This window comes from Spongiactinospora sp. TRM90649 (assembly GCF_029382225.1).
Lineage (GTDB): Bacteria > Actinomycetota > Actinomycetes > Streptosporangiales > Streptosporangiaceae > Spongiactinospora.
Map to the genome: position 1 here is coordinate 1 of NZ_JARLTC010000009.1, position 57,003 is coordinate 57,003.

Below are 57,003 nucleotides of genomic sequence, written 5' to 3' on the forward strand. Positions count from 1 at the left end.
CCCCCCGAAGCGTTAAGGTGATCCACCTAAGTCGTTTACCCATGGTGATCATTTCCACACTTAGAGTGATACCCCCGGACGTTCATGCCGTGATGTCGGTGTTTGCCCGAGTAGTACGGCCGGTCGGCGGCGACACGGTCGATCGGGATGAGCGTGCCGTCCAGCACGACGAAGGCGTATCCAGCGCGCTTTGCCGTGCGTAGCGCTTGGTCCAGGGTGGGCGAACGCTGCGCGAGCAGGGCCACGGCCTCATGAACGTAGCGCCAGGCGGTGGCCGCCCCGACGCCGAATCCTGCCGCGACCTCGGCGAATGTCTCACCCTTGCGCAGGTGGACCAGGACGAGCATGGCCTGCTGCCCGGGGTTGAGCCGGCGCCAGGTCGAACCGATCGAGGTTCGATGGCGGCGGATCACGCCGGCCAGGTAGGTCAGGGTCCGGCGTGACAAGGGCAGCGCACCATGCGGGCATCGCGTTCCCGCAGTTCAGGGGCATATTTCCTCGGTGGTGCCATAACTCCTCACCCTTCCAGGTATCGGAGCCTCCAACCAACTCGGGGTGGCCCAGGGCGCCTGTGCCCCGAGCGGAGAGCCTCGGGTGGCCGGATTCAGGCGTCCGCAGGGTTGCTCAGGGGACGAGCTCGAAGATCGTTGCATTCGCCTGACCGCCGCCTTCGCACATCGTCTGAAGTCCGTAGCGAACTCCGCGGTCAGCCATGTGGTGGATCAACGTTGTGGCGATGCGTGCGCCGGATCCACCGAGCGGGTGGCCGAGCGCGATTGCACCGCCGATTGGGTTGAGTGCTGATTCGGGGACGTCGTACACGGCCTGCCAAGCGAGTGGCACCGAGGCGAATGCCTCGTTCACCTCGAATGCCCCGATCTCATCGATGCCCAGGCCGGCCTTCGCCAGCGCTTTCGCGGTTGCCGGGATCGGTCCCGTCAGCATGATGTTCGGCTCGCTGCCCACCACGACCGCCGTGTGAACCCGCGCGAGAGGCTTCCATCCGTGTGCGCTCGCGATGTCCGAGGTGGTGATCAGCAGGGCAGCGGCCCCGTCACTGATCTGGGAGCTGTTGCCAGCGCTGACGACGCCGCCCTCGAGGAAAGGAGTCCGCAGGTTGGCCAGTATTTCGGCCGAGCAGTCCGGACGCACTCCCTCGTCGAGGCTCACGACTCCTTCGGGGGTCTCGATCCCCACGATCTCCGCGTCGAAGGCTCCGGCGGCGGCGGCGCTCGCGGCTCGTCGGTGGGAACGCTCGGCGTAAGCATCGAGTTCGCCGCGACCCAACGACCACTCGCGGGCGATCTGCTCGGCGCCGAGGCCTTGGTTCGGCAGACCGTCCCCATAGCGCTTCGCGTACAGCTCCCCGAGCGGGGACTGATCGCCGACGGCCGACCCCATGGGGACTCGTGACATCGACTCGACCCCGCCGGCCACGACGACGTCGTAGTGCCCGGCGATGACGCCCGCGGAGGCGAAGTGAACGGCCTGCTGGGACGAGCCACATTGACGGTCGACCGTGGTGCCGGGGACCGACTCCGGCCACCCCGCCGACAGCACCGACGTACGCGCGATGTCGAAGGTCTGTTCACCGACCTGGCTGACACAACCCCAGATCACGTCGTCCACCACCGCCGGGTCCAGCGACACGCGATCCGCGAGGGCCGCGAGCACTCGCGCGGACAAGTCAGCGGGATGGACGCCCGAGAGCGCTCCTGCCCGCTTGCCGATGGGGGACCTGACAGCCGCCACGACGACAGCGTCTCGCATGAAATCTCCTTGAACTTACTTCGGCTTGTCGGCTTGTACGTTCGATTCAGCGGACCGGGCTCAGTCCTTGCGGAAGGGAAAGGCCCACGGACGGAGCGGCGCCCCGGTGGCGCCGCGCAGGCGCAGACACGCTGCGAAGAATCCGAACTCGTACACCTCCGCCGCGGCGAGCGCCTCCAGATCGAGCACCTCGATCAGGGGCGCACCCGCCTCGGCGAGAAGATAGGTGTGCACCGGCGTGTAGTTGTCGGGGTCGGTCGACGGCCCCTGCTCGACGCACACGGTGTCGGAGCCGACGATCATCGCCCCCTTCTCGACGAGGTGCACCGCGGCGGCGCGGGTCAATCCGGGCGGGTTCTCACCCCACGCCGTGGCGTCGGGCCACGCCCGCATCCTGCCCGTCCGGGAGAGCACGACGTCACCGAGCTGGATCTCGACGCCCTGCGTGGCGAGGCACTCGTCGACGTCCTCTGGGGTGATCCCGTACTGATCGGGGAGCATGTCGACACCGCGCAGGCCGGCGAAGTCGAGGAGGACGCCTCGAGCCACGATCGGCGGCATCTTGTCGGCGCCCGCGACTCGCCAGTGCCGGGTTCCGAGGTGCTCCCGCTCGGTGAAGTTGTTGTAGATGCGCCCGTTGTAGCCGTAGTGATTGAGCGTGTCGATGTGGGTACCGGTGTGCGTGTACATCATCACCGTGTCGCCGGAGTAACTGATGTACTCGGTCATTTCCCGCGAGATGCCCGGGAGCTCGTCGACGACCGTACCGTGCGGCGTGTGCGTCATCCAGATTTGGTACGCTGGATCTCCGAGTAGCTGCCACGAGGGCATCCCGATGAAGTAGTCCACGGACAGATCGAACATCTCGGTGGCATCGATGCGACTGATGACGGCGGCGCGGGATTCCGGGCTCATCAGGTTGAGGCGGCCGATCTCGTCCTCGGGCCCGTAGGGACTCGTGGCCACTTGGCGGTTGGCGCCGGATGCCGGGTTGTCGGACATGTGGGTTCCTCCTGGGGGGTTCGACTGGGGGGTTCGACTGGGGGGTTCGACTGTGCGGGTGGACCGCGGTCGCCCCGTCGGCATGGGGCGGTCGTTGCGGCGGGGCGGAGATGGGCTAGTCCCCTGGCATGGCCGGGGCCGCCAGATGGAAAGAGGTCAGCCGTTGGTACGCGTCAGCCACTCGCAGGACGGTGGCCTCGTCGAACGGCTTTCCGATGATTTGCATGGAGACGGGCATACCGACTCCGTCGAAGCCGATGGGAACGGCACATGCCGGGAGCCCGGTCAGGTTCCACTGTGACGTGAACGACGCGCTGGACCAGCGATCCATCATCATGGGATCGGTCTCCATGAGGAGCCGCGCTCCCGTCGGCATGGTCGGCATGATCAGCACGTCGCAGGCGCGCATCGCCTCGGACACCTCGCGGTCGAACGCGGCCGCGATCTTCTTCGCCTGGACGTAGTCCGCGCCGCCGTACAGCGCTCCTCGGGCGAGCAGTCCGCGCGCATAGCGCCCGTACGTGGCCCAGTGCGCCACCAGATCGTCCCGGTGATAGGCGAACGCCTCGCACAGCAGCACGATCTGGCACGCGATCCTCGCCATGTCGGCGTTGGGCAGGCTCACCTCCGCCACGCCGGCGCCCGCCTCTCGCAGTGCGGAGATGGCCGCGGTCACCCGCGTCCTGACCGGATCGGAGACGTTTCCGGTGTCGAAGAAGTAGCGCTTCGGCCAGCCGATCCGCAGGCCTTGCACAGAGCCGTCCAGCGCATCGAGATACCGCGGGACCGGCCACCGGGTCGAGCCGCTGTCGCTCGGGTCATGGTCGGCGATCACCTGAAACATCAGGGCGCAGTCCCACGCGGTGCGCGCGATGGGGCCGACGGTGTCGAGGCTCGGCGACAGCGGCACCGTCCCATTGGTCGAGACGCGCCCGAGGCTCACCTTGAGGCCGGTCACGCCGTTGAGCGCGGAGGGATGCCTGATCGAGCCGGCGGTATCGGTGCCCAGTCCCCCCAGGGCCAGGCCGGAGGCGACCGCGATGGCCGTGCCAGAGCTCGATCCCCCGGCGTAGCGATCGGCGGCCCATGAATTGCGTGGCATCGGGAAACCGGTGGCGGGGTCGTTCAGTCCGAGAGCGAACTCGTTCGTCGTCGTCTTGCCGACAATGATCGCGCCGGCTTCCCGCAGGCGTGCCACGGCGGTCGCGTCGCCGTCGCTCCGCCACTGCCGGGGCGCGACCAGACTGTTCGCCCGTGTGGGTCCCTCGACCGTGGCGATGACGTCCTTGATCGCCAGCGGGATCCCGTGCAGCGGGCCTCGGTCCTGTCCGGCGGTCAGTTCGCGGTCCGCACGCTCAGCCGCCTGGAGGGCGGCGTCGCGGAATGTGCTGACGTACGCCCCGAGCCTCGCGTCGAGACGATCGATGCGCGTGAAGGCGTCGTTCGTGAGCTCGACCGCTGTCGTCGTCCCGTCGCGAAGCGAGGAGGCGGTGTTCTGGATCGTCGGGACGGTGGCCCGGGTACGGATGGGATCAGCCGCGTCGGCCGACTTGAACGCCGATGGCGTCGAGGTGTCGCGCGCGATTCCGTCGGCGCCCGTCCGGTGCAGCTCGTCGGCCTGGTGCCGCAGCGTCTGGTAGTCGTGCGCGATGGAGGTGATCTCGTCGGCGCTCATCGTCAGGCCGACGACGTCGAACATGGTGCGCACCCGCCGCTCAGCCGATGTCATCGCGCGACGGGTTCCCGGTGAAGGGACGAGCGGACGCCCGAGGTCATCGGTCGATCCAGCTCGTGTAGCGGCCCTTGAGCATGTCACGACTGATGATCATCCGCTGGGTCTCGGTGGAGCCTTCACCGATCCTGCGGATCCGCAGCTCGCGGTACCAGCGTTCGAGCGGGAGGTCCTTCGAGACCCCGTATCCACCGTGGATCTGCATGGCGCGGTCGACCACTCGACCGGCCGCCTCCGTAGCGACGATCTTGGCGATCGCCACCTCGGTGCGGAACGGCCGGCCGCTGTCCGCTCGTTCGGCGGCGTCCAGCGTGATGGCCGCCGCGGCCCGGAGATCGATCTCGTTGTCGACGAGCATCCACTGGATCCCCTCGTGGTCCGCGAGCTTCGAGCCGAAGACCGAACGGATGCCGGCGTACTCGACGGCCATGCGGTGCGCCATCATCGCCACTCCCAGACAGCCGGCGGCGTAGGGGATGCGGTTCTTGGTCAGCCGTTCGTTGGCCATCGCGAACCCCTGGCCGACCTCCCCGAGGACCGCACCGGCCGGCACGCGCACATCCTCGAACACCAGCTCGGTCGGGTAGTGACCCGAGCGCAGGGTGTGGATCACGCGTCGCACGGTGAATCCGGGTGTGTCCGCGTCCACGATGAAACACGTGATGCCGTCGCGCCCGGACTCCTGGTCGCCGGTACGCGCGAAGACCAGCCCGAAGTCGGCCGAGTCCGCACCGCTGATGAACGTCTTGTTGCCGTTGATGATCCAGTCCGAGCCGTCCCGCTTCGCGCGGGTCTGGATCGCCCGGGCCGGGTCGCTTCCTCCGGACGGTTCGGTGAGCGCGAAGAAGGACCTCTTCTCACCCCGCAGGATCGGGAACAGGTAGCGTTCCTTCTGCTCGTCGGTCGCCTCGTACAGCTGTGCCATGTCGGGCTGGCCGAAGGCGCTGTAGCACGGCGAGTACAGACCGGCCCGATGCTGCGACATCTCCATGGCCAGCAGCGTTCGCGTCACAGTGTCCGCGCCGACTCCGCCCAGTTCTTCCGGGACGTCGAGGTTGTACAGCCCCATCTGCTTCGTCTTGGCGACGAGACCGGCCAGGACCGACGGGCTCAGTTCGCTCTCGTCGGGATCGAGCTCGAATTCCAGCGGAATGATCTCGGTGCGGACGAAACGCCGGACGTTCTCGATCAGAGTCCGCTGCGTCTCGGTGATGGCGAATCCCATGGTCGCTCCTCCAGTTCTAGTTCGATCGAATGCGTCCGGTCGGCGCATCGACGCCTACCAAGTTCCGGGGAACCGCACCGAATTCATTGACGAATACCTGAACGACCTCGCGGTAACGCGAGAGGTACGCATTGGTCCTCTCGTACCGGAAGAACAGCCCCGACTGCTTGCCGCACCACTCGTCGAGTGCCCCTCGGAGGCCGAACAAACTGTTGCCGCCGGCGAAGTCGATGGCGATGACGCCGATTTCGTCGGCGATTTGGAAGACGCCGACGGAGGCGGGCACGAGTGCCACGTTCTCAGCCGTGAGCGGAGTCCAGGGCTTGGACATGGACACACTCATCTCGTTCCCACCGCCTCGCGAGACTGATCAATGGCCGCGTGCCCCTCATGCAGGAGTGCCCGCGGAATCTCTACGAATCGTGAACGCACGTATTCACCCAGCCCTTTGGCCTGCGGATCGGGACGCGTCGTCGCGGCGACTCCGTCGCCGAGCAGACCACGCACGACGAAGTTGACGGCCCGCAGGTTGGGCAGCTCGTACCGCTCGACGACCAGTTCGGCGGCCTCGGTGAGCAGACCGCGCAACCGGTCTTCGTCGAGGTAGTTCCGCAACCACTCGAACGCCTCGTCCGTACGTGCCCAGAGTCCGATGTTGGCGTCGCCGCCCTTGTCTCCGGATCGCGCGCCGGCCACCCAGCCCAGCGGTGCGAGGATGGTGTCGTCGTCCATCGCCTGCGGCACGCGCGGCGCGTCGCCGCGGCGCGCGTCCCGGCGCGCGGTGGGTGGGCGGGGCACCGGCAGTCGCCGTCCGTCCTGGAAGACGATCTCGGGGCGCAGGACGTCGACCGGCACGAGCGTCGGCCAGTAGACCCCGTAGGCGCTGGCCGACCGTTCGGCCCGTTCGAGGTACATGCCGGGGTAGCTGGAGAGGCCGAACTCCGCGACGGCGTTGAAGAAGCGGCGCCCCACCTTGTGCTCGTCGGCGTCCTTCACCGTGATCCGGAGGCGGGCCTCTGCCTGGACGTTCTCCGGCGCGTCGGGGACATCGGTGCGCAGCAGCCGGATATCGGTCTCCGCGAACGTGTCCGGCCCGCCGAGCCCGTCGATGACGAGAGAGCGGACGGCGTGGTCGGCTTTGGCCTCGATGTCCAGCCCGGTGAGGATGAACGTCGCGCTGTTGCGGTAGCCACCTTGATAGTTGAGGCAGACCTTGGCGGTGTCGGGCGCGGGAAGGCCGCGAACGCCACTGACCCGCACGCGGTCGGTCCCGTCGCCGGACAGGTTGATGGTGTCGAATCGGGCGACGACGTCCGGGTTGAGATAGTCCGGCGCGCCGATCTCGTAGAGAACCTGCGCGGTGACCGTCTCGGCCGTCACCGCGCCACCCGTGCCCGCGTGTTTGGTGATCACGAACGAGCCGTCCAGCGCGATCTCGGCGATCGGGTAGCCCGGCCGTTCTCTGTTCGGCAACTCGGAGAAGAAGGAGAAGTTGCCGCCGGTGGCTTGGGGACCGCATTCGAGGATGTGCCCGGCGGCGACGGCGCCGGCCAGCCGGTCCCAGTCGTCGAGCCGCCAGTCGAACGCCCAGGCCGCCGGCCCGACCACCAGCGAGGCATCGGTCACCCGAGGACACACCACGATGTCGGCGCCGGCGCGCAGCGCCTCGGTGATGCCCCAGCCGCCCAGGTAGACGTTGGCGGTCACGGGCTCGACGTCAGCCTCGGCGAGGCTCTTCCCGGAACTGAGGTGTGCCAGGGGATGCCCCTGCCGCTGGAGCTCCGGAATGCGGTCGAGAATGTCGTCGCCTTCGATGTGGGCGATGCTGGGATGGAGTCCGAGTCGCGTGGCCAGGCGTCCGAGTTCGATCGCGAGCCCGCCGGGATTGAGCCCACCGGCGTTGGTGACGACCTTGATGTCACGGTCCAGGCAGGTGCCGAGCACCTGTTCCATCTGCGCCAGGAACGTCGTCGCGTAGCCACCACCCGGGTCGCGCCGCCGGCTCTTCCAGAGGATCATCATGGTCAGCTCGGCGAGGTAGTCGCCGGTCAGGACGTCGAGTGGGCCGCCCTCGACCATCTCACGGGCCGCAGCGAAACGATCTCCGTAGTATCCCGAACAGTTTCCGATCCGGAGGATGTCGCGTGTTGCCGACATGTTCACCTTTTCCGTCTATTCATGGTCACAGCGGCAATGCGATCGTGGCGGTCGCGAGGGCGCACACCGTGTTGTCGGATTCCCGGGTCTCGGTGAGGTTGAGGTGGACAAGCCCATGGCCTTCTTCGACCTGCTCGACACCCGTGACCTCACCGGCACAGACGAGAACATCGCCGGGAACCGCGTAACGCCGGACCGACACCCCCAGCCTGGTCAGCCGTCCGCCCGCGCCCATCCACTCCGTGCACAACGTCACCAGGAAGGCGCCGTGCAGATGAGACTGGACGAGGACGTCCGGATACCCCTCGTGCGCGGCGTAGTCGGGATCGAAGTGGATGCGATGGGTGTTCCAGGTCACCGCGCTGTACCTGAAAAGCTGCAGCCTGGTCGGAACATGGCGCGTTTCCGGCAACCGGTCACCGACGCGGACGGCGCCGAACCGGAGGTCTCGGCTGGTCGCAGTGCTCGAACCGCTCATCGGAGCAAAACCTTCCGTGTCGAGGTCACCAAGGGGAGTCCGTCGTCGTCGACGAATTCATGCCGGTAGCGAACGACGATGAACTGGCCGTTTCGCCCGTGCAGCAGTTCGGCGTCGATCATCGTCGATCGCTCCACAACGCTCGTACCGGCCGTGATGGGTGCGTGGAACTCCATGTCCTCACCGCCGCCCATCACCCGTACGCCGCTGGTGGGGATGCCCTCCAGTTGCAGTGTCTTCGGCGTGCCGTCGGCGCGGAGATCATCAGCGGCGGGGCCTTCGTCCCAGCAGGTGATCGCCGTCACCAGGTTGGGCGGCGCCACGATGTCCGCGTATCCGCGGCTGCGGGCGAATGTGGTATCGAAGTACAAGGGGTTCGACTCGCCGATGGCGCGGGCGTAGCGCCGGATCATCAGGGCGGTGATCGGCCCGAGCGAGTGGGTGGTTTCGGAGCCGATCTTGATTCGGATCGAGTCGAGCAGCGTCTCGTCAACGGGCATGGATTCTCCTAGACAACGTTCTCGTCGCGCAGTTGCCGGACTTCGGCGGCGTCCAGGCCGAGCCGCTGTCCGAGGACGTCCTCGGTGTGCTCGCCGAGGACGGGTGCCGCTTCGGCCGGCACCGCCGCCGACGCCGCAAGGCGCAGCGGACTGCCGAAGACGTACGACGGCCGGCCCTCCGCGTCGCTCACCGGCCGGATCATGCCATCGACGCCGACGAGCGGCCCGGACATGACGTCGGACAGACTGAGCACGGCCGCGCACGGCACCCCGGCTGCCTGCAACCGGTCCACCACGTCGTCACGAGCGAGGTCCACGGTCCACATCGCGACGATCTCGTCGAGCTTGTCCATCTGCGCCACGCGAGCGGGTGGTGACGCGAACGCGGGGTCGCCGGCGAGATCCTCACGATCCATCAGGCGGCACAGCGCCTGCCAGTGCCCGTCGGCCATGCACAAGATCGCCACCCAGCCGTCCGCCGTCGGATAGACGTTGTAGGGGCAGACCGCCAGCCCCCCGTGCCTGTTCCCGGTTCGCTCGGGAAGCGTCCCGCCGCTGTCGAGATATCCGGCGATGCTGGAGGTCAGCGAGGGTATGACGGCGTCCTGCATCGCGACCTCGACATGCTGGCCTCGCCCGGTCACCGTGCGCTGATAGAGCGCCGCGGCGATCGCCCCCATCAAGTGCGTGCCACCGAAGAAGTCGGCGACCGCGGGCCCCGCCTTGGTCGGCGGCTGGTCGGGCTGTCCGGTCGTCGCCATCACTCCGGTCACGGCCTGGATGGTCAGATCCATGGCTCGCTGCCCGGCTTGTGGCGTGGAGGCACCGTAGCCCCGTCCGGATGCGAGGATGATCCGCTCGTTGGCCTGCGTCAGAACGTCGTAACCGAGGGACAGCCGCTGCAGTGTGCCGGGAGCGAAGTTCTCCACGACCACGTCCGCCTGCGCGACCAGACTCAGGAACAGTTCCCGCCCACGGGGATTCTTCAGATCCAGCCGCAGGCTCTTCTTTCCGCCGTTGAGCAGGCCGAACGCAGCCGTCTGCTGCTCGCCGACGACGCGCCACCGCACGGGCTCGCCGCCGAACGGCTCGATCTTGATGATCTCCGCACCGAGTTGCGCCAGCAGCATGGTGCAGTAGGGTCCGTTGTACACCTGGCTGAGGTCGAGTACGACGATGCCATCGAGAGCCCGCGGTTCCGTCAAGGCAGATCCTTTCTCCGGGAGGGGACGGTGCGAACGGCGCGACAGAGCGTCCCCGGTTGAGCTGTACCGGCGCCCCGGGCTGGAGCAAAAAACATACTCCTGCGTAGTTCGTTACAAAAGGTTGGTTTAGGGCCGAGATCGACGAGGGGCAGACCGCTCCGGCTTCCTACCGTCGGAGCGCGGCCAGTTCACGTAAAGCGAGGACGGCCGGATCGAGGTCGTCACTGGAGCCGCGACGGAAGGTGTCCGCTTTGGGCGCCGACGGCGCTGCACCGAGCTCGCGGCTCCAGTCGATCACACAAATGCGCCGCAGAATCCGCCAGTCACCGTCACGCTTCTCGAGCCTGTCGACATACCGACCGCCGAACAGGCCGATGGGCGCGACCGACCCGGAGCCGTCGAGGTCTTCCATGTAACAGAGGAAGTAGGCCTCGGAGACGGCGGCCCCGGCCCGAACCTCGATGAGGACGTTCCCGATGAGGTGCTGCCTGACGCCCTGTCCAGCCGGGTGCTTTCGAAGTCTCGCCGTGAATTCCTCGACGGTCCCACTGGCATAGCCGTGGTCGTCGTACGCTCCCGGGTGATAACAGGCCGCGACCATGTCAATGTCGCCGCGATCGATGCCATGTGCGTACCGCAGGACGACTCGGGTGATGTCCCGTTCATCCATCAGTAGTTGCAGGAGCTCGGAAACGGGCACTTCGTCAAGTGCGCTGTGGCCATCGAGGGCCCGCCGTTCTGTCACGGCAGATCCTTTCTCATCGTCAGTCCGTCCACCGGTTCCAGCGGGTGATGGTCTCGACGGGGGGACGTTCGGCGGGTTTGAACTCGTCGCCGATCGTGTAGGCGACGGGAAGCAGGGCGACGGGTGTCATCGTGTCGGGCAGCCGCAAAACCTCGGTGTATCGCCGCTCGTCGTCGCCCACGAACGGCGTTGTCAGCACCGAGCCCATCCGGCGGGACCGCAGCGCGAGTTGCAGGTTCCAGATCGCCGGGAAGATCGAGCCGTAGAACGCGGCCGGATGTGTCGCGTTGGGTTCGTCGAGTCGTCCCTGGACGCACGGCACGATGAGCACCGGGACCTGCGCCAGGACCGTGGCCAGATACCGGGCGCTGTCGTAGACGCGCCTGGTCTGTGGATCCTTGATGTGCGGATACCGCCGGTCGATGACCGCCAGGGTCTGGCCCGCGTAGATGTCCGCCACCTTCGCGCGCACCTCGGGGTCGTCCACGACCAACCAGCGCCACGCCTGCTTGTTGCCGCCCGTGGGCGCCTGCACCGCAAGTCGAAGGCATTCGAGGATCACGTCGCGCTCGACCGGCCGCCCGAGATCGAGCCGACGACGTACGGCGCGGGTCGTGGAAAGGAGTTGATCTGTTGCCGCGATGTCCATCAGGTCTCCCCTGGGCAAGTCATTGACACGGCCCGGCTCGTTCGAGCTTCGTTCGTCCCGTTCGACGTAACCCGGGTAAGTGCAGAGTCTGCCCCTCGGTGCCGTACTCGGCGACGCCGGGGTGGTGTGTAGTCACGCGTTCGCCTGGGCGCCGGTGTGCTTGTCGGTCTTCTTGTCGCCCTTGGCGAGGAACTCGGCGACGCGGGCCTTGATGTCATCGGTGCCGAAGGATTCGTATTCGGCGGCGAGAGCGAAACTGAGCACGCTGTTCGCCGAGTCGAGCAGGTGCATGTTGAGGGCGCGCTTGGTGTCGCGCACCGACTGGGCCGGCAGTGCGGCGAAGCGGTGCGCGATCGCCTTCGCGGTCCGCATCACCTCACCTGCGGGTACCACCCGGTTGCACAGCCCGAGCCGCCTGGCTTCGGCGGCCGGGATCCGGTCACCGAGCAGCAGGAACTCCTTGGCGGTGAGCAGGCTGGTCAGCCACGGCCAGGTGACCGCGCCACCGTCGCCGGCGACCAATCCGATGGTCACGTGCGGGTCGCTCATGAACGTGTCCTCGGCCATGACCACGAAGTCGGACATGGTGGCCAGGCTGCAGCCCAGCCCGACCGCCGGGCCGTTCACCGCCGCGACCACCGGCAGCTCACACGACATCATCGCCCGAGCCAGCCGCTCGCCTTCCCGGATGTCGCGTCGCCGCGCCACCAGGTCATGGTGATTGCGGATGAAGTTCGGCACATGCCCCCCGGCACTGAACGCCCGGCCGGCACCGGTGAGCACCACCGCACGCGCGTCCTCGTCGTCGACCAGCTGATCCCACACCCGCCGCATCGCGACATGCAGCGTGTCATCGAACGAGTTGAGCTCATCGGGCCGGTTCATCGTGACGATCCGCAAGGGACCGTCCACCTCTACCAGCAGGCCGGGCGCCAAACCCGAGTAATCCATCCGGAGCCTCCCTCCACACTCGACCCCCCGCCGCACAGTGCCACGAGATCCGTCGCCGAACGCAAAACAACCTACGTGGTAGTATGCAGACGCACCGCCGCTTTGCCAAGCAGCGCTTTAGGAGACTCGACAGTGGCAGACCTGGAATACACCGTTCAGGATGGGATCGGCACCATCCTGCTGAACCGGCCGCACCTGAAGAACGCGTTCACCCTCGACATGACCGATCAGTGGGGCGAGGCGCTGCGCTCGGCACGAACGGACCCGGGCGTACGGGTCGTCGTCGTCACCGGTGCCGGTGACGCCTTCTGCTCCGGCATCGATCTCGACGCGTTCAACGCGGAGGCCAGCGGCCCCCTTGCGCTCAAGTCCCTGCTCACCGATCGCATCCATCGGGTCGCCCATGCCGTCGAGGATCTGGACAAGCCCTTGATCGCGGCCGTGAACGGGATCGCCGTCGGCGCCGGGATGGACATGGCGCTGATGTGCGACATCCGACTTCTGGCCCGGTCGGCCCGGCTGTCCGAGGGCTACATCCGGATCGGGCTCGTGCCCGGAGACGGCGGCTGTTACTACCTGCCTCGGCTGGTCGGGATGGCCAAGGCACTCGAACTGCTGTGGACCGGGGACTTCGTGGACGCCGACGAGGCCCATCGCATCGGCATCGCCGACCACGTTCACGCCGATGAAGACTTCGCGGAGGCGTGGCGACGTTACGCGCGAAGGCTCGCGGAACAACCGCCGATCAACGTGCAGATGATCAAGAGAGCGGCCTATCAGTCCGCGCGCACCGACGTCCGGACCGCACTCGACCTGATCTCCTCGCACATGGCCGTGGTGCACAGCACACACGACTCCGCCGAGGCGATGGCCGCGTTCCGCGACCGTCGCGCCCCCGTGTTCGAGGGACGCTAGCCGGAAGTGAGTGGAACATGACCGCGGAAGCAACCTCGTCGGCCGTGCGGAGCCCGGTGATCGTCACCCGGAACGGCGCGACGGCCACCCTCACCCTGAACCGGCCCTCCCGCAAGAACGCCATCGACGATCAGGGCTGGCGCCTGCTCGGCGATGCGCTCGAGAGCCTGGCCACTGACGACGCGGTCAGGGTCGTCATCGTGACCGGGGCCGAAGGTAACTTCTGCGCGGGCGCCGACCTGGGGAGCCAGCCCCGCGACGAGCACCCCGTCTCGCGGATGCGCCGGGTCGGCAACATCGCGATCGCCCTGAGTGAACTGCCGAAGCCGGTGATCGCCAAGGTCGAAGGGGTCGCTGCGGGGGCCGGCTGGAACCTCGCGCTGGCCTGTGACTTCGTCGTCGCCTCTACGTCCGCCCGGTTCTCACAGATCTTCGCCCGGCGTGGACTGTCGATCGACTTCGGCGGATCCTGGCTCTTGCCCCGGCTCGTCGGTCTCCAACAGGCCAAGCGATTGGCGATGCTCGCCGAGATGATCAGCGCCGGGGAGGCCCAGGAGCTCGGGCTGGTGACCTGGGTCAGACCGGAGGACGAGTTGGCCGGCTTCGTCACCGAGCTGGCCCTTCGGCTCGCGGCGCTCCCACCGGTCGCGCTCGCCCAGTCGAAGGCGCTGCTACAGCAGGGCACCACGCAGACGTTGCGTGAGGCGATCGACAACGAATCGCGAGCGCAGGCGGTGAACCTGGCCACCGAGGACGCTCCAGCCGCGTTCCGCGCCTTCCTCGAGAAGGCCGAACCACCGGCGTACACCGGTCGCTGGGCATTGCGCTGAGCACTGACTGATGAGAGTGAGCCACAAGTGATGGATCTCTGGAGCCTCGAGCCCGTCGCGCTTCCGGCAGAGCTCGACGTCCTACGGAGAGGCGTGCGCGCGTTTCTGGCCGAAGAGCTGTCCTCAGGCCGGATCGCGCCGAACTGCGATCAATGGCTCGGGGGCTGGGATCACGCGTTCAGCCGGAGGTTGGGCGAGCGCGGCTGGATCGGCATGGCTTTCCCGGCACAGTACGGCGGGTCGGCCGCCGGCGCGTTGGCACGGTTCGTCGTCACCGAGGAACTCCTCGCGGCCGGAGCGCCGGTGGCCGCGCACTGGATCGCCGACCGGCAGTCCGGGCCGGGATTGCTGAGGTTCGGGACCGAGGAGCAGAAACAGGCCTTCCTTCCCAGGATCGCTCGTGGCGAGTGCTTCTTCGCCGCCGGCATGAGCGAACCCGACACCGGCTCCGATCTGGCGTCGGTGCATACCCGCGGCAGGCAGGTCGACGGCGGCTGGCGGCTCACTGGGACGAAGGTCTGGGTGAGCGGAGCGCACCGTACGCACGCCATGATCGCCCTCGCCCGAACCGAGCCTCGGACAGCCGACCGACACGCCGGATTGACCCAGTTCATCGTCGAGCTACCCGACCCCGATGTGCACATCCGACCGATCCGGCTGCTCACCGGTGAGCACCACTTCAACGAGGTCGTCCTCGATGACGTGTTCGTACCCGACGCCCGGGTGCTCGGGGAGCCCGGGTCGGGCTGGCAGCAGGTCACCAGCGAGCTGGCGATGGAACGCAGTGGTCCGGAGCGGATCCTGTCGACCTTTCCGTTGCTGGCCGTCGCCGCGGACCACCTGGCCGAGAACGGCGAACGGTCGGGCGCGTCACGGGTCGGTGCGGTGGTCGGGCGAATGTGGGCGCTGCGCCAGTTGTCTCTCGCGGTCGCCGGCCGGTTGGAGGCCGGCGCCGCACCGGCCGTGGAGGCGGCGGCGGTCAAGGACCTCGGCACCCGGTTCGAGAGTGTCGTCATCGACACCGTCCGGCTGCTGAGCCAGGTCGTCCCGGACCTCGGCTCCAACCGGCCGTTGCCTCGGATGCTGGCCGAAGCGATCCTGCACAGTCCCGGATTCACCCTGCGGGGCGGGACCAATGAGATCTTGCGCGGCGTCGTCGCCAAGGAACTGGGGGTGCGATGAGCGAGATCATCGCGGCGCTCGTGGCCACCGTGCGCGAGGCGTCCGCCGAACGGGGCGGCATCGGCGCGATGACGGCCTGCGCCGACGGTGGCTGGAACGCCGAGCTGTGGGCGGCGTTGGAGCAGATCGGTGTCACCACGGTGTCGGTGCCGGAGGAACACGGTGGCGCCGGCGGAGACGTCGCCACCGCCGTGGCCGTGCTGGAGGTGCTGGGCGAGTACTCGGCCGGCGTCCCGCTCGCCGAAACCGCGCTGCTGGCCGGTTGGCTCATCGCCGGCTGTGGCGCCACGGTGCCGTCCGGTCCGCTGACCGCCGCGGTCGCGGGCCCCGAGCTGCGGACCCGACAGGAGGACACCGGCCTGTCCGTCCAGGGGACGATCGCCCGCGTGCCCTGGGCCCGGCACGCGCACCACGTGGCCGTCCTCGACAACGGCCGCGTGATTCTGCTGGGCCGTCGTGACTTCCTGCTGGCGCAAGGGACGAACCTGGCCGGCGAGCCCCGCGACGACCTGGCCATCAACGCCGTCGTTCCCGCGTCCCGGGTCCACGGACCAGCCGCGGACTCGGCGATCTCCGTGCAGGCGTTCCACGGCCGGGCCGCGCTCGCCCGTGCCGCACTCATGGCCGGCGCCGCCCGTCGAGCCCTGGAACTGGCCGTCGCCTACGCGGGCGAGCGTGAACAGTTCGGCAGACCGATCGCGAAGTTCCAGGCTGTTCAGCAGCATCTGGCCGCGATGGCCGGCGAGGTGTTGCTGTCCAAGATGGCCGTCGAAGCCGCGGCACTCGCCCTCGACACCCGGGGCGATGCGGACGTGGCGGTCGCCGCGGCCAAGCTGGTGGCCGGCCAGATGGCCGGCGTGGTCGCTTCGCTGGCGCACCAGATCCACGGCGCGATCGGATTCACTGAGGAGCATCCACTGCGGCACAGCACCACACGCTTGTGGGCCTGGCGGGACGAGTCGGGTAACGAAGACGAGTGGTCCGGGGTCCTCGGACAGCGTGTGGTGTCCGAGGGCACCGGCGGACTGTGGCCGTTGCTGACCGGGGCGCGCGGAAATGGAGCAGACCGATGAGTGTGTCGTTCGAGTGCGCAGACGGCACCGCCGTCATCACGATCAACCGCCCGGAGAGCCGCAACGCCGTAAATCTCGAAGTGGCCCAGGGCATAGCGGCCGCGATCGACGAGTTCGAAGCACGCAAGGACCTCAGCGTCGCGATCCTGACCGGCGCGGGCGGCACCTTCTGCGCCGGCTTGGACCTCAAAGCCTTCACCCGCGGGGAGATCCCGATCATTCCGGCCCGGGGCTTCGGCGGTCTCACCGAGAAACCGCCGGCCAAGCCGTTGATCGCGGCCGTCGAGGGATGGGCTCTCGCCGGCGGGTTCGAACTCGCGCTGGCCGCCGACCTGATCGTCGCCGCACGAGACGCGAAGTTCGGCCTGCCCGAGGTCAAACGAGGTCTGGTAGCGGGGGCGGGAGGTCTGCTGCGGTTGCCGAAGGTGCTCCCCTACCGGCTGGCCATGCAGCTCGCTCTGACCGGAGAGACGCTGACGGCGGAGACAGCCCATGCACACGGACTGGTCAACGTGCTCACCGAGCCCGGGGACGCCCTGGCCGGAGCGCGTGAGCTCGCGGCGAAGGTGGCGGCCAACGGACCGCTCGCCGTCCGCACCAGCAAGCAGATCGTGTCGATGTCGATCGACTACGCGAGCACCGAGGCGTTCGCCGCCCAACAGGCCCTGGTCGAGCCGGTGCTCGCCTCCGCCGACGCACTGGAAGGCGCCCGGGCGTTCGCCGAGAAGCGGGCACCGGCCTGGACCGGCGAGTAGCAGGCTCCAGGCCGGTGCCCGCGCACTGATTTCGTGTGTCGATGCCGCGTGCGGGACCGTTCGTCAGTGCGCCCGCGCACCCTCTGCCCGGCTCGCCTGCTCCCTCTGCTTGCGCCTGGGGCGGCGCTTGGCGCTCAGGACCGCGGCGCTCACCGCGGCGAGCAGCGCGACACCGCTGAACAGATCCGTCACCCACAACTGGTTGCCGCTGAGCTGCAGACCCTTCACACCGATGGCGAGCAGCACCAGCGCGATGACGGTACCTCCGACGTTGAACCGACCAGGCTTGAGCTGGGTCGTGCCCAGGAAGCAGGCGGCGAAGCTCGGCAGCAGATAGGCCGGGCCAAGCGTGGGAGCCACGTTACCGATCTTCGCGGTGACGAGCACTCCGGCCATCGCGGCGAACAGGGAGGTCACCACGAACGAGCCCGCGATGTACCAGCCGGTCCGGACACCGGCCAGCCGGGATGCGTCCGGGTTCGCCCCCACCGCGAACGCACGGCGTCCGACGGGCGTGTGCTCAAGGACGTACCACGCGATGAGGCAGAGCAGGACGGCGTACAGGACGACAATGGGGAGCCCGAAGATCTCGTGGTTCGAGAACTCCTGGAACCCGCTGGGCACCGGGCCGACGAACTGGTAGTTGGAGACCTGTCCGGTGACCGCGAGCAGCACCGAACTCGTGCCCAGCGTGGCGATCAGACTGTCGATGCCGATCACCGCCACGAAGATCGCGTTGACCACCCCGACGAGGAGTCCGACCAGCAGCGTCACCAGCACGGCCATGCCGGGATTCACGTTGTGGTGGACCATCAGAACGCTACAGATCATGGCGCTCATACCGAGATTCTGGGCCGCCGACAGGTCGAACTGGCCGACCGCCAGGGTCACCAGCAGCCCCAGCGCGAGAACCATCGTGACGGCCTGGTCACCGGCGATGCTGGTGAACGTCGCCTTCGTTGGGAACGTCTCCGGCAACTGGATGGAGAAGAAGACGATCAACGCCACGCACAGTAGCAATCCGCTGTACCGGGGCACCTGCACCCGGCCGGTGACCAATCGCAGGAGCCGGGTCGCTCGCGACCTTCCGTCGCCGCCGCGGTCAGGCCGCGGACTCGACTCGGTGGTGATGGTACGGGAGTCGAAGGTCATGAGTGCCACCCCTCCTGGGGATCGTCGGCGGAGTCGCGGATCGTCTCACTCACGATTCGCGCGACCGATAGATCGCCCTTTTCCAGCACGGCGCGGACAGCGCCGTGGCGCATGATGAGCACCCGGTCACAGACGGCGCACAGCTCTTCGGCGTCAGATGACGACAGCACCACCGCCCGCCCTTGGGCGGCGATGTCGGCCAGCGCGTCATAGATCGACGCCTTCGCGCCGGCGTCGACTCCGCTGGTGGGCTCGTCCAGAAGAAGAACCCGGGCATCGACCCGCAACCAGCGCGCCAGTACCACCTTCTGCTGATTGCCGCCGCTCAGCAGGGCCAGTTGACGGTCGGGATCTGCCGGAACCACGTCCAGGCGCTCGATCCACGGACGGGCCTCACGTCGCTCGAACCGTTGGCCGAGCCAGCGAGCGGGTCCGACGGCCGGAAGACGAGGCAGGGTGAGGTTCTCCCGCACGGTCCACGCGGGGATCGTGGAGAGCCGCTTTCGGTCGGCCGGCGCGTAGGCCAGCCCGGCGTTGATCGCCTTGTCAGGCCGGTCGGCCGGCACGGCGCGACCCCCGAGCCGCACTTCTCCACCGCTACGGCGGCGCGCGCCGAAGGTCAGCCCGAGCGCCTGGTCGTACCCGGAGCCGATCAGACCACTGACGCCGACGATCTCACCGGCTCGAACCTCCAGTGAGAAGTCGGCCACCTGGTCACCGGCCACGCCGGACGCGCTCAGCAACACCTCCGAGTTCGATGCCGGCAGAGGCGGGGAGAACTCGGTCGGCTTCCGGCCGATGATCAGTCGGACGAGCTCGTCGGCGTCATCGACGGTGTCGACCGGCCGAGTCGTGATCCGCCGTCCGTCCCGGAGCACCGTGACCCGGTCACCGATCTGGAACACCTCGCGGAGGCGATGTGTCACGTAAAGGATCGCCGCACCACGGTCGCGGAGCTTGCGCACCAGGTCGAACAACTGGTCGACCTGGTGCTGCGGCAACGACGCGGTGGGCTCGTCCAGCACCAGCAGGGCCGGTGCTCCGTCGGTCGCCGCCACCGCCCGCACGATGGCCACCATCGTCTGTTGCCCCGGCGTGGCCGCGGCCAGCGGGCGGCCGGGGTCGAGGTCCACCTCGAACTCGGACAGCAGCCGGGCCGCCGCGCGGCGTTCGCGGCGGCCGGACAACCACCAGCGACCGGCGTACCGATTGCCCAGCGCCAGATTGTCCACGGCGTCCAGTTCGGCCACCAGCCCGAGATCCTGGTGGATGAAGGCCACCGCCCGCTCGGGCGTCGCGGTGCCGCCGAGCGTCATCGGAGCCCCGTTCAGGGTGACCGTCGCCCCGGGATCCGCCGAGTGATAGCCTGCGAGGATCTTGATCAGCGTCGACTTCCCGGAACCGTTCTGCCCCAGCAGGCAGTGCACCTCTCCCGCCCGCAACTCCAGGTCGACGTCGTCCAGCGCCTTCTGGGCGGGAAAGGTCTTGGAGAGCGAGCCGATGCTCAGGACGACGGGCGGCGCCGGGGAACTGGCCGCGCTCATCCCACGTGCCAAGCCGCGTAGTACGTCTGCGCGTAGTCCGGCGGCTCGGGATTTTCGCTGGTCTGGGTCACGTTGCTGTTGATGTAGATCTGCTGCCATCCGGGGGCGTCGGCCCGATCGCCCAGCGGCACATCCATCATCAGCCGGATCAACTGGTCGACGGCGCGGTAGCCGGCGGCGCCGAGCTCCAGCCCGATCGAGGCCCACTGGGTGCCGGACTGGATCGCCTTGAGGGAGGCCGCGTCGGCGGCGCGGCTGAGGATCTTGACCTTGCCGGCCAGTCCCGCGGACCGAAGGGCCGCGTCCAGCCCTGCGGTGTAGTCGACGACCGCCAGGGCGACGTACTCGGTGTCCGGGTTGGCTTGGAGATGGCTGACGATCTGGCTCGGAACCGTCTTGCCGATGTTGGCGTTCGAGACTTCCAGGATGTCGGCCGAGCCCCCGGCCCCCTCCAGCACCTTCTTGTAGGCGTCCTTGATCGGCCCCCAGGAACCGACGAAGGAGGGGTCCCAGACGAACACCGACTTCGCCGGGCCGTTCGCCTCCGCCACCACCGCCTGGCCCATCAACGTCCCGGTCAGCGCGGCGTCCTTCTGCCCGAACACGACCGCCTCGACCGGACCGTTCGGCGTCAGGGCGTCACCGAGCGGGGAGATCGACGTGATCTTCGTGCCGGCGGCCTGGAGCTTGGCCAGCTGCGACCGGATCGAGGAGTCCGGCACGGCCGAGATGTAGGCGAGGGCGTCCGGCGGGTCCGCGGCGACCTGGTCCATCACCGAGACGAAGCCCTGCGGCGTGCTGTTGGACTGCAACGTCGTGACCGTCCAGCCCAGCTTGCGCGCCGCCTCCTCGGCGCCTTCTGAGAGGGTGACGCACACCGGAATCGAGCACGTGATGACCACCAACCGCTTGCCGCTGGGCGCCCGCGACGGGAGTGCCGGGACCGGGGCCGCGGGCTGCCGCTTGGTGTACTCGGCGTACGCCGCCCGCGCATCAGCGATCACGGTCTTCGCGGAGGATGAAACGGTGCCGTTGACCGCTTCGGCGTTCCTCCCGTCGCCGCTGCCACAAGCGGCCAACACGAGGCAGAGCATGCCAGCGGCGAGCGTGGCAACGGGGACACTGAGCTTTGTTTGCATTGCATCTCTTTTCGGCTCGTCGCGCTATCTCCGCCCGGGACGTGTTTCCGCGACGTTCCACCCACACATCTGACCCGGGCGGGCGTGGGCCTTGAACTCGGTGCGTTCCGCACTTCAGTGGAGTGGTGTACGTCACCCTCAAAAACATGCTACTTAGTAGGTTGTACCCCGTCAACGATCCGGCGTCCTCCGTCGCCCGCCCGCCCCCTCACGCCGGCCTACGCCGACTCAAACGGCCTCACGCCGACTCACTCCGCTTCGCTGACGCGAAGGACGGCTTCCTGGGTCGTACTGGCGCACAACCGCCCGGCCCTGTCGAACAGCCGGCCGCGCGTCAGGCAACGCCCGGCACCCGCCCAGTCGCTCTCGACTTCGTAGAGCAGCCAGTCGTCGGCGCGAGCCGGTGCGTGCAGGATGACGGAGTGGCCGATCGTGGCGAACCACACGTTCCCATCGGCGATGCGGTGCGGATGCGGCTGCAGACTCGCCGCGAGCATGAGCAGGTCGGAGAGGTAGACCAGGCCCGCGGCGTGAATCTCCGGCGAGTCCGCGAGCTTGTGCCGGGTGCGCAACCACACGCGCAGCGCGGCGATGTGCCCGCTCTCGCTCGGACGGTGAAGCGACCCGTCGGGGAACCGGATTTCGACCGGCAGCCGGCTGGTCACCTCGGAGAGCCAGGCCAACATCGGCGGGTCGTCCGCCAGGGCGTTCTCCGCCGAGGGCAGCGTCTCGGGCATCCGCGCCGGAGAAGGGGGCACTTGATGACTGAGCCCACGCTCCGGACTCTGGAACGAAGCGGTGGCCCACAGGATCGGCCTGCCCGACTGGCGCCCTTCCACCGTCCTGGTACTGAAGGTACCCCCGTCCCGCGCCACCCCGACCTTGTAGATGACGGGCACCGTGGAGTCGCCAGGGAGAAGAAAGTACACACCGAGCGAGTTGAGCGCCCGCCCCGGCGGCACCGTTCGACCGGCCGCCAGCATGGCTTGGGCCGCGACTTCGCCGCCATACAGCCGGATCCGTTCGCCTGCGTGAGTCGGGCCGCGGAAGATCAACGACTCGAGCCGCTCAAGCTGGAGGAGTGCACCGACTCCGCCTTCAGGGTCGACGTGACCGGCTCCCGGCGCGCCGGCGGGCTGCGCGCCCCGGGTACCTGCCGTGGTGTGCGGATCGGCCGCGTGCATCGAGTCGCCCCTTACCTGTGTCGTTTCAGCCGTGTGTCACCAGGTCCGGGGATGGGCGCTCGGACCTTCTCATACTACCACGTAGGTTTTTTCGTCTCGGGAAACAGGCCCGATTCCGTCGCCGACTCGGTGTGTGCGTCCTGCCATTTCATTCGGCCGAGTAGTATGTTCCCATGCGACAGCCCATCGCCCAAGGACGTACGCAAAAACGGGACTCGAAGCGGCATGCGAGCGCACAAGAGATCCTGGACGCGGCGGCAACGGCATTCTCGGAACGGGGGTACGCGGCCACCTCGATCGATGATGTGGCCGATGTGCTCGGCTGCACCAAGGGTCGGATCTACCACTACTTCCGGACCAAGGGCGATCTATTCATCGGGATCCATCTGCAGGCGCTGGAGTGGGCGTTGGAGGCGGTCGGGCCGACCGCGGAGCGGGCGGATCTCGGCCCGGAGGAGAAACTGCGCGAGATGGTGCACCACCACGCGATGCACCTTATGAATAGGGCCAGCTACATGGGTCCCGCGCAATATCAGATCGAGATGAACCTCGCCAGCGAAGGCCGCAACAAAGACGAGCAGATGGCCCGCATCATGAAGATGCGCCGGCAATTCGAGGCGTACTACGTCACCGTCGTCGAGGAGGGAATCCAGGCCGGCGTATTCCGCGACACCGACGCGAACATCCTCGTCAAGGCCGTGCTGGGCACGATCAACTGGATGCACGTCTGGTTCCGCCCGGGTGGGCCGCAGGACTCAACGGCTGAGCGAGAGCGGACCGCGGCGGTACTCGCCGAGTACGCCGTTCAGGGTGTACTCGGCGCCTGAACCCGGTCGCCAGCCTGCCGTTCGAAGTCGTCCCATCCGATACCGCGTCACTCACGGCCTCACCGGCCTCACCAGGCTAGCCGGGCTAGCCGAGCTAGCCGGGACTTCGCGGCAGGCCCAGCAGTCGCTCGGCGAGGATGTTCCGCTGGATCTGGGCTGATCCGCCGTAGATGCTGCCGGCGCGGCCGTAGAGGTACCGGTCGAACCACTCGGCGCGACCAGGCGCGGTGGTGTCGGTCAGCAGGCTGAGGCTGAGTGCCATCAGCTTCTGCTCCACCGCGGTCATGAGCAGCTTGTCGATGGAGCTCTCCGGGCCGGGAGACGCACCCGAGACGCGGTCGCTCAAGGTGCGCAGGCAGTGCATCCGTAGCACCTCCAGCGCGGCGGCGGTCTCGCCCAGCGCACGTAGGACGGCTCTGTCCGGTGCCGGCGTCCGCGCCTTGACGACCGCGGCGAGTTCGGAAAGGTAGCGCTCGAACTTCGGCAGGTACCCCGTTTCGACGGCGCCCCTTTCGTAGTTGACCACGTCCATGGCGATCCGCCAGCCGTCGGTCGGCCGGCCGAGAATGTTCGCCTCCGGGATTCGTACGTCGTCCAGGAAGATCTCGGCGAACTCCTCATCCCCATTGGCCAGCACGATCGGGCGGACGGTCACCCCTGGCGCGCTCAGCGGGACGATGAACGCCGAGATTCCACGATGGCGGACGGCGTCTGGATCCGTCCGGGCGAGCAGCAGGCAGAAGTCGGCGAACGCCGCGTAGCTCGTCCAGATCTTGTGGCCGTTGAGCACCCATTCGTCGCCCTTGCGAACCGCACGGGTCCGTAGCGAGGCGAGGTCGGAGCCGGCCTGCGGCTCCGAGAATCCCTGGCACCAGATCTCGTCGGAGGCGAGCAGCGGCGGCAGGTAGCGACGTCGTTGCTCGTCGGTGCCGTAGCTGAGCAACGGCCGGCCGAGGTGACCGAGCGGAAGCAGGCTGGGAGCGTTGGCCTTGCCGAGCTCCTCACTGAGGATCGCCTCCTCCATCGGTCCGAGGCCTTGACCGCCGACCTGCTTGGGATACGACAGGGCGACCCAACCGCTCCGGTACAGGCGCTGCTGGAACTCACGCATGTAAGGCCAGCGCTCGGCGAGTACGGTCGGTTCCGGATCAGCCGGCAGGTTCTCCTTGAGCCAAGCGCACAGCCGTGCCCGGAAACGAGCTTCTTCTGGGGAGTCGCGAAGGTCCATGTGTGATTGCCCTCATGCCTTGTCGAGGACGCGGCCGGCCAGCAGCATCAGTGGCGCGTCCAGGTTGCCGAATGCCGCGTGGTGCAGGTGCGCACTACGCAGGCGGAGGTGGGCGTCATGCTCCTGGGTCACGCCGATCCCACCGAGGACTTGGATTCCGGTCTCGCAGACCCTGATCGCCGCCGCACCGGTGTAGCACTTCGCGGCCGACGCCACCCGTTCCGCCTCTTCGATCGGGGCGTGCTCCGCCGCCCAGGAGGCGCCGTAGGTGATCGAGCGGGAGGTCTCGACTTCGAAGAGCATGTCAGCGCAGAGATGCTGCACGGCCTGGAACGAGCCGATCGGACGGTCGTACTGCTCGCGCTGACGTGCGTAGTCGAGTGCCTGACGCAGTGCTCCGTCGGCGAGTCCCGTCAGAAACGCCGCGGCTCCGGTCCACGCCGCCGCTCGTGCTCTGCGCGCCCCCTCACCGGAGGCCTCGCCCGCAGGGACGGGCCGGACACGGCACAGGCGGTGCAGTGGATCGATGTCCGTGATCGGGTCCACGTCGACGAGATCATGCACCGTGGCGAGCCCGTCCGGGGAGAGCGCAACCCCTTGAGCACCGTCGACCCAGTCGAACGCCACCGTCGCCGTGGCGACAGGATCTTCGAGCTGACCGCCGAGGAGGACCGAGTACGCCTCGCCGCGGCAGAGACCCGTGAGCGACTCCCCCGGGCCACCGGCGAAACGGAGCAGGGCGGCCGCCGCGATGGCGGTTCCGACGTACGGCACCGGCGCGATGCGGCGACCGAGCGCCTCGGCCACGACGCAGGCATCGGTCAACGAGCCGCCCGCGCCACCCTGGTGTTCGGGGACCAGCAGTCCGACGAGGTCGAGCTCGACCAATTTCGACCACAGTTCGGCGCGCAGCGCGCCTCCGTCCGCTCGCGCGTTCCCCACCGGCGAATCCGCGAACAGCTGTGCACTGACCTCGTCAATCGTCTGCTGGAGGATTCGTTGATCCTCCGAAAGAGCGAAGTGCATTTCGGACTCCTGAATAAAGGCACACTACTGCGTAGGTGGTAGTTGGAGCGTCGGCTGAGCTTCGCTCAAAGCCGGAAGCCGCCGTCGACGTACAGCGTCTGTCCGGTGATGTACGACGCCTCGTCGCTGCACAAGAACGCCGCCGCGGCCGCGACGTCCTCGGGGGACCCCACCCGCCTGACCGGGGTCGCCTCGGCCCTGGTCCGGCGGAACTCCTCGACGTCCAGCTTGAGCCGGCGCGCGGCGGCGTCGGTCATCTCCGTGGCGATGAAGCCCGGCGCGATCGCGTTGACGTTGATGCCGAACGGACCGAGTTCGATGCCGAGCGTGCGGGTGAAGCCTTGCACGCCCATCTTCGCGGCCGAGTAGTTGACTTGACCGCGGCTGCCGAGCGCGGAGGTGCTGGAGAGATTGAGGATCTTGCCGTACCTTTGCGCCACGAAATGCCGCTGCGCCGCCTTGGTCATCAGGAACGCTCCCTTGAGGTGTACGCCCATGACCAGGTCCCAGTCGTCCTCGGTCATCTTGTGCAGCAGACTGTCGCGAGTGAAGCCGGCGTTGTTCACCAGCACATGGATACCGCCGAGTTCCTCGACGACCCGGGTGATCGCCGCATCGACCGCGTCGCCCCTCGTGATGTCGATGGCGATGTCGATGGCCTTCGCGCCCTCGACCACCGGCAAGACGCCGGCGGCCTTGGCGGCCGCCGCCTCGTCGAGGTCGATCACGGCGATCGACGCGCCCTCCTCGGCGAGGCGGACGGCGACCCCGAAGCCGATACCGCGTGCTGCCCCGGTGATGACGGCGATCCGCCCGTCGTAGCGACCCATCGATTCTCCTCGTCATTGTCGGTATTGCGTCTGGTGAAGGACTGAGCACACGTCGGACTCAGGCGTGTGCCGCGACCAGCGGCGTCGGGTCTGCGCGCCACCTCATCGGCTCGACGGATCGCGCCCTCCCCCGGGCACGGGACGGCCCGGGTCCGGCGCCCCTCGCGGCACCAAGAGGCGAACGGTCTCGGCGATGCAGGCGGGCTTGTCCTGGCCGTCGATCTCGATCGTGTGGCGGATGACGGCCTGGGTGCCCGCGGCGGTGTCGTCGACGCTGACCAGCGTGGCACGGGACCGGATCCGGGAGCCGACCGTCACCGCTTGCGGAAAGCGCACCTTGTTCAGGCCGTAGTTGATCGACATCCGGACACCGTCCACGGTGAAGATCCGGCTGCCCAGAACGGGGATCAGGGACAGCGTCAGGTAGCCGTGCGCGATCGGCGCACGGTAGGGACCAGAGGCTGCTCGTGCGGGGTCGACGTGGATCCACTGCCGGTCCTCAGTGATCTCCGCGAAGGCATCGACACGGTCCTGATCGACCTCGAACCACTCGCTGACACCGAGTTCCTCGCCGACGTGGGAGCGGAGGGAGTCGATACCGCCGAAGCGGCGGGGGACGCCGGTCGAGGAGGTGGTCATGCTGGAATCCTTCGGTCGATGCCGGTGTTGGGTCGCGCCTGCCGGACGGCGCCGCAGGGCCCGCGACATCGCATGCCTCGGACCGTCTACGAAGTCAGAGGGAGCGAGCGATCAATTCCTTCTGAATCTCGTTGGTGCCGCCGTAGATACGCTGCGCTCGGGCGTCGGCGTACAGCCGGGCGATCGTGTACTCGGTCATGTAGCCGTACCCGCCGTGCAACTGCAGGCATTTGTCGATCACCTGACACTGGACGTCGGTGAGCCACCACTTGCACATCGCCGACGTAGGGAGGTCCAGTCCGGTCGACAGGTGGGTGGCCATGCATTCGTTGAGGAAGACGCGGGCGACCTTGGCGAGGGTGGCGCACTCGGCGAGCTCGAAGCGGATGTGCTGCATGTCGATCAAGGGACCGCCGAAGGCCTCGCGATGCTTCACGTAATCCGTGGTGACCGAAAGCGCCAATTCCATCGCGGTGACCGCGGTGACGCCGACGATCAGGCGTTCCTGCGGCAACCTGTGCATCATCATCGCGAAGCCGTTGCCCTCCTCGCCGAGGAGGTTCTCCTCTGGCACGAGGACGTCGTCGAAGAAGAGTTCATTCGTGTCAGCACCGTGCTGACCGATCTTCTCCAGGGGTCGGCCGCGAGTGAAGCCGGCGGCGTCTTGTGTTTCGACGACGATCAGGGAGATTCCCTTCGCGCCTTTCGACGGGTCGGTGGAGCATGCGACGACGACGAGATCGGCGCTGCCGCCATTGGTGATGAAGATCTTGGACCCGTTGACGAGCCACCCTCGGCTCGTGCGTACCGCCTTGGTGCGAATCGCCTTGAGGTCGGAACCGGCCGACGGTTCGGTCATGGCCAGTGCCCCGATGAGTTCACCGCTGGCCATCTTCGGTAGCCACCGCTGCCGCTGCTCTTCCGTCCCGTACTCGTACACGTAGTCGGCGACGACTCCGCTGTGCATCGAGTTGCCCCAAGACCGGTCACCATGACGCGCGTAGGCTTCCTGGATCGTCGCCTGGTGCAGGAAACTGCCGCCGCCACCGCCGTACTCGACGGGGATGCTCGCGCACAGCAGGCCGAGCTCGCCGCACTTGAGCCAGAATTCGCGGTCGACATGACGCTGCGCCTCCCACCTCTCCCTGTTCGCCGGGACCTCGCGGTCGAAGAAGGCCGTGGCCATCGCGAAAAGGTCGGCCGCGTCGCCGGTCATCCAAGGCCGAGCCGTAGCGTCGATCATCAGGTCTCTTCTCTGTCGAGGACGTTCTGCGCGCTGCGCGGGAACGTCATGTCCCTCGTGAGGCAGGAATCGAAGGACCAGGCATCAGTGGGAGTCACGGGGACTCGGGCAGTCGTTCGATGATCGTTCCCGTGCCGAGCCCACCGCCACAGCACATCGTGACCAGTCCGTAGCGACCACCAGTGCGCTCCAGTTCGTACAGCGCCTTGGTGATCAGGATGGTCCCGGTCGCGCCGAGCGGATGGCCGAGGGCGATCGCGCCACCGTTGACGTTCACCCGGTCCATGTCCGCGTCGTACTCCTTCGCCCACGCGCAGGCGACCGAGGCGAATGCCTCGTTGATCTCGACGACGTCGATGTCGGACAGTGAGAGCCCGGTCCGGGCCAGGATCTTCGCGGTCGCCGGAATCGGCCCGGTGAGCATGAGGACGGGATCGGAGCCGACCAGGACCGAGTCGAGGACGCGCGCCCGCGGGCGGAGTCCGAGAAGGTCGGCCTTCTCTCGGCTCATCAGCAGCACCGCACTCGCTCCGTCGGAGATCTGGGACGAGTTTCCGGCGGTATGGAAGCTCGATGGCACTCTGTCGGGCTGGTTGACCCTCAGCCCGGCAAGGCCCTCGAGTGTCGTCAACCGAATGCCCTCATCGCGCGTGATCGTCTTCGTTCCGACCATCTCGCCGTTCTCGTCGGCGACCCCGGCGTCGATGGGGACGATCTGGCTGCCGAAGCGGTCCTGCTCCCACGCGAGTGCGGCCCGGTCCTGGGAGTTCTTCGCGAATTCGTCGAGCGCCTCGCGGCTCAACCGCCAGCGCTCGGCGATGCGGTCGGCCGCCTCGAACTGAATCGTGGGTTCGTAGTTCTCGGCGTACCTGCCGCCACGAGGGTTGCCGTACGGCCCGCCCGAAGGCATGTTGCTGCCGAGGGGGATTCGGCTCATCACCTCGACGCCGCAGGCGATCGTGACATCGGCGAGGCCGCCCGCGACAGTGGCCTGCGCCATCAGATGAGCCTCCTGCGACGAGCCGCATTGGGCGTTCACCGTCACCGCCGGTACCTCCAGCGGGAGGCCGGCGGTGAGCCACGCGTTACGCACGACGTTCGCGGCCTGCATGCCGAGTTGCACGACGCACCCTCCGACGACGTGCTCGACCTCGGCGCCGGTGAGGCCGCATCGCTCGAGCAGCCCGGCGAGCACGTCGCCGAGCAGTTCGTTCGAGTGCTTGTGGGCCAGCCCGCCGTTGCGCTTTCCGACAGGAGATCGGACTGCATCAACGATGACGACTTCGCGCATGTGAACTCATTTCTGCATGACCTGGACTCAACATACTACTACGTAGGTTGTCTGTACACCGCTCGCTCTCAGCGTGCCGACACCCATGCCCTGATGAGACCCAGCGCTGCCGATCACTAGGGTGAGGATGTGCGCGGAGCCGGTCTGGAAGGTATTCCGTGAGGCCGGCCGTCCGGCACGGTGTGCGATCGGCGGCTGCGAATCCTGCTGGATCCGCCGGTGAACGCGCCGATGCCACTGTCGGAGGCCGGACGGACGGCACCCAGCGCCCTGCGCTTACTCCCGAGCGGCACCGGAGTGACGCCGCACCCGCACGGTCGTGGTTTCTCCTTTCCAGCCACAGCGCCAGCCGACCTGGCCGGACGGCGAATGCGCGGCTCGGCATGGCACGTCTCCAGACAGGCGATCAGCCCAGCCCGCCCCGGGCACATCGCCCCCACCGCCCGAGCGGCGCGGCTCGCCGCGATCCGACCGAGCGCTCGCCGTTCCGGCCAAGGCGCCCAAGACTCGCGCCGCCCGGCCGCAGCCCCTGCTCGACGAGGACCGGACGCTCGACGCACACGTCCGGGGGCGTGGCGTATAGGTACGCCCGCGTCGCTGAAGTCATGGCCGGAACGCTAGATCGCCCCACCGGCAAACCGGCGCGGCGGATGGGCTCACTCCTGTTGACCAGCCGTGATGTTCATCCGCGGGTCGGCCACGAGGGGGACGGAGTGGACCGCCCTTCCTTCCGCGTCGAGGACGCGGCCGAGCAGTTTGATCGTGAGCAGAACCACCGACCGGTCCTGGATGCGGAGCGCGGGGAGCACCTGGCCCAGGCTCCGTTCGAGGGTGTGCACCTCGGCGGGCGACCGCAGCAGCGCATCGATGATCACGTTGTGCGGGCCGGCCACGACGCTGCAGGAGCGGACCTCGGGGAAGGTCTGGATACGCTCCTTGGCCTCATCGAGGTCGTCGGCGTCGAGCGAGCCGAAGTAGACGGCCGCGACCGCGCGCCCTGACAGGTGGCGTGAGGTGTCGCAACGGAAGGTGATGAGCCCGCCCTCCTCCAGGCGTGTCAACCGGCGGCGTACCGCGACGGGGCCGAGGCCGACGTGCTGGGCGAGCCGTTCGAAGGACATCCGGCCGTCGAGGTTCAGCGCGTGCACGATCCGGCGATCGGGGGCCTGCAGAGCGACGGCGTGCTCCGGGCGTGGCCCGGCGTCCGGGCGCAGCCGGTGGCGCTGCTCCTGGTTCAGCACGGGCACCCGCCACCGGCTGGCCTGCAGGGCCGACCGCGTGGCGAGGTGGCTGCGCACGTTCGTGACGCCCGGGATGTGTCCGACACGGTCGAGGAGATAGCCGGAGAGCGTGTCGAGGTCCGGGGTCTGGGCCATGGCCAGGATGTCCCGCGCGCCGGAGGTCAGCTTGACGGTGGCCGCCTCAGGGTCGGCGGCGAGAACGGCCGCGACCTCGCGGGACCGCCCGGGCGCGGTGTCGATCTCCACCAGGGCGCACGTGGGCGTCGCGCTGCCCGCCAGGTGGGCGGTGACCCAGGCGTCTCCTTTGGACTGCATGTGCGCCCAGCGTCGGCCGATGGTCGCCGGATCCACTTCCAGGACAGGCGCGAGGTCCCGCCAGCTCGCGCGCGGAGCGGATCGTAGGGCGTCCACGATGGCGATGTCGAGCTCGTCGAAGAGGGAGTCGGCCACGCGCGCTCCTTTCACGCGCCAGATGTGAAATCCAGGAAGAGAACATGCAGCTACCGAACCGAATGGTAGGAAAACTGTAGCCGCAACCGGGTCACGCCGCCGATGGCACACCGATCGCCTGAGTCCACGCGAGGATCGACTCGTCGTGACCGGTGAAATGCCGGCGCTGGATGATGCCCGCCGGGTCGATGTGACGCGACTCGGAAAGGTCGAACTGGCGGAGCAGGCCCATCACCAGCGGTCGTGCCGTACGTGCGAGGTCCGCGGACAGGCAGGTGGTGAGGTCGACGGCGCATCGGCTCGGGGCGATGTCCGCGAGCCGGCGCCCGCCCGCCGGGCCGTAGGTCCGATCGGCGTGGTTCCACACCTCGATCGGCGCCGCTTGTACGGCGTGGCCCGGCGAGGTGACGGTCATGTCGATCGCGGCCTCGCCAAGCACCTCGGCGTGAGCGGCGAAGGCCGCGGCGAGGCGCGACATCGCGAGCGCGAGCCACGCGACCGCGCCCTCGCCGAGTGCCCAGACGCGCGTCCCGTCAGCGGGGCTGAGGCGGAGTGTCCCCACCTGAAGGGCGCAGAGCGCGGATCCGTCCGAATTCAGCTCGCAGTAGTAACCTCTCGCCGCCCGGTCTGGAGGTCGTATCGGCGTGGATGAAGTCACGGTCGTCCGCGCCGTATGCCCGATGGAATGGGTGTGGCATGTCAAGCAGCGGCTGGCGCCGACCACCTGTGGTGAAAACACTAGTCAGTTATCGGGCGCAACTCGATAAGGTCAGATCTGGTCGGTCGCAATGCGATTGTCTGCCGAGCCCCGAGTCAGGGTCCGGCAGACAATGGGATGTCCGATGTCGCATTTCGGCTCTGGATGTGAAGACCATCGATTCCTGCGAACTCAAGGTGCGTGTAGAAGCGAAATTTACGAGTGTCAAGGCGGACAAGCCGAAAGGACGAGCGTAACCATGACTTTGGTGGTACGGGATCCCGCCGCACGAATCAACCGTTTCCGTGTCGACGGCTTCGTTCGGGTCGGACCAATACTCGGCGAGGACGTGGTCAGTCGGCTCAAGGCGGGCGCCGCGAGGTTGATCTCACGTTTCACCGACCTGGGTTATATGTCCGATGACTACTGGCATTTCGACGTCGACGGGGAACCGCCGGTGCTTTATCGTATCCACAACCTGGAAAAGCAGGACTGGCCAGAAGCCGAGTTGCTTTACCGGCCGGAACTTGCCCACCTCGCCGCCGAATTCATCGGAGAGCCGGTCGTTCCCACGGCGTTCGCCCTTGTGCTCAAGGAACCGCGGCGCGCGGTCGGCGTGCCGTGGCACCGTGACCGTCCCCACCTCGCTCCGCACACTGTGTGCAACATAAGCATCTGCCTGGACGCGGCGGGCCCCGCCAACGGTTGCCTGGAGGGCGTGCCCGGCTCCCACCTGCTGCCCGGCGACGTGAACGCCGAGGACGTGCGGGACGCCGGCCCACGGGTGCCGGTGCCCTCCGAGGAGGGAGACGTCGTGGTACACGATGTCCGGCTCGTGCACGGGTCCGGCCCGAACCCCAGCGATCGGTGGCGCCGAACCATCGTCATCGAGTTCGCCGATCCAGCGATCTCCCTTGAGCCTTGACGTCGCGGTGGCCCGCTCGCCGACAGAAAGGTCGGACAACATGAAGCCGAGTGCCGCGGCACGACCAGGCAACACGGTTATCCCGGAGTGTCATATCCGTATACCGCACGAGGAGCGCCGACGGTGGTGAGCCTGCCGGGCTGGGTGTCCGCAGTAGGCAAGTCGCGCTTGGGGGGCCGGTCGGCCATCGCGGCGGAGCCCTCGCTCGACGAGGTCATGGCCGAGCGCTTCCGCGAGCGGACCCGGCCGCGCCGCGGAGACTGGGCCTACGCCCACTTTCTCGACCTGCGCGACGCGCTCGCCGAGGTGCTGCGCGATGCTTCCGGCGTCTGGCTCGACTACGGCTCGGGCACGTCGCCGTACCGTGAGTTGTTCGCGGCAGCCGAGCTGCAGACGGCCGACATCCCCGGCGGTGAGTCCTACGTCGCCGATCACGCGCTCGACCGAGATGGCAGCTGCCCTGTTCCCGACGGGACCTTCGACGGCGTGCTGTCCACCCAGGTCCTCGAGCATGTCACCGATGCGGACGCCTACCTGCGCGAGGCGTTCCGGCTACTGCGGCCCGGCGGCCGGCTGGTGTTGTCCACCCACGGCGTGTGGGAGGAACACGGCGGTCAGGATCTGTGGCGCTGGACGGCTGACGGCTTGGCCCTGCAGGCCGAGCGGGCGGGGTTCGCGGTCGACCGGACGGTGAAGTTGACCTGCGGTCCGCGTGGGCTGCTGCTCCTGCTCCGCTGGTACGGGCGCGACCACGGCTGGCCCGGCGGTGGCCCGGTCGGACTGGTTCTCCGAACGCTCCGGCTGGTGGACCGTCTCCTGCCCAGGGCGGTGGATTCCTACCTCGACCGGGCATTCGGAGATCTCGGCCGCCGGGAGGGCCCGGAGAGCGCCTTCTACCTGGACATCCTGCTCGTCGCCAGAAAACCCGAGGACGCGGCGGTCGATGCGCGGGACACCACGGCGGCGAAGGAGACCGGTGCGTGAGCCGGCCTGCGATGGCTCATGGCGAGGATCGTCATGGCCCGCATCGAGGATGAGTCGATCGCAACCCGGAGGTGCGCATGCCAGTCCACGACCGACCGCAGGCCCAGCTCATCCAACGGGTGCTCGCCTTGGCGGACGCCCCTGACGCCGGTGTCCGGCTCGCGGCCGGGAATCCGGAGCCGGTCGTGGCCGCGACCATCGCCGAAGTGGCCGGCCGCACGGTCCTGTACCCGGGGCCCGGGTCGCCGGTGACCGTCCAGTTCGAGGTGGACGTGCCGGGCTCAGGGCAGATCCCCTACCTGCTGACCGTCGGTCCCGACGGCCGGCAGGCGCGCCCTGGCCGGGTCGACGACCCGTGGGTATGCCTCAGGTACGACCTGTGGGCGCTGGTCCGTGACGTGTTCGGGCCGAGTGACCCGCGCGCCGGAGCCGGCCACGAGGTGGTGATGAAAGACGAGCCCGGCCCGGCCGAGTACAAACCGGATGATCCGTGGATGGTTCAGCGTGACGAGGCGACCCGAGCGGCGTACCAGGTCCTGCAGGCGTGCGGGCCGTACCGGGGGGATCTGACCGCGCTGGCCTTGCGCTTCGGCTCGGACAAATGGGGCGGGCACTGGTACACCCCCCACTATGAGCGGCATCTGGACAGGTACCGCGATCAGCCGGTGACCGTGCTGGAGATCGGCATCGGCGGCTACCACGAAGCGAACGCGGGCGGCTCCTCCCTGCGCATGTGGAAGCACTACTTCCACCGAAGCATGGTGTACGGGCTCGACGTGTACGACAAGTCACTGCTGGACGAGCCGCGGCTCACCACGATTCGCGGGGATCAGGCCGACCCGGCGTTCCTCACCGACCTCGCGGCGCGGTACGGCCCGTTCGACATCGTGGTCGACGACGGCAGCCATGTCAGCAGTCACGTCATCACCGCGTTCAACGCGCTTTTCCCGCATGTGTCCCCCGGCGGCACGTACGTGGTGGAGGACCTGCACACGTCCTACTGGCCCGAGTGGGGGGGAAATGGCGCCGACCTGGCCGACCCCGCCACGTCGGTCGGTTTCCTGAAGACGCTTGTCGACGGGTTGCACCATCGTGACCGCCTTCATGACGGCCCCTATGAGCCGTCGTACACGGACCAAAGCGTGACCGGAATCCACCTGTACCACAATCTCGCGTTCATCGAGAAGGGCCGCAACGCCGAACAGGCGAATGCCGCGTGGCGACCGCGGCATGACCCGATGCGCGATCTGCCCGCACCGCACCGGGAGTATGGGGAAGTGAGGGACTGATGCGCGTCGTACTGGTGACCATGGCGCTGCGGCTGCCGACCGATCCAAGCCAGTGGATCACCGTTCCGCCGCAGGGTTACGCGGGAATCCACTGGATCGTGGCCAACCAGATGGACGGCCTGCTGGAGCTCGGCCATGAGGTACTCCTGCTCGGCGCGCCGGGCACCACGCCTGCCTCGCCGGCGGTCACCGTGGTGGACGCCGGCGAGATCGAGGACATGCACGCCTGGCTGAACGGCCCGGAGGCGTCGCGCGTGGACGTCGTGCACGACTTCTCCTGCGGGCAGATCGACCCCGACCGGCTCCCCGCGGGGATGGCGTACCTGTCCACCCATCACCTGACCGGGCGGCCGACCTACCCCCGCAACTGCGTGTATGCCTCGTACGCCCAGCGCGCCCAAGCCGGAGACGACAGCGCGCCGGTGGTACGCATCTCGGTCAACCAGGCGCGCTACCGGTTCCGGGCCGACAAGGACGACTACCTCCTCTACCTGGGGCGCATCTCGGAGTGGAAAGGCGCTTACGAGGCCGCCGCATTCGCATCCGCCGCCGGGCGCCGTCTGGTCATGGCCGGACCGTCCTGGGAGGAGGAGTACCTCCGGCGGATCGAGCGCGACTTCGGGGACACCGTCGATCTCGTCGGCGAGGTGGGGGGCGACCGGCGGCTCGACCTGCTTTCCCGCGCGAGTGCGATCACGGTGCTGTCCCAGAGCACGATGGGCCCCTGGGGTGTGGTGTGGTGCGAGCCCGGGTCGACTGTCGTGTCCGAGGCCGCCGCATGTGGGACCCCGGTCGTCGGCACTTCCAACGGCTGCCTGGCCGAGATCGTGCCGTCGGTCGGGGTCGTCGTCCCCGAAGGCTCGTCGTTCACGCCCGATCAGGCTCGTGCCGCGTTGGCCGATCTGCCCGACCCCAGCTCTGTCCGGAGCGCAGCACTGCAGCAGTGGGATCACGTCGTCGTGGCCAAGCAGTTCGAAACGATCTACTACGAGGTGCTCGCGGGCCGTACCTGGTCCTGACCGCTCAGCTGTGTCCGTCACCTTATGCTCACGCGGTCAGTCGGGACATTATAGGCAATTCCCTAATCTATATCCCGGTCTGATGCCGGATGTGAGCCGGTGAGCGTACCCTGGCACTCGGGAGCCATTCTTAGAAAGGGAGAGGATTTGAGCGAGACGAGCGTGGTGAGCACCATTGACCACCATAATCGGGAAGAGTTCCGCCGTAATGGCTTCGCGATCTTGCCCAAGGTCGCGGACGAGTCCGAAGTAGCGTGGCTGCGGGAGGTCTACGATCGGTTGTTCGTCCAGCGCGCGATTCCGGGCTCGGAGAACTTCTACGACATCGCCGGCCAGGCCGACCGCGAAGAGTCGCCGTTGTTGCCGCAGATCGTCCGGCCAGAGGAATACGCGCCAGAATTACTGGAAAGCGCGCACTTCGCCCGGTGCCGGGCGATCGCGTCGGCCTTTCTGGCCATACCCGAGAACGAGTTGGAGTTCTACGGACACTCCATTTTGAAACCGCCCCGGTACGGCGCCCCGACCCCCTGGCACCAGGACGAGGCGTACATGGACCCGCGGTGGAGCCGTCGTGGGTTGAGCATCTGGACGACGTTGGACGACGCCACGGTCGAGAGCGGCTGCCTGCACTACCTTCCCGGCGGCCACCTCGGGCCCGTGCTGCCCCACCACCACATCGACAACGACGACCGTATCCGCGGCCTGATGACCGACGAGGTGGACCCGGCGGCCGGGGTCGCGTGCCCGCTGGCGCCCGGGGGCGCGGTGGTGCATGACTTCCGGACTCCGCACTACGCCGGGCCGAACCAGACCGGCCGGCCACGGCGCGCGTACGTACTGGTGTTCATGAGCGCTCCGGTCGAGGTCACCGACCCGGAAGCTCGACCATGGATGACATGGGCGTGACCAGCGTGCCGGTCACGCCCGTCCTGGACGTGCGCCGCACGCTCGGCCGTATCCCGGCGGCGGCACGGTCCGGCTGAACCCGGCGCGCCGATGGAAGTCGCCGGCGATGAGGAGGCGGGCCCGAGTCATCAGGCCGCCCCGCGCCCCGTGCGCAGCACCCGGTGGCTGCGCCGGCGCTCCACGATCGTCGATGCGTGGCCCGCCAGCCACATGAGCGCCGCCGCGGTCTCCCGCGCGCCGGTCGCCGGGTCGATCCTGCCGACCACACTCTTGCCGAGCAGGTCCGCCACGAGCCAGCGGGTGGCCAGCCGGGCCGCCTTGACCGGACTCCAGTCGACGTCGGTGAGCAGGTAATAGTAGCGGTTGCGTCGCATGTGCACCCGGGTGTAGGCGCTACGGGTGGTGGCACCGCCGCCACCGTGGTGCTGTATGCCCTCGTCGAGCAGCAGAGCCACCCGCCAGCCCGCCCACCTGGCACGCCGGCAGAGGTCCACCTCCTCGTAGTACGTGTGAAAGACCTCGTCGAGTATGCCGATCTCACGTAACATCGCCGCCCGCGCGAACAGCGCCGACCCCTGGACATAAGCGTGCTCAAGGGTCCGCGGCGCGCGCCCCTCGAAGCTGCTCGCCGGGGACGGGTGATCCAGCCGGTCGCCCGCGAAGGCGTGCTGCTCACCCAGCCACAGCGCGATGTTCGTCCAGGGGTTGAACGCGGCCAGTTCGGCCGACTCGGCGTCGTAGCGGTACTGCAGCGGCCCGATGATCCCGTACTCCGGCCATCGCTCGGCGAACTCGACCATCGCATGAATCAACCGCGGCGGGGTCCAGGTGTCCGGGTTGACCAGGAAGATGTAGTCGGCCCCGTCGGCGAGCGCGGTGCGGATGCCCACGTTGTTGGCCCCGGTGAACCCCAGGTTGGCGGGATTACGGGTGATCTTCACCTGCGGGAACTCCCGCGCGACCATGTCGACGCTCCCGTCGGTGGAGGCGTTGTCGACGAAGTGGACGTCCAGGTCGAAGCCTTCGGTGTCGTTGTCGACGAGCGATGCGAAGCAGCGCCGCAGCCACTTGATCTCGTTGGTGCCCACCGTGATCGTCGCCACACGCCGGCGTCCCGATGCCATCTGCCCGCCTCTCTACTTCTGCACCGCGCGGATGGCGTCGGTCAAATGGTGTTCCGGTACGGCGAGGCGGCGCGCCTTCCATCTGGCCGCCTCCCGGATCAGGCGCATCTGTCGGTAGAGGTCACGAGATCGATCCGGCGCGGTCGTCAAATGAACTCCCCTTTCGCCAGCATGGACCGGGCTCAATCGACTGTACGGCGAAACAGTCCGGGAAAACCCCAGAGATAATCGTCGCACCGCGCGGAGCGTTGTGGATCCCGCACCAGGCTCTCGGGCTCCGCGGGCGACGAATGTAGCGGCGCCGACGGCGTGCGCACCATACCCGTCGACTGAAGTCAGGCGAGATCGAGTGATTCGACTAGACTTCCTCGCCGTCTCTCGTTCGACACCTTACCGATAACTCTTGGTCATATATCTTGGCTTTGCATATCGAAAGAGCGGGGATGTGGCCACGGACTTGCGCCGGCCGTCGGGAGAGCCGAGAATGAAACAGGCGATATCAAGCAATACTGTGCATTTGGGCGCGTCAGATCTTCGGACACCGATCTCGTCTGAGGGCGAGATGATGGTGGACCTGCTGACCGGTTTCACCAGCAAAATCCGGGCAGAGGCTCGCGTGAACGACCAGAATGCCGCTTTCCCGGTGGACACGTTTCACGGGTTCGCCAAGGTCGGCCTAATGGGCGCGAGTGTGCCCGCCGAACTGGGTGGTCTAGGCGTCAGCCGGCTGTACGACCTGGCGGTGGGGCTGCGCGTCCTGGCCGAGGCCGACGCCTCGACGGCGCTGGCCCTGCACGTCCAACTGAGTCGGGCGCTGACCCTGACCTACGAGTGGCGCCACGGAACCCCCGACGCTTCCGCGCTGGCGGAGCGGTTGCTGCGGGCGATGGCCACCGGCGAGGCGGCCGTCTGCACCGGGCTGAAGGATTCCCCTGGTGTGGTGACCACGCTCACCAGGGACGACTCGGGCGGCTGGCGGCTGTCCGGCCGCAAGACACTGGTCAGCATGGCACCGATCGGCACGCACTTCTTCGTGCACGCGCTGTGGCGCGAAGGCGGTGACGATGCGCCGAGACTCACCGTCCCTCTCTTGAGCCGCGACGTCCGCGGGCTGACCGTACTGCCGGACTGGGACGGTCTCGGCATGCGGGCCTCCGGCACCCTGGAAGTCGATTTCGACAACTGCCCTGTGCCGGAGAGCGACGTCCTCGACCGAGGTCCGGTGGGATCACGCCGGGACGCGGTGCTGGCCGGACAAACCATCAGTTCGATCACCATGCTCGGCATCTACGCGGGAATCGCCCAGGCGGCCAGGGACATCGCGGTCGAGCACTGCGCCAAGCGTGGTCCGGACGTCCCCGCGGGCGTGCGTTCCGCCATCGCCGAGTCCGATGCCCGGCTGTACGCGCTGCGCACGGCGACCGCCGCCGCGCTGCTCAACGCCGACCAGCTCAATGACAAGTACACGATGGACCTCGACGAGCGGGGACGACGGATGATGACGCCGTTCCAATGGGCGAAGATGACCGTCAACGACCTGGCCCTGCGCGTCGTCACCGACAGCATGTCGATGGTCGGCGGTCAGGCGTACTCGGCCGGTCACCCGCTGGCACGCCTCTACCGCGATGTCCGGGCAGGCGGGTTCATGCAGCCCTACAGCTACGCCGACGGCGTCGACTATCTCAGCGGCCAGGCATTGCGCCTCGATCGAGACAACGACTACATGAGTGTCCGGGCGGTCCGCTCCCAGACCCAGTCCTAGGAGGCGAACATGGCGATTCGGGTGTGGGACTACCTGGCGGAGTATCACCAGGAGCGGGCTGACCTGCTCGACGCGATCGAGAAGGTCTTCCGGTCAGGCAACCTCATACTCGGCGAGAGCGTCGACGGGTTCGAGGACGAGTTCGCCGCGTACCACGGCATGTCCCACTGCGTCGGGGTGGACAACGGCACCAACGCGATCAAGCTGGCCCTGCAGGCGATGGGCGTCGGACCGGGCGACGAGGTGATCACCGTGTCCAACACGGCGGCGCCGACGGTGCTGGCCATCGACGCCGTCGGCGCCAGGGCCGTCTTCGTCGACGTGCATGAGGAGGACTGCCTCATGCGCGTGGACCGGGTGGCCGAGGTGATCACTCCGCGGACCAAGGCGGTGTTGCCCGTACACCTCTACGGCCAGTGCGTGGACATGACGGCGTTGGGGCGGCTCGCCGCCGACCACGGCCTGCTCATACTTGAGGACTGCGCCCAGGCGCACGGCGCCCGGCAGCACGGACGGCTGGCGGGCACCATGGGCGACGCCGCCGCGTTCTCCTTCTATCCCACCAAGGTGCTGGGCGCCTACGGCGACGGCGGTGCGGTGGTCACCGCCGACGAGGCCATCGACGGCAGCCTTCGCCGGCTGCGCTACTACGGCATGGAGAAGGTCTACTACGTCGTCGAGACGCCCGGCCACAACTGCCGCCTGGACGCGGTACAGGCGGAGATCCTGCGGCGCAAGCTCACCCGGCTGGACGCCTACATCGAGGCCAGGCGCGCGGTGGCCCGCCGCTACGCCGAAGGGCTCGGCGACATCCTCGACGCCACCGGCCTGACCCTGCCGTCGGTGACCGCCGGGAACGAGCACGTCTACTATCTCTACGTCGTGCGCCACCCGCAGCGCGACACCATCATCGAACGGCTCAGGGCCTACGACATCACCCTGACCATCAGCTACCCCTGGCCGGTGCACACGATGACCGGGTTCAGGCGGCTTCGCTACGCCGACGGCTCGCTCCCGGTCACCGAACGACTGGCCGGGGAGATCTTCTCCCTGCCCATGTACCCGTCGATGCCGCGGGACCGTCAGGACAAGGTGATCGGCGCGCTCCGCGAGGTCCTGGAAACCCTTTAGTCACAAGGCCGGCGTTCTGACCAAAGTTTTTACTAGACCTATCTCCCCGATGTTCGCCCGCGCTACTAACGCTCCCACTAGACCTTTCCCGGAATCGTTGAAGGTCATTTTCCACCCGCCGTAGGGTGTGGTTCGAATTATCCGCTCGGCTGTCGATGAGGAGCTTCATGGTCACCAAAGTATTGGTCATCGGCGGCGGTCCGGCCGGGTCGACCGCAGCGGCCCTGCTCGCACGTGCGGGCCTGTCCGTGACGCTGCTGGAGAAGGAGAACTTTCCTCGCTACCACATCGGCGAGTCCATCGCGTCGTCGTGCCGGACGATCGTCGACTTCATCGGCGCGCTGGACGAGGTCGACGCCCGCGGCTACACCGAGAAGAACGGTGTGCTGCTGCGCTGGGGCAGGGAGGACTGGGCCATCGACTGGTCCGAGATCTTCGGCCCCGGCGTGCGGTCCTGGCAGGTCGACCGCGACGACTTCGACCACGTGCTGCTGACCAACGCCGCCAAGCAGGGCGCCCAGGTGATCGAGGGCGCCGAGGTGAAGCGCGTGGTCTTCGACGGCGACCGCGCCGTGGCCGCGGATTGGGCCGAGTCGCACACCGGCCGGCGACACACCACCGGGTTCGACTTCGTCGTCGACGCCTCCGGCCGGGCCGGTCTGATCCCCGCCCGGCATTTCAAGCACCGGCGGGCGAACGAGACGTTCAAGAACGTCGCCATCTGGGGCTACTGGCAGGGAGGATCTCTGCTGCCCAGCTCGCCGAAGGGCGGGATCAACGTCATCTCGTCCCCGGACGGCTGGTACTGGGTGATCCCGCTGCGCGACGACCGCTACAGCGTCGGATTCGTCTGCCACCGGACGCGGTTCCTTGAGCGCCGTTCGGAGCACGCATCCCTGGAGGCGATGCTGGCCTCACTGGTCGAGGAGTCCCCCTCGGTGAGCGGACTGCTCGCGAACGGGACCTACCAGCCGGGTGTCCGGGTCGAGCAGGACTTCTCCTACGTCGCCGACAGCTTCTGCGGCCCCGGCTACTTCGCCGCGGGCGACAGCGCGTGCTTCCTGGATCCGCTGCTGTCCACCGGCGTACACCTGGCGCTCTACAGCGGCATGCTCTCCGCGGCGGCCATTCTGGCCACCGTCAACGGCGACGTCGAGGAGGACCAGGCCCGCGCGTTCTACGAGACGCTCTACCGCAACGCCTTCGAGCGCCTGTTCACCCTGGTCGCGGCTGTTTACCAGCAGCAAGCGGGCAAGGACAACTATTTCGCCCTGGCCGACAGGCTGGTCGGTGACCGCGCCGAGACCGAGTACGAAAAGGTGGACGGTGCCAGGGCCTTCGCCCAACTGATCGCCGGACTCGCCGACATGGGCGACGCCGTGGCCGGCCGTACGCCCGAGCCGCGGATGCCCGACGAGGGCGAGGACAACTCCGTCGGCCGCCTGTTCATCGCCGCCGAGCAGGCCCGCAGGATGGCCGAGGCGGGCGCCCCCAAGTCCCCGGTCAGCGAAGCGCTGAACAGGCTCGACGGGCATGAGCTGTTCGACCCGGAAACCGGCCTGTACCTGATGACCAGTCCCCGGCTCGGCATCGGGCGAAGCCGACCGGTTGAGCCTGCGATCAGGACCTCGAACCCGCCGCTGTCCCCGGCCGACGTCGAGGAGCCCTAGACATGAGCGGGCAGCAGGTGATCGACCCCCTCGAACGCAACGACGAGTACGACCGGCTCACCGTCCAGATCATCGAACAGGTCTGCACCCCGACCGCCGTGTGCGTCGACCTCGGCGCGGGCGTCGGCGAGATCACCCAGCACCTGGTGCGGGTGGCGCCCGAGGGGAGGCACTTCGCGGTCGAACCGCTGCCCGCCTTCGCCGACGAACTGGCCGCCAGACTGCCCTCGGTCACGGTGATCAGGGCCGCCGCCGCCGACGTCACGGGCCCGCAGAGCTTCGTGCACGTGGTCTCCAACCCGGGCTACAGCGGGCTGCGCAGACGCCCCTACGACCGGCCGTCGGAGACCCTGCGCGAGATATCCGTCGACGCCGTGCGCCTGGATGACGTCATCCCGCCCGATGTGCACGTCGACCTGGTGAAGATCGACGTCGAGGGGGGCGAGGTGCTGGCCCTGCGAGGTGCCCGCCGCTCACTGCTTCGCAGCAGACCGATGATCGTCTTCGAGCACGGGGGCGACCATGTCATGCGCGAGTACGGCACGACGACGGACGATCTCTGGTCGTTGCTGGTCGACGGGCTGGGGTACCAGGTGTTCACCCTGCCCGCCTGGCTGGCGGGGCAGCCCGCGATGGATCGCACGTCATTCACGAGGGCGTTGGAGCGGGACTGGTTCTTCGTGGCGGCCTGTGCCGGTCCGAAATCCACCACCGCCGAAAGGAAGGGTTTCAGGTGATGAATCCTGTCACTGAGGTGCGCACGGACAGCAGGGTTCCCGAATGTGACATCCGACGGACGGGGCTGTTGCCCGAGCACGTCACCGCGTTCCGCCGGCAGGGAGTGCTGGCCGTTCGCGGGCTGCTCACACCGGAGGAACTCGCCGACGTCCAGCAGGCCGGGAAGACGCTGATCGACCGGGCATGGTCGACGCGGTCGATGGAAGACACCATCTGGACCCTGGAGCCGCATCTGCCGGACGCCGCGCCGGTACGGATCGAATACGTGGTGGACAAGGCCCGTCCGATCGCCGTGCTGGCCGGTCACCCGTTGCTGCTACGGATCATGGAACAGCTCGTCGGGCCCAACCTCATCCCGACCTGGGACAGCATGGTCTTCAAAACCCCGGCCGGCGCTCCCCGCCTCGCCTGGCACCGCGACGCCGGGCTGTACGCCGACGCGGTCGGCGTCACCGGAGCGGGTCGCGTCATCGATGCCGGGATCTATCTCGACCCCGCCCCCGAGGACAACTGCGTCTGGTGCATCCCGGAGTCCAACTACTGGGACGACGAGCGGCTCACGACCACGGCGGATCGGCTCAACGCCAGCGAATGGGACACCACCGGCGCGGTACCCGCCGTGATGCGGCCGGGTGACGCGCTGCTGCACAACATCCTCACCCTGCACGGCGCCCCCGCCGTGGTCGGCAAGCAACGCCGCGTCATCTACTTCGAATACCGGCCGGCCGAGGTGGAATGGCAACTGGGCCCGCACACCGAGGGCTACATCGGCCTCAAGCAACAGATCCTGCGTTCATGCGTCCGGATGCGCGCGGCCGACTCGCGATTCGGCGACGAGGAGCCGTTCGACTACCGCCCCGCCGAGTCCTTCCGGCGCTGGGCGCACCAGCCGGAGAGCACCACGTTCCGGGTTCCGCACGAAGACCACTGGCGATGACGAGCGAGGGACGTGTCGATGAGTACTGAGGCCAACGGTCACGGCGGCCCGACGAACAAGACCTTGTGCGTCCTGCCGTGGATTCATCTCTGCGCCTCCATCGACGGCGTCTACGGCCGGTGCTGCGTCGACAACGCGATGTACCACAACGAGCTGTACGAACAGCAGGATGAGCCCGTGTTCCAGCTGAACGACGACGCGATCGGCTGTTCGCCTGGCTCGCGATACGCCAAGGACAACCCGGATCGGGTGTTGGGACTTCAGGAGGCGTTCAACAGTCCCAACATGAAACGGACCCGGCTGGCGATGCTGAACGGCGAGCGCGTCGACGCGTGCAAATACTGCTACTTCCGGGAAGACCACGGCGGCCAGTCCTATCGGCAGAGCATCAACCGCCGATTCGAGCATGAACTCGACGCGCTCGCCGGCCGTACCGCCGCGGACGGGACCGTCGAGGACTTCCCCTACTTCCTCGACATCAGGTTCGGCAACACCTGCAACCTGCGGTGCGTCATGTGCACCTATCCGGTGAGCTCGGCATGGGGCGCCGAGCAGCGGCCATCATGGTCCTCCGCGGTGATCGACCCCTACCGTGCCGACGAGGAGCTGTGGCGGACGCTACGGGCGAACGCACACCTTATTCGCCGGCTGTACTTCGCGGGTGGCGAGCCTTTCATGCAGCCGGGCCATTACGCGTTGCTCGAACTCCTCGTGGAGACCGGGAACGCGGGCAACGTCGACGTGGCCTACAACTCCAACCTCACCATGTCCCCCGACAAGGCGATCGGTCTCTTCCCGCACTTCAAGAGCGTCGGCATCGGCGCGTCCTGCGACGGCGTGGGCGAGGTGTTCGAGCGGATCAGGACCGGCGGGAAGTGGCAGGTGTTCGTGGACAACGTGCACAGGCTCAGGACTCAGGTGGACGTCTGGCTCCAGGTGTCGCCGCAGCGGGACAACCTGTGGGACCTGCGCAACCTGCTGAAGTTCGCCCGCGCGGAGGGACTGGACATCGACCTGGCCAACGTCGTGCAGTGGCCGAAGGAGATGTCGGTCTCCAGCCTTCCCGACGAGGAGAAGGCGCGTGCCACCGAGGAGTTGACCGAGCTGATCGCCTGGTGCGCCGAGCTGGGCTGGGACAAGCCCGCCGCCCACCTCGGCGCCCTGCGTTCGTTCATGAACTCGCTGGATCCGACGAACCTGGTCGACGAAGGAGCGTCATGACGGGTGACGCGTCCGACTCGCCTTGATCAGCGTGTCGATCAGAGCGAGCCGTCGTGCGAGCATGTCCTCAGCCGGTACGTCGCCACCCGATCGACGTCCAGTCGATGTGCTCGATCGTGTCGGTGATCCCGTTGGCCTCACGGAACTCCCGGATGGCCTGCCGGCAGCTGGGCAGGATGTGGTCGTCCACGATGACGAAGCCGCCGACCGAAAGCTTGGGATACAGGTTGACGAGCGCGTCCATGGTGGACTCGTACAGGTCGCCATCCAGGCGCAGCACGGCGAGGGACCGCACCGGCGCGGCCGGCAGGCTGTCCCGGAACCAGCCCTCCAGGAAGACGACCTGATCGTCCAGCAGGTCGTACCGCTCGAAGTTCTCCCGCACCTGCTCGATGGACACGCCCAGCACCGAGTTCGCGTTGTGCAGCCCCAGTTTCACGTCCAGCGGATGGCTGGAGCCGTTGGTGTCCGGGATGCCCTGAAAGGAGTCGGCCACCCATACGCGCCGGTCGGTGATGTCGTTCGCGCGAAGGAAGGAACGCATGAAGATGCACACACCGCCACGCCACACTCCGGTTTCGATGAAATCGCCCGGCACCTCGTCTTCGACGACCTGTCGCATACAGCGCTCGAGGTAGTCGAGCCGAACCCTGCCGACCATGGTGTGCGCGACCGACGGCCAGTCTCTGCCCTTTTCCCGCTGCGCAGCCTGATAGCCGTCGACCTGCTGCTGCCCTATGGGAAGCGGCGCGTCCTGGTAGATGGTGTTCGTCAGCGTCCTCTTCATCAGGTCAAGATAAAGCTCGGCGCCTGAGCTCATGATTTCCTCGCACTGTAGATTTCCGCATTCCATAGAACTGTCGGTTCTCCGCTTACAAGGAAGCGTGTCCGTCTCCGTTCCGCCACGGCGCCGGGGAAGACGCCATCAGGGTCTGCACATACGCATGGTAGCGATGCGAATCTCGGGGAATCCCTAGAGAATTCTTGACATAGCGCGGAGCCGTCGCAGAGTGCGGCCAGAACCGCGCCGCGGCGATCTGGCCGGCGGGCGCCATTTATAGGGAAATCATGAATCTTTTCTCGGTAATCTCGCGGAGAGCCCAGTCATCGACACCACCCGTGCGGTACTGAATGGGGATCACACGTTTCCCGTGGACGGCGAGACGTTTGCGCTCCGCCACCGCCGAGGACCATCCAGCGAGCGGCAAGTAGGGGAGATTCCAATGCGGATTCTGTTCACAGTGTCCAACTGGGCTGGGCACTACATGTGCATGATCCCGCTGGCCTGGGCGTTCCGCGCGGCCGGGCACGACGTTCGGGTCGCCTGCCCGCCGCAGCAGGTGCAGGGAGTCATGGCCACCGGGTTGATGCCGGTGTCGGTGCTCGACGCGCCCGACATGATGGAGAGCGCCCGGCTCGCATACTGGGTTCTGGCGATCAACACCCCGCCGCAGAGCGGCGACATGCCGCTGCCGCTGCACCCGTTCACCGGCCAGGCGCTGGGCTCCGTACGCGACTTCGACACCGGCACGCTCAGCGACTTCTGGAAGAAGTCCATCGCCGCGGTCCAGCGCAGCTACGACAACGCGGTCGATTTCGCCGCCGCCTGGCGCCCCGACCTGGTGGTGTACGACCTCATGGCGGCCGAGGGCGCGTTGATCGGCGCGCTGAACGAGGTGCCGAGCGTGTACTTCGGGCCGGGCTTCATCGGCACAGTGGAGACCGAACCGGGCCTCGACCTGGTGTCCGCCGATCCTCTGTCCTGCTTTGCGAAGTACGGCGTGGAGTGGACACGCCACAAGATCAAATACGCGGTGGACCCGTCGCCGGACGTGGCCATTCCCCCGATGGGCGACGCGCTGCGGATTCCCATCAGGTACCAGCCGTACAACGGATCCCAGGACGTGGATCCGTGGTTGCTGGGACCGGTCAAGGGCAAACGCGTCTGCGTGGTGTGGGGGAACTCCGCGACCGGGGTGTTCGGCGAGCGGCTGCCCGCGCTCCGCCACGCCGTCGAGTCCGCCGCCCAACTGGCCGCCGAGGTGGTGCTCACCGCCCCGGTGGCCGAAGTGGACGGCCTGGGCTCCCTGCCCCCCAACGTGCGGGTGCTGCGCAACTGCCCGTTGGAGCTGATCCTGCCCGGCTGCGACATGCTCATTCACCACGGCAGCGCCAACTGCCTGATGAACGGCATCGCGATGGGCATCCCGCAGTTGTCCCTGGCCCTGAACTTCGACGGGCAGATCTACGGCAGACGGATCGACCCACAAGGCGCGACCAAGACCCTGCCCGGCCTCTTGTTCGACAGCGAGGCGATCGACAAGGCCCTTGCCGAGGTGCTGTTCGACAACAACTACCGGCGCCGCGCGGTCGAGCTGAGCCGGTCCGTGTGCGCCGCGCCGACCGCCGCGCAGGTCGCCGACCTGCTCACCACACTGGCCCGCACCGGCGAACTGACCGCCGCCGACGTCGCCGACCTGGTGGCCGACCGATGACGGTCACGAGCTGGGGCATTCGGGTCCTCCACGCCACTCAGAACATCACTCAAGAAACCATGAGCGAGGTCGTATGAACAACCCGGAAGGCACCGCGACCGTCAAGGCGAAACCGCCGATGCAGATGGGTGACCTCAACTTGATATGGGAGTGGAACTCCCCCGAAGAGATGCAGGTGCAACTGGCGGGCACCCAGGATCGCGAGGAATACCTGCGCGACCGCGTCGACCGGGCGAACTGGATCGCCCAACGGCTGCGGCTGACCCCGGACTCGGAGATCTTCGAGATCGGCAGCGGTGAGGGAATCATGGCCGAGGTGATCGCCCCTCGGGTGCGGCGGCTGCTGTGCACCGACGTGAGCCGGTCGTTCCTGGCCAAGGCACGCCTCACCTGCCGGGAACACACCAACGTCGGCTACCACCACATTCAGAACGACTTCCTGGCGACGCTGCCGTCGGCGAGCTTCGACGCGGGGTTCTCCCTCAACGTCTTCATCCACCTCAACGTCTTCGAGATCTACCTCTACTTCCGGCAGATCCGCCGGATTCTGCGCACCGGCGGCCACTTCGGTGTCAACTTCCTCGACCTCGGTCCGTCGACCCAGAGCTTCTTCCACTTCTACGCGGAGCGCTACCAGCAGGCGAATCCCTTCGAGTTCAAGGGCTTCCTGGCCTGGCACGGAGTCGACATGATCGCCAAGATCGCCGCGGAGGCCGGACTGACGCCGTTGCTGGACGAGTTCGTCAACGAGGACGGGGTCTGTTTCCTGATCCTGCGACGCGACGAGGAGCCCGCCGAATGAACCGCCGGCCGCTCGGCGCGGAGGGCCCCTGATCTCCCCGGCCTTTCCCAGCCACCTAAGGAAACGTGATGACCTCGGCCGATCTGGATACGCAACGCGCCACCGAGACTCACCCCGACGGGGTGAGCGAGGGATTCCTGTCCTGGTTCGCCGACCGGACGCGCGCCGCGGCTTGCCAGGTGACCCGCACCCCGCTCAGCGATCTTCGTGGGTGGTCTCTTGACGCGGTCACGGGAAACCTGACGCACCACAGCGGCCGGTTCTTCGCCATCGAGGGGCTGCACGTGCGCACCTCGTACGGCCAGGTCCCCGAGTGGAGCCAGCCCATCATCAACCAGCCGGAGATCGGCATTCTCGGTCTGCTGGTGAAGACCGTGGACGGTGTGCCCTTCGGACTGGTGCAGGCGAAGATGGAGCCGGGCAACTTCAACTCGGTCCAACTCTCGCCGACCGTGCAGGCGACCCGCAGCAACTACACCCGGGTGCACAGGGGAGACCGGACGAAGTATCTGGAGCACTTCACCCACCCGCGAGCGGGCACCGTGGTGGCCGACGTGCTCCAGTCCGAACAGGGCTCGTGGTTCCTGCACAAGCGCAACCGGAACATGATCGTCCAGGTCGACGACTCGGTGCCGGCCGCGGACGGGCACCGCTGGATACCGTTGGACGAGCTCCGCAGCCTGCTGCGGATCGACGGCCTGGTCAACATGGACATCCGTACCGTGCTGTCCTGCCTGCCCGCTTCCTTCTTCGCCGCCCAGGACAGACACCGCACCGACGGCATGGCCTCGGCGCTGGCCCGGTCCATCAGCGGCGACGGCACTCCGTTGCACAGCGCGGAGACCGTGCTGAGCTGGTTCACCGCCGCCAAGAGCAGGCACGAGCTGGCTGTGCGGCGCGTGCCGCTGCGGGCGCTGCCCGGCTGGCGCAACACGCCTGAGGAGATCGTCCACGACGACGGGCAGCACTTCAGCATCATCGGCGTCAGCGTGCGAACCAACGACCGCGAAGTCGGCGAGTGGCACCAACCGCTGATCTACCCGAGCGGGCGAGGACTGGTCACCTTCCTCGTGAAGGACATCGACGGGGTCGCCCACCTGCTGGTGAACGCGCGGTACCAGGCAGGTCTCCTGGACGCCATGGAGATGGGGCCCACCGTCCAGTGCAATCCGGGGAACTACTCCGGCCCCGGGCCCAGGTTCCTGGACTACGTGCGGCAGGTGCCCGCCGAGCGCATCCTCTACGACACGATCCTGGCCGAGGAGGGCGGCCGGTTCTACCACTCACAGAACCGATACCTGCTGGTGGACGCGGGTGACGACGTGCCGATCGAGGTGCCGGAGGAGTTCTGCTGGGTCACCGCCCACCAGCTCACCGGCCTCCTACGGCACGGCTACTACGTCAACGTGGAAGCCCGCAGTCTGCTGGCCTGCCTGCACAGCCTGTGGTGACCGCCGTATCGGAGCGGCCCCCGGTCTCCCGCCCGGTCCGCATCGGCCTGCTCGGTTGCGCCGACATCGCCCGGCGCCGCACCCTTCCGGCGATCCTGGCGGAGCCCGCGGCCGAACTGGTCGCCGTCGCGGCCAGGGACACGAACAAGGCCAAGGTGTACGCCAAGGAGTTCGGCGGCGAGGTCGTGCGCGACTACGAGGCGCTGCTGGCCCGGCCGGACGTCGAGGCCGTCTACGTCCCGCTGCCGGCCGGGCTGCACCACGAGTGGATCACGCGCGCCCTGGACGTCGGCAAGCACGCGCTCGTGGAGAAGCCGCTGACCACCCGGTACGCCGACACCGCCGAGGTGCTCGCCCTCGCGGGGGCGCGCGGGCTGACGCTGATGGAGAACCTCACATTCCTCCGGCACGGCCTGCACTCCACCGTCGTGAACCTGGTGACGGCCGGCGAGATCGGTGAGTTGCGCGCGGTCCACGGCGTCTTCGGTTTCCCGCCGCTGAACCCCGGGGACATCCGCTACCGACCGGACCTCGGCGGTGGCGCACTGCTCGACTTGGGAGTGTATCCACTGAGCACGGCGAGGCTTTTCCTCGGGCCGGATCTGGAGGTGGTCGGCGCGACCCGCACCGAAGATCCCGAGCACGGCGTCGACGTGGCGGGCGGCGCGCTGCTGTGCTCGCCGGACGGGCGCACCGCCCAGATCGACTTCGGATTCCAGCACGGCTACCGCTGCGAGTACACGCTGTGGGGAAGCCAAGGGTCGATCTTCGTCGATCGCGCCTTCACGCCGCCGCCGACGTGGCGGCCGACGGTCCGGCTGAAACGCCGGCACGACGTGCAGGAACTGGTCCTGCCCCCAGAGGACCAGTTCGCCACCACCCTGCGCGAGTTCGTCACGGCGGTCCGCACGGGCGGCGAGCGGGCCGGCGTGGCCGAGCGGAGCCGGACCCTGGCCGGGCTGGTCGACGAGGTTCGGGAGCGGGCGCGGACGCTGCGGGCGGGCCAGGGGCTTCCCGGCCGGGGCGAAGACCTGATCAGGAGGCACAGGTGAGTGAGGATCGCATCGTCGTGGTCGGCGGTACCGGATTCCTGGGACGCCAGATATGCAAGGACCTCGTCGCAGCGGGACGTGATGTGCTCGTCGTGGCGAGGAACGCGGCCCGGTCCGCTCCCGGATACCGGTTCAGGGCCATCGACGTCTCGGACACGCCGACCGGGGAACTGGCCGCCGTGCTGGCCGCCGAGCGCCCGGACACCGTGATCAACGCGACCGGCGGCAAGTGGGGCCTGACCGGCCGCGAGCTGGAGGCCAGCTGTGTCGGGGCGACCCGGCACATCCTGGCGGCCCTGGCGAGCGCCCGGCTGGCGCCCCGGCTGGTACACCTCGGCTCGGTGCTGGAGTACGGGCACGTCGCGCCGGACGGCACCGACGCCACCCAGCGATCGCCCGGTCCCGCCTCCGACTACGACCGGTTCAAGCTGGCCGCGACCGAGGCGGTGCTGTCGGCCGCTGCGGCCGGGACCGTGGACGCGGTGGTACTGCGGCTGGCCAATGTCGCCGGCCCGGGTGCGCCGGCGGCGAGCCTGCTCGGCCGTGTGGCCGACCGCTTGGCCGCTGCGGCCGGCCGCGGCGAGACCGCGATGATCGAGCTGACCGCGCTGAACGCCCGCCGCGACTACGTGGATGTCCGGGACGTCTCCGATGCGGTCCGCGCCGCGACGCGGATCACCGGCCGGCCCACCCCGATCGCCATCGGCCGTGGCGAGGCCGTCCCGGTGCGCACGCTGGTCACCATGCTCATCGAGGTGAGCGGGGTGCCGGCCACCATGGTCGAGATTCCCGCCCCGGACCTCGCCGCCGACACCGACGACTGGACACGGGTCGACCCCCGGCCCGCGCGTGACCTGCTCGGCTGGACACCGCGAAGGACGCTGCGCGACTCGGTCCACGAGCTCTGGCACGACGTGATGGAGCGGACGGCTCCCCAGCCGTCTCGCAGTGGCGGAAGCGCGTAGGGCGTGGCGGCAAGCGTCTGAGCCGTTCCGTCGCGATCTTCTCAGCGGAAGAAGGCCAGCAGATCTTCGAGCAGCCGCGGGTAGCCGTACGCCTCGCGGAGCTTGTCCTGGATGCCGCCCACGATGCGCGCGTGGCGCTCGAAGTCCACGGTCATGCGGGTGAGCGCGGTGGCGGAATCGGAGCCCAGCCTCAGGTGCTCGACGGCGTCGCCGTACACGGAGGCCATGAACTCCGCCTCGGGCGGGACCACGGGAAGGCTTCCCGACGCAAGGGTCTCGAACAGCCGGGCGGTGAGCAGGCCCGTGCCGCCCACCAGGGCACTGACGAGGATCGGCGAGATCAGCGCTCGCCCCATCTCCTCGATGACGTTTCCGAAGGGAACGGGCGGATGGATCTCGACGCCCAGCCCCCTCAGCCTGCCGGGCTCGCTGAAGGTGATCTCCTCGAATCCCGGGCAGGTCTCGCCGTCCCACCAGCGGCCGCAGACCCGCAGCGACCGCAACGGCGGCTCCGCCCGCTTCGCCGCGGCCATGACCTCGGCCAGTGGCTGCCAGCGGTCCCAGTTGCTGCCGATGTACTGCAGGTCGTAGTCGATCTTTCGATCCGGATTCAACGGGTGTCGCGCCGGGGGCAGCCCGAAGCACTTGAAGAACTCCGCGCCGGGGGGCAGCGGTCCGGCCACCTTGGGCTGCAGGATCAGGTCGCTCAGCGTGGAGTAGAGCACCTGCCAGCTCTCGGCTGAGTATTTGCGCGACTCCACCTGGACGCCGTCGGCGATGCCCCAGTGCCCGTCGAAGTCGATGATCAGCCGCCGGTCCCTGGGGATCGAGCAGGCCAGCTCGATCTGCTCGGGGGACAGGAACTGCCTGGCCTCGAACATGAAGACCAGATGCGTGCACCAGCTCATGTCATGCTCCACCGGCAGGTGCCGCGGAACCTCGTCGTCCAGCCGCGACAGCGGCCCGCTGATCCGGATGTCGCAGCCCGCCTCGTCGGCCGCGCGCACGTAGGCGGCCACGGTCTGGCTGAATCCCGCCTGCCAGTGGAAGTTCCCGGAGATCAGAATCCGCGGCCGAGTCACCGTTTTCCCGCCTTCCGTACCCGCAGCGCACTTCTCCTGCGCTTCATGATGGGGAAGCGGCGAAGGAGCCGCCGCACCGCCTCCACGGTCTCGACCTGCACGGTCATCGCCCGAGCTCGGCGCCCGCGCCCGTTACGGCCTCCCTCGGGGCTTCCCCGGCGGGGCCGTCCAGCGTCCCGGATTCATCGGAATTCCGCAACATGATGAGCGTCGGCCCGGTCAGCGCCGTCGTGACCAGTGCGACCAGGACCAGCACGGTGAAGCCGAGCTCGTTGATCAGGCCGTGCTGCAGACCGACGCTCGCGACCACGAGTTCGGTGACGCCCCGGCAGTTCATCAGCGTGCCCAGCACGAACGCGTCCCGTCTCGGCAGGCCGGCCAGCATCGCGCCCGCCATGGTGCCCGCGTACTTGGAGCCGATCGCCATGGCCACCACCAAGCAGAACAACCACGCCGCCGAGGCCTGCCCGAACAGCTCGGGCAACGACATGCGCAGGCCGATGCCGGCGAAGAACAGGGGCAGCAGCACGACCATGGTGAACCCGTGGAACGAGGCGGTGAACCGCTCCAGGTGCGGCAGGTCGCGCGGCATGACCAGACCGAACAGGAAGGCTCCGATGGCCATGTGCATGCCGGCCATCTGGCTCAGCGCCGCGCAGATCATCAGGCCGGCGATGACGGCCGGCGCGAGTAGGTGCGTTCTCCCCGTCCCGCCGCCGCTCGCGCGGAAGAGCGTCCGCAGCAGCGGGCGGACCACCGCCACGAGGACGACGCCGAGCGCGACGGCCAGCACCAGCCCCAGCCAGCCGCCGCCGGCCGCCCCGACGCCGACCAGGATCAGCAGCAGCCCGGCCCAGGCGGCGCCGTCGCCGAGGGCCGCCGTGGTGAGGGCGAGGACGCCCAGCCGGGTGTGCTGGAGACCGTGCTCCACCAGGATGCGCCCCAGCACGGGCAGCGCCGTGATGGACAGCGCCAGCCCCAGGAACAGGACGAACGCCGGCTGGGGGACTCCTGCCCCCGCCAGGCGCTCACCGGTGGCGATCCCCAGGACGGCGCCCAGCGCGAAAGGGACGAGCAGCGCGCCGGCCACCAGCCGTGTGAGCAGGCCCCACCACCCGTCGCGCCGCTCGACGCGTAGCTCCGCACCGAGCAGGAACACGAAGAAGACGAGGCCGAGCTGGGCCATGAGGTCCACCGCCCGGATCACGTCGGGCGTGAAGACGGCCGCGTGCCCGTCAGGCCACAGCGCTCCCACCGCGGTGGGACCGATCAGCAGGCCGCCGGCGATCTCGCCGACCACTCTCGGCTGGCGTAGCAGCCGGAGCACGCTGCCGGTGACATGCGCGCACAGCACGATGAGGCTGACCGCGATGAGAAACCGAGCCGCCGTGTCATAACTCATGCCTTAGGACACCCTCCACGCCGTAAACCTGCGCAGACCGACCAAGAGCGGCACGTCGTCGCGTTGCTCGACCTCGTGGACCTCGCCCAGCACCAGCGCGTGGTCGCCGATCGAGATCTCCTGACGTACCTCGCACCCCGCGAGCGCGAACGCGTCCTTCACCAGCCACGGCTGCCCGTGCTTGGGCGACGGCCGCCATTCCACCTGGGCGAACCGATCCGGCACGTCGCGCGAGAAGATGTCGGCCACGTGCCGGGATTGGGCGTGCAGCAGGTTCACCGCGAAGTACCCGCTCTCCCTGACGGCCGCGAGGGTTCCGCTGGCCTCGCCCAGGCAGACCAGCAGCGTCGCCGGATCGAGGGTGACGCTGGACAGCGCGGTGCAGGTCATGCCATGTGCCCGCCCCGCGGCGTCGAAGGAGGTGACCACGGCGACCCCCGTGGGAAAGGCGCTCATGAAGTTGCAATAGTCCGTGGGAGACACGGGGACGTTGACATCCGAGCGTCCTGTCATGTCCTTCCTTTCCGGAGGGGTCCGCTGGGAGGGTGCCGACGGGTGCGATCACCCCTGCGGATACGCGGTGGCCCACCAGCCGAAGGTCCGCCGTAATCCCTCCGAAACGGATATCTCTGGCTTCCAGCCGAGGACTGCCCGGGCCATCTCGATGTCGGGACAACGCCGGTTCGGCTCGTCCATCGGCAACTGCTGGGAGACCGTGCGGAGCTCGACCCCGGCCTCACCGGCGATCAGCTCGGCGATCTCCCGCACGGTGAGCTCCTGGGTGGCGCCGATGTTCACCGGCCCGGGCGCCGTGCTGCGCATCAGGGCGAGCAGGCCCCTGACCGTGTCGTCCACGTAGCACAGGGATCTGGTCTGGTCGCCGGAGCCGTTGATGGTCAGCGGCTCGCCGGCCAGGGCCTGGTCGATGAAGGTCGGCACGACGCGGCCGTCGTTGCGGCGCATCCTCGGCCCGAAGCTGTTGAACAGCCGGGCGATGGCCGTGTCGACGCCGAGCGTCCGCCGGTAGGCCGCCGTCAGCGCCTCCGCGTAGCGCTTGGACTCGTCGTACACCGCTCGCGGGCCGACCGGGTTCACGTTGCCCCAGTAGGACTCTGGCTGGGGGTGCTGGCTGGGATCGCCGTACACCTCCGAAGTGGAGGCGAGGAGGAAGCGCGCCTGGTGCGCGGCGGCCACCCGCAGCGCGTTCTCCGTTCCCGCCGAACCCACCCGAAGCGTCTCCAGCGGCATGCGCAGGTAGTCGAGCGGCGAGGCCGGCGAGGCCAGGTGGACGACGTAGTCGACCGGCTCGTCCACGCTGAACGGCTCGGTCACGTCGTGGCGGATCAGGCGCAGGCGCGGCGACTGCTCCAGGGCCGCCAGGTTGTCCGGCTCGCCGGTACACATGTTGTCCACACAGATCACGGAGCAGCCCTGCGCGACGAGTGCCTCGCACAGGTGGGAACCGATGAAGCCGGCCCCGCCCGTGACGACCGCGCGGGCGCCTTGCAGGCTTTTCATCGGTCCGCCAAGAGCTCGTCGAAGTCCTCGTCGGTCGGCGTGGCTGTCGGGACGGCTGTCGGGGCGCCGGCGATGGAGTCGCACATCTCCTCGGCCCTCCTGCGGTGACGCTGACCGACCTCGTGCCCGGCCACGCGCGGGGCCCGAGCCGGCGGCACCCTGCGCACGTAGTGACCGGTCCGGTCGGACGCGGTTGACAGAACCCTCATGAGATCCTTCCTGGCGGAGTTCGGCGGCATGACGTTCAGGACGGAATGGGCATCTCCGGGTCCGCGAACTCGATCACGATGGTCCTGCGCCACTTCTCGCTCGGGTTCGGTCCCGATCCGTGTACCAGGCGTACGTCGTGGACGACGATGTCTCCTTCCTTGACGGCGATGTGCGCCCTGGGACCGTCGTCGCGCACCGACGCCACGTCGGCGTCGTCCAGCAGGTGTGATCCGGCACCCCCTCCAGACACCCGTTCTCCGGGCTGGCCGCGTCCAGGCAGACGCTCAGGTCGCAGACCTTGGCGGCCCGACGGTCAGGCGGCACGAGCGCGAAGACCGTGGGCGCAGCGGGGTCACGTCGTCCTCGAAGGCGGGCCCGACGCGGACGAAGCCGTCCTCGCGAAACCGCGTGACCTTCTCGCGGAAGTCCCGCGTTACCCGGCTCACCGGACCGCTTGCTTCCTGCACGCGGCGACGATGTCGCATACCTCCGCCGACACCCGCTCGTGCAGGACCTCGACCTCGGTGAAGCCCGCGTTCTTCAACGCCGCGAAGAGCGACGGGCGATCCAGCCATCGCACGTCCACGCTGAGCCCGCGGGCCTGGGGTTCGGGATGTCCCTCACGGACGTTCTTGACCGCGTACCCGCCCAGCGCGTCCA

Annotated in this window: 55 protein-coding genes and 1 pseudogene (1 of these 56 only partly in view); 22 read left to right on the top strand and 34 right to left on the bottom strand. The window is 68.0% G+C overall.

What is annotated here, in order from left to right; translation table 11 throughout:
* Positions 1 to 74 precede the first annotated feature (74 nt).
* From P3X83_RS12520 to P3X83_RS12580, 13 genes and pseudogenes are all read right to left on the bottom strand, one after another.
* Positions 75 to 452, bottom strand: a pseudogene (locus P3X83_RS12520) (transposase family protein); the annotation flags it as partial.
* A gap of 172 nt (positions 453 to 624) precedes the next feature.
* Complete coding sequence (locus tag P3X83_RS12525) at positions 625 to 1,770, bottom strand: thiolase family protein (RefSeq protein WP_277305170.1); 1,146 nt, start codon at positions 1,768 to 1,770, stop codon at positions 625 to 627.
* A gap of 60 nt (positions 1,771 to 1,830) precedes the next feature.
* The gene (locus P3X83_RS12530) at positions 1,831 to 2,772 is read right to left on the bottom strand and encodes a cyclase family protein (protein WP_277305171.1); all 942 of its coding nucleotides are present in this window, start codon (positions 2,770 to 2,772) and stop codon (positions 1,831 to 1,833) included.
* A gap of 115 nt (positions 2,773 to 2,887) precedes the next feature.
* On the bottom strand, positions 2,888 to 4,471 hold the full coding sequence (locus P3X83_RS12535; protein WP_277305172.1) for an amidase: 1,584 nt from the start codon (positions 4,469 to 4,471) through the stop codon (positions 2,888 to 2,890).
* Between the two features lie 73 nt (positions 4,472 to 4,544).
* Positions 4,545 to 5,729 (bottom strand): acyl-CoA dehydrogenase family protein, encoded by a 1,185-nt coding sequence (locus P3X83_RS12540; RefSeq protein ID WP_277305173.1) that lies wholly within the window; start codon positions 5,727 to 5,729, stop codon positions 4,545 to 4,547.
* Between the two features lie 16 nt (positions 5,730 to 5,745).
* A complete protein-coding gene (locus tag P3X83_RS12545) occupies positions 5,746 to 6,060 on the bottom strand; it encodes a hypothetical protein (protein ID WP_277305174.1) in 315 nt (104 codons plus the stop codon).
* An 8-nt stretch (positions 6,061 to 6,068) separates the two neighbouring features.
* Positions 6,069 to 7,886 (bottom strand): acyclic terpene utilization AtuA family protein, encoded by a 1,818-nt coding sequence (locus tag P3X83_RS12550; protein ID WP_277305175.1) that lies wholly within the window; start codon positions 7,884 to 7,886, stop codon positions 6,069 to 6,071.
* 25 nt (positions 7,887 to 7,911) lie between these two features.
* Positions 7,912 to 8,244, bottom strand: a complete 333-nt coding sequence (locus P3X83_RS12555) for an acyl dehydratase (protein ID WP_346742704.1) — start codon at positions 8,242 to 8,244, stop codon at positions 7,912 to 7,914.
* Between the two features lie 116 nt (positions 8,245 to 8,360).
* Positions 8,361 to 8,864 carry a MaoC family dehydratase N-terminal domain-containing protein gene (locus tag P3X83_RS12560; protein WP_277305177.1) on the bottom strand — a complete coding sequence of 168 codons (504 nt, stop codon included), beginning with the start codon at positions 8,862 to 8,864 and terminating at the stop codon, positions 8,361 to 8,363.
* Between the two features lie 8 nt (positions 8,865 to 8,872).
* Positions 8,873 to 10,069: a CoA transferase gene (locus P3X83_RS12565; RefSeq protein ID WP_277305178.1), complete on the bottom strand. Its 1,197-nt coding sequence runs from the start codon at positions 10,067 to 10,069 to the stop codon at positions 8,873 to 8,875.
* Positions 10,070 to 10,235: 166 nt separating this feature from the next.
* Positions 10,236 to 10,814 carry a nuclear transport factor 2 family protein gene (locus P3X83_RS12570; RefSeq protein ID WP_277305179.1) on the bottom strand — a complete coding sequence of 193 codons (579 nt, stop codon included), beginning with the start codon at positions 10,812 to 10,814 and terminating at the stop codon, positions 10,236 to 10,238.
* Between the two features lie 19 nt (positions 10,815 to 10,833).
* On the bottom strand, positions 10,834 to 11,463 hold the full coding sequence (locus P3X83_RS12575) for a nitroreductase family protein (protein ID WP_277305180.1): 630 nt from the start codon (positions 11,461 to 11,463) through the stop codon (positions 10,834 to 10,836).
* Between the two features lie 132 nt (positions 11,464 to 11,595).
* Positions 11,596 to 12,399: an enoyl-CoA hydratase/isomerase family protein gene (locus P3X83_RS12580; RefSeq protein ID WP_277305181.1), complete on the bottom strand. Its 804-nt coding sequence runs from the start codon at positions 12,397 to 12,399 to the stop codon at positions 11,596 to 11,598.
* 147 nt (positions 12,400 to 12,546) lie between these two features.
* On the opposite strand from P3X83_RS12580, the gene P3X83_RS12585 reads away from it, so the two are divergent.
* Genes P3X83_RS12585 through P3X83_RS12605 form a run of 5 tightly spaced genes read left to right on the top strand, consistent with a single transcriptional unit; the run spans position 12,547 to position 17,169 of the window.
* A complete protein-coding gene (locus tag P3X83_RS12585) occupies positions 12,547 to 13,329 on the top strand; it encodes an enoyl-CoA hydratase-related protein (protein WP_277305182.1) in 783 nt (260 codons plus the stop codon).
* 17 nt (positions 13,330 to 13,346) lie between these two features.
* Complete coding sequence (locus P3X83_RS12590) at positions 13,347 to 14,159, top strand: enoyl-CoA hydratase-related protein (protein WP_277305183.1); 813 nt, start codon at positions 13,347 to 13,349, stop codon at positions 14,157 to 14,159.
* A 30-nt stretch (positions 14,160 to 14,189) separates the two neighbouring features.
* Entirely contained in the window at positions 14,190 to 15,341 is a 1,152-nt protein-coding gene (locus P3X83_RS12595; protein ID WP_277305184.1) for an acyl-CoA dehydrogenase family protein, read from the top strand.
* The gene (locus tag P3X83_RS12600; protein ID WP_277305185.1) at positions 15,338 to 16,414 is read left to right on the top strand and encodes an acyl-CoA dehydrogenase family protein; all 1,077 of its coding nucleotides are present in this window, start codon (positions 15,338 to 15,340) and stop codon (positions 16,412 to 16,414) included. Before P3X83_RS12595 ends, P3X83_RS12600 begins: the two co-directional genes overlap by 4 nt.
* Entirely contained in the window at positions 16,411 to 17,169 is a 759-nt protein-coding gene (locus P3X83_RS12605) for a crotonase/enoyl-CoA hydratase family protein (protein ID WP_277305186.1), read from the top strand. Before P3X83_RS12600 ends, P3X83_RS12605 begins: the two co-directional genes overlap by 4 nt.
* Before the next feature lie 63 nt (positions 17,170 to 17,232).
* Here P3X83_RS12605 and P3X83_RS12610 read toward each other — a convergent pair whose 3' ends face one another.
* The 4 genes from P3X83_RS12610 to P3X83_RS12625 all read right to left on the bottom strand — a co-directional run bounded on the left by P3X83_RS12610 (position 17,233) and on the right by P3X83_RS12625 (position 22,188).
* A complete protein-coding gene (locus P3X83_RS12610) occupies positions 17,233 to 18,321 on the bottom strand; it encodes an ABC transporter permease (RefSeq protein ID WP_277305187.1) in 1,089 nt (362 codons plus the stop codon).
* Positions 18,318 to 19,865: a sugar ABC transporter ATP-binding protein gene (locus tag P3X83_RS12615; protein WP_277305188.1), complete on the bottom strand. Its 1,548-nt coding sequence runs from the start codon at positions 19,863 to 19,865 to the stop codon at positions 18,318 to 18,320. The genes P3X83_RS12610 and P3X83_RS12615 overlap by 4 nt, the downstream gene beginning before the upstream one ends.
* Positions 19,862 to 20,869 (bottom strand): substrate-binding domain-containing protein, encoded by a 1,008-nt coding sequence (locus P3X83_RS12620; protein WP_277305189.1) that lies wholly within the window; start codon positions 20,867 to 20,869, stop codon positions 19,862 to 19,864. The genes P3X83_RS12615 and P3X83_RS12620 overlap by 4 nt, the downstream gene beginning before the upstream one ends.
* A gap of 383 nt (positions 20,870 to 21,252) precedes the next feature.
* A complete protein-coding gene (locus tag P3X83_RS12625; protein WP_277305190.1) occupies positions 21,253 to 22,188 on the bottom strand; it encodes an acyl-CoA thioesterase domain-containing protein in 936 nt (311 codons plus the stop codon).
* Positions 22,189 to 22,361: 173 nt separating this feature from the next.
* Here P3X83_RS12625 and P3X83_RS12630 point away from each other — a divergent pair, with 173 nt between their 5' ends.
* The gene (locus tag P3X83_RS12630; RefSeq protein ID WP_277305191.1) at positions 22,362 to 23,015 is read left to right on the top strand and encodes a TetR/AcrR family transcriptional regulator; all 654 of its coding nucleotides are present in this window, start codon (positions 22,362 to 22,364) and stop codon (positions 23,013 to 23,015) included.
* Positions 23,016 to 23,109: 94 nt separating this feature from the next.
* On the opposite strand, the gene P3X83_RS12635 is transcribed toward P3X83_RS12630, so the two are convergent.
* The 8 genes from P3X83_RS12635 to P3X83_RS12670 form a co-directional block, all read right to left on the bottom strand.
* Complete coding sequence (locus P3X83_RS12635) at positions 23,110 to 24,243, bottom strand: acyl-CoA dehydrogenase family protein (protein WP_277305192.1); 1,134 nt, start codon at positions 24,241 to 24,243, stop codon at positions 23,110 to 23,112.
* 12 nt (positions 24,244 to 24,255) lie between these two features.
* On the bottom strand, positions 24,256 to 25,269 hold the full coding sequence (locus tag P3X83_RS12640; RefSeq protein WP_277305193.1) for an acyl-CoA dehydrogenase family protein: 1,014 nt from the start codon (positions 25,267 to 25,269) through the stop codon (positions 24,256 to 24,258).
* 65 nt (positions 25,270 to 25,334) lie between these two features.
* Positions 25,335 to 26,099 (bottom strand): glucose 1-dehydrogenase, encoded by a 765-nt coding sequence (locus P3X83_RS12645; RefSeq protein ID WP_277305194.1) that lies wholly within the window; start codon positions 26,097 to 26,099, stop codon positions 25,335 to 25,337.
* Positions 26,100 to 26,201: 102 nt separating this feature from the next.
* On the bottom strand, positions 26,202 to 26,738 hold the full coding sequence (locus tag P3X83_RS12650; RefSeq protein WP_277305195.1) for a MaoC family dehydratase: 537 nt from the start codon (positions 26,736 to 26,738) through the stop codon (positions 26,202 to 26,204).
* A 94-nt stretch (positions 26,739 to 26,832) separates the two neighbouring features.
* A complete protein-coding gene (locus P3X83_RS12655; RefSeq protein WP_277305196.1) occupies positions 26,833 to 27,981 on the bottom strand; it encodes an acyl-CoA dehydrogenase family protein in 1,149 nt (382 codons plus the stop codon).
* Positions 27,982 to 28,075: 94 nt separating this feature from the next.
* The gene (locus P3X83_RS12660; RefSeq protein WP_277305197.1) at positions 28,076 to 29,272 is read right to left on the bottom strand and encodes an acetyl-CoA C-acyltransferase; all 1,197 of its coding nucleotides are present in this window, start codon (positions 29,270 to 29,272) and stop codon (positions 28,076 to 28,078) included.
* A 656-nt stretch (positions 29,273 to 29,928) separates the two neighbouring features.
* Entirely contained in the window at positions 29,929 to 30,963 is a 1,035-nt protein-coding gene (locus tag P3X83_RS12665; protein WP_277305198.1) for an Lrp/AsnC family transcriptional regulator, read from the bottom strand.
* Positions 30,964 to 31,054: 91 nt separating this feature from the next.
* Complete coding sequence (locus P3X83_RS12670) at positions 31,055 to 31,525, bottom strand: hypothetical protein (RefSeq protein WP_277305199.1); 471 nt, start codon at positions 31,523 to 31,525, stop codon at positions 31,055 to 31,057.
* 394 nt (positions 31,526 to 31,919) lie between these two features.
* On the opposite strand from P3X83_RS12670, the gene P3X83_RS12675 reads away from it, so the two are divergent.
* The 5 genes from P3X83_RS12675 (at position 31,920) to P3X83_RS12695 (ending at position 36,783) form a co-directional block, all read left to right on the top strand.
* Positions 31,920 to 32,585: a phytanoyl-CoA dioxygenase family protein gene (locus P3X83_RS12675; protein ID WP_277305200.1), complete on the top strand. Its 666-nt coding sequence runs from the start codon at positions 31,920 to 31,922 to the stop codon at positions 32,583 to 32,585.
* A gap of 123 nt (positions 32,586 to 32,708) precedes the next feature.
* Positions 32,709 to 33,569: a class I SAM-dependent methyltransferase gene (locus tag P3X83_RS12680; protein ID WP_277305201.1), complete on the top strand. Its 861-nt coding sequence runs from the start codon at positions 32,709 to 32,711 to the stop codon at positions 33,567 to 33,569.
* Between the two features lie 77 nt (positions 33,570 to 33,646).
* A complete protein-coding gene (locus tag P3X83_RS12685; protein WP_277305202.1) occupies positions 33,647 to 34,858 on the top strand; it encodes a class I SAM-dependent methyltransferase in 1,212 nt (403 codons plus the stop codon).
* Positions 34,858 to 35,877, top strand: a complete 1,020-nt coding sequence (locus P3X83_RS12690; protein ID WP_277305203.1) for a glycosyltransferase — start codon at positions 34,858 to 34,860, stop codon at positions 35,875 to 35,877. Before P3X83_RS12685 ends, P3X83_RS12690 begins: the two co-directional genes overlap by 1 nt.
* Positions 35,878 to 36,024: 147 nt before the next feature.
* Positions 36,025 to 36,783, top strand: coding sequence for a phytanoyl-CoA dioxygenase family protein (locus tag P3X83_RS12695; protein ID WP_277305204.1), 759 nt, complete (start codon positions 36,025 to 36,027; stop codon positions 36,781 to 36,783).
* 128 nt (positions 36,784 to 36,911) lie between these two features.
* Here P3X83_RS12695 and P3X83_RS12700 read toward each other — a convergent pair whose 3' ends face one another.
* Positions 36,912 to 37,886 carry a glycosyltransferase family 2 protein gene (locus P3X83_RS12700; protein WP_277305205.1) on the bottom strand — a complete coding sequence of 325 codons (975 nt, stop codon included), beginning with the start codon at positions 37,884 to 37,886 and terminating at the stop codon, positions 36,912 to 36,914.
* Between the two features lie 586 nt (positions 37,887 to 38,472).
* Here P3X83_RS12700 and P3X83_RS12705 point away from each other — a divergent pair.
* The 6 genes from P3X83_RS12705 to P3X83_RS12730 all read left to right on the top strand — a co-directional run bounded on the left by P3X83_RS12705 (position 38,473) and on the right by P3X83_RS12730 (position 45,366).
* Complete coding sequence (locus P3X83_RS12705; RefSeq protein WP_277305206.1) at positions 38,473 to 39,669, top strand: acyl-CoA dehydrogenase family protein; 1,197 nt, start codon at positions 38,473 to 38,475, stop codon at positions 39,667 to 39,669.
* A 9-nt stretch (positions 39,670 to 39,678) separates the two neighbouring features.
* A complete protein-coding gene (locus tag P3X83_RS12710) occupies positions 39,679 to 40,800 on the top strand; it encodes a DegT/DnrJ/EryC1/StrS family aminotransferase (protein ID WP_277305207.1) in 1,122 nt (373 codons plus the stop codon).
* A 167-nt stretch (positions 40,801 to 40,967) separates the two neighbouring features.
* Positions 40,968 to 42,470 carry an NAD(P)/FAD-dependent oxidoreductase gene (locus P3X83_RS12715; RefSeq protein ID WP_277305208.1) on the top strand — a complete coding sequence of 501 codons (1,503 nt, stop codon included), beginning with the start codon at positions 40,968 to 40,970 and terminating at the stop codon, positions 42,468 to 42,470.
* A 2-nt stretch (positions 42,471 to 42,472) separates the two neighbouring features.
* Positions 42,473 to 43,207: an FkbM family methyltransferase gene (locus P3X83_RS12720; RefSeq protein ID WP_277305209.1), complete on the top strand. Its 735-nt coding sequence runs from the start codon at positions 42,473 to 42,475 to the stop codon at positions 43,205 to 43,207.
* A complete protein-coding gene (locus P3X83_RS12725; RefSeq protein ID WP_277305210.1) occupies positions 43,207 to 44,145 on the top strand; it encodes a phytanoyl-CoA dioxygenase family protein in 939 nt (312 codons plus the stop codon). The genes P3X83_RS12720 and P3X83_RS12725 overlap by 1 nt, the downstream gene beginning before the upstream one ends.
* Before the next feature lie 18 nt (positions 44,146 to 44,163).
* Positions 44,164 to 45,366 (top strand): twitch domain-containing radical SAM protein, encoded by a 1,203-nt coding sequence (locus P3X83_RS12730; protein ID WP_277305211.1) that lies wholly within the window; start codon positions 44,164 to 44,166, stop codon positions 45,364 to 45,366.
* Between the two features lie 67 nt (positions 45,367 to 45,433).
* Here the strand turns inward: P3X83_RS12730 and P3X83_RS12735 are convergent, their stop codons facing one another.
* Complete coding sequence (locus P3X83_RS12735; RefSeq protein ID WP_346742705.1) at positions 45,434 to 46,219, bottom strand: TylF/MycF family methyltransferase; 786 nt, start codon at positions 46,217 to 46,219, stop codon at positions 45,434 to 45,436.
* Between the two features lie 370 nt (positions 46,220 to 46,589).
* On the opposite strand from P3X83_RS12735, the gene P3X83_RS12740 reads away from it, so the two are divergent.
* From P3X83_RS12740 to P3X83_RS12760, 5 genes are all read left to right on the top strand, one after another.
* Positions 46,590 to 47,861, top strand: a complete 1,272-nt coding sequence (locus P3X83_RS12740) for a nucleotide disphospho-sugar-binding domain-containing protein (RefSeq protein WP_277305213.1) — start codon at positions 46,590 to 46,592, stop codon at positions 47,859 to 47,861.
* Positions 47,862 to 47,934: 73 nt separating this feature from the next.
* On the top strand, positions 47,935 to 48,663 hold the full coding sequence (locus P3X83_RS12745) for a class I SAM-dependent methyltransferase (protein ID WP_277305214.1): 729 nt from the start codon (positions 47,935 to 47,937) through the stop codon (positions 48,661 to 48,663).
* A 68-nt stretch (positions 48,664 to 48,731) separates the two neighbouring features.
* On the top strand, positions 48,732 to 50,114 hold the full coding sequence (locus P3X83_RS12750; protein WP_277305215.1) for an NDP-hexose 2,3-dehydratase family protein: 1,383 nt from the start codon (positions 48,732 to 48,734) through the stop codon (positions 50,112 to 50,114).
* Entirely contained in the window at positions 50,111 to 51,166 is a 1,056-nt protein-coding gene (locus P3X83_RS12755) for a Gfo/Idh/MocA family oxidoreductase (RefSeq protein ID WP_277305216.1), read from the top strand. The genes P3X83_RS12750 and P3X83_RS12755 overlap by 4 nt, the downstream gene beginning before the upstream one ends.
* Positions 51,163 to 52,131, top strand: a complete 969-nt coding sequence (locus P3X83_RS12760) for an NAD(P)-dependent oxidoreductase (protein WP_277305217.1) — start codon at positions 51,163 to 51,165, stop codon at positions 52,129 to 52,131. The genes P3X83_RS12755 and P3X83_RS12760 overlap by 4 nt, the downstream gene beginning before the upstream one ends.
* Before the next feature lie 41 nt (positions 52,132 to 52,172).
* Here the strand turns inward: P3X83_RS12760 and P3X83_RS12765 are convergent, their stop codons facing one another.
* The 7 genes from P3X83_RS12765 to P3X83_RS12795 form a co-directional block, all read right to left on the bottom strand.
* On the bottom strand, positions 52,173 to 53,213 hold the full coding sequence (locus tag P3X83_RS12765; protein ID WP_277305218.1) for a hypothetical protein: 1,041 nt from the start codon (positions 53,211 to 53,213) through the stop codon (positions 52,173 to 52,175).
* 103 nt (positions 53,214 to 53,316) lie between these two features.
* Entirely contained in the window at positions 53,317 to 54,615 is a 1,299-nt protein-coding gene (locus P3X83_RS12770; RefSeq protein ID WP_277305219.1) for a cation:proton antiporter, read from the bottom strand.
* A 3-nt stretch (positions 54,616 to 54,618) separates the two neighbouring features.
* Complete coding sequence (locus tag P3X83_RS12775) at positions 54,619 to 55,071, bottom strand: flavin reductase family protein (protein WP_277305220.1); 453 nt, start codon at positions 55,069 to 55,071, stop codon at positions 54,619 to 54,621.
* Positions 55,072 to 55,176: 105 nt separating this feature from the next.
* Positions 55,177 to 56,133, bottom strand: coding sequence for an NAD-dependent epimerase/dehydratase family protein (locus tag P3X83_RS12780; RefSeq protein WP_277305221.1), 957 nt, complete (start codon positions 56,131 to 56,133; stop codon positions 55,177 to 55,179).
* Positions 56,130 to 56,342 (bottom strand): hypothetical protein, encoded by a 213-nt coding sequence (locus P3X83_RS12785; protein ID WP_277305222.1) that lies wholly within the window; start codon positions 56,340 to 56,342, stop codon positions 56,130 to 56,132. Before P3X83_RS12785 ends, P3X83_RS12780 begins: the two co-directional genes overlap by 4 nt.
* A 35-nt stretch (positions 56,343 to 56,377) precedes the next feature.
* Positions 56,378 to 56,593: a phytanoyl-CoA dioxygenase family protein gene (locus P3X83_RS12790; RefSeq protein ID WP_277305223.1), complete on the bottom strand. Its 216-nt coding sequence runs from the start codon at positions 56,591 to 56,593 to the stop codon at positions 56,378 to 56,380.
* 192 nt (positions 56,594 to 56,785) lie between these two features.
* On the bottom strand, positions 56,786 to 57,003 hold the 3' end of the coding sequence (locus P3X83_RS12795; RefSeq protein ID WP_277305224.1) for a class I SAM-dependent methyltransferase. The gene runs 493 nt beyond the window's last position; 218 of the gene's 711 nt are visible here — the last part of the coding sequence; its start codon lies beyond the right edge, outside the window — the gene reads right to left on this strand; it ends in the stop codon at positions 56,786 to 56,788.

Coding starts and splice junctions, on each gene's coding strand:
- P3X83_RS12750 (WP_277305215.1), top strand. CDS start 48,732: ATGACCTCGGCCGATCTGGATACGCAACGCGCCACCGAGACTCACCCC.
- P3X83_RS12690 (WP_277305203.1), top strand. CDS start 34,858: ATGCGCGTCGTACTGGTGACCATGGCGCTGCGGCTGCCGACCGATCCA.
- P3X83_RS12545 (WP_277305174.1), bottom strand. CDS start 6,060: ATGTCCAAGCCCTGGACTCCGCTCACGGCTGAGAACGTGGCACTCGTG.
- P3X83_RS12660 (WP_277305197.1), bottom strand. CDS start 29,272: ATGCGCGAAGTCGTCATCGTTGATGCAGTCCGATCTCCTGTCGGAAAG.
- P3X83_RS12775 (WP_277305220.1), bottom strand. CDS start 55,071: ATGAGCGCCTTTCCCACGGGGGTCGCCGTGGTCACCTCCTTCGACGCC.
- P3X83_RS12605 (WP_277305186.1), top strand. CDS start 16,411: ATGAGTGTGTCGTTCGAGTGCGCAGACGGCACCGCCGTCATCACGATC.
- P3X83_RS12715 (WP_277305208.1), top strand. CDS start 40,968: ATGGTCACCAAAGTATTGGTCATCGGCGGCGGTCCGGCCGGGTCGACC.
- P3X83_RS12525 (WP_277305170.1), bottom strand. CDS start 1,770: ATGCGAGACGCTGTCGTCGTGGCGGCTGTCAGGTCCCCCATCGGCAAG.
- P3X83_RS12730 (WP_277305211.1), top strand. CDS start 44,164: ATGAGTACTGAGGCCAACGGTCACGGCGGCCCGACGAACAAGACCTTG.
- P3X83_RS12720 (WP_277305209.1), top strand. CDS start 42,473: ATGAGCGGGCAGCAGGTGATCGACCCCCTCGAACGCAACGACGAGTAC.
- P3X83_RS12550 (WP_277305175.1), bottom strand. CDS start 7,886: ATGTCGGCAACACGCGACATCCTCCGGATCGGAAACTGTTCGGGATAC.
- P3X83_RS12640 (WP_277305193.1), bottom strand. CDS start 25,269: ATGCACTTCGCTCTTTCGGAGGATCAACGAATCCTCCAGCAGACGATT.
- P3X83_RS12710 (WP_277305207.1), top strand. CDS start 39,679: ATGGCGATTCGGGTGTGGGACTACCTGGCGGAGTATCACCAGGAGCGG.
- P3X83_RS12780 (WP_277305221.1), bottom strand. CDS start 56,133: ATGAAAAGCCTGCAAGGCGCCCGCGCGGTCGTCACGGGCGGGGCCGGC.
- P3X83_RS12745 (WP_277305214.1), top strand. CDS start 47,935: ATGAACAACCCGGAAGGCACCGCGACCGTCAAGGCGAAACCGCCGATG.
- P3X83_RS12735 (WP_346742705.1), bottom strand. CDS start 46,219: ATGGAATGCGGAAATCTACAGTGCGAGGAAATCATGAGCTCAGGCGCC.
- P3X83_RS12615 (WP_277305188.1), bottom strand. CDS start 19,865: ATGAGCGCGGCCAGTTCCCCGGCGCCGCCCGTCGTCCTGAGCATCGGC.
- P3X83_RS12595 (WP_277305184.1), top strand. CDS start 14,190: ATGGATCTCTGGAGCCTCGAGCCCGTCGCGCTTCCGGCAGAGCTCGAC.
- P3X83_RS12540 (WP_277305173.1), bottom strand. CDS start 5,729: ATGGGATTCGCCATCACCGAGACGCAGCGGACTCTGATCGAGAACGTC.
- P3X83_RS12625 (WP_277305190.1), bottom strand. CDS start 22,188: ATGCACGCGGCCGATCCGCACACCACGGCAGGTACCCGGGGCGCGCAG.
- P3X83_RS12560 (WP_277305177.1), bottom strand. CDS start 8,864: ATGCCCGTTGACGAGACGCTGCTCGACTCGATCCGAATCAAGATCGGC.
- P3X83_RS12635 (WP_277305192.1), bottom strand. CDS start 24,243: ATGGACCTTCGCGACTCCCCAGAAGAAGCTCGTTTCCGGGCACGGCTG.
- P3X83_RS12685 (WP_277305202.1), top strand. CDS start 33,647: ATGCCAGTCCACGACCGACCGCAGGCCCAGCTCATCCAACGGGTGCTC.
- P3X83_RS12610 (WP_277305187.1), bottom strand. CDS start 18,321: ATGACCTTCGACTCCCGTACCATCACCACCGAGTCGAGTCCGCGGCCT.
- P3X83_RS12725 (WP_277305210.1), top strand. CDS start 43,207: ATGAATCCTGTCACTGAGGTGCGCACGGACAGCAGGGTTCCCGAATGT.
- P3X83_RS12590 (WP_277305183.1), top strand. CDS start 13,347: ATGACCGCGGAAGCAACCTCGTCGGCCGTGCGGAGCCCGGTGATCGTC.
- P3X83_RS12650 (WP_277305195.1), bottom strand. CDS start 26,738: ATGACCACCTCCTCGACCGGCGTCCCCCGCCGCTTCGGCGGTATCGAC.
- P3X83_RS12530 (WP_277305171.1), bottom strand. CDS start 2,772: ATGTCCGACAACCCGGCATCCGGCGCCAACCGCCAAGTGGCCACGAGT.
- P3X83_RS12535 (WP_277305172.1), bottom strand. CDS start 4,471: ATGTTCGACGTCGTCGGCCTGACGATGAGCGCCGACGAGATCACCTCC.
- P3X83_RS12675 (WP_277305200.1), top strand. CDS start 31,920: ATGACTTTGGTGGTACGGGATCCCGCCGCACGAATCAACCGTTTCCGT.
- P3X83_RS12645 (WP_277305194.1), bottom strand. CDS start 26,099: ATGGGTCGCTACGACGGGCGGATCGCCGTCATCACCGGGGCAGCACGC.
- P3X83_RS12785 (WP_277305222.1), bottom strand. CDS start 56,342: ATGAGGGTTCTGTCAACCGCGTCCGACCGGACCGGTCACTACGTGCGC.
- P3X83_RS12655 (WP_277305196.1), bottom strand. CDS start 27,981: ATGATCGACGCTACGGCTCGGCCTTGGATGACCGGCGACGCGGCCGAC.
- P3X83_RS12630 (WP_277305191.1), top strand. CDS start 22,362: ATGCGACAGCCCATCGCCCAAGGACGTACGCAAAAACGGGACTCGAAG.
- P3X83_RS12575 (WP_277305180.1), bottom strand. CDS start 11,463: ATGGACATCGCGGCAACAGATCAACTCCTTTCCACGACCCGCGCCGTA.
- P3X83_RS12770 (WP_277305219.1), bottom strand. CDS start 54,615: ATGAGTTATGACACGGCGGCTCGGTTTCTCATCGCGGTCAGCCTCATC.
- P3X83_RS12600 (WP_277305185.1), top strand. CDS start 15,338: ATGAGCGAGATCATCGCGGCGCTCGTGGCCACCGTGCGCGAGGCGTCC.
- P3X83_RS12740 (WP_277305213.1), top strand. CDS start 46,590: ATGCGGATTCTGTTCACAGTGTCCAACTGGGCTGGGCACTACATGTGC.
- P3X83_RS12705 (WP_277305206.1), top strand. CDS start 38,473: ATGGTGGACCTGCTGACCGGTTTCACCAGCAAAATCCGGGCAGAGGCT.